Genomic DNA, 46,197 nt, shown 5'->3' with positions numbered 1-46,197 from the left:
ACGGTCGGGTGGCTGTTTCCCGCTCCGCTGGCGCTCCGCGCGAAACAGCCTCCCGACCGTCGGGCGTGCCCGTGGGGCTTTTACCTCACGCCGTAGAGGTGTTCCAGGGCCAGCTGGTCGAGGCGTTCGAAGGCGGCGCCGCGGGTGGCGAGGGCCTCGATGTCGGGGGACGCGTCGCGGACGGAGCGCCAGTCCTCGCCGTCGGCGAGGGTCGGGACCGCCAGCTCGTCGAGCTTCGCGTCGCGCAGGGCGTCCTGGACCTCGGGGTCGGCGCGGAAGGCGCGGGCCTTCTCGCGCAGGATCAGCCAGTTGCGCATGCAGGCCCGCGCCGACTCCCAGACGCCCTCGTCGTCCTCGGTGCGCGGCGGCTTGAAGTCGAAGTGGACCGGGCCGCTGTAGTCGCTGTTCTCGATGAGGTCGACGACCCAGAACGCGCCGCGCGCGTTGCCCGCGCCGAAGCGCAGGTCCTGGTCGTAGCGGGGGCCGTGCTGGCCGTTCAGGTCGATGTGGAACAGCTTGCCCTGCCACAACGCCTGCGCGAGGCCGTGCGCGTAGTTGAGGCCGGCCATCTCCTCGTGCCCGACCTCGGGGTTGAGGCCGACGTTCTCGGACCGCTCGAGGGTCTGGATGAAGGCGAGGGCGTGGCCGATGGTGGGGAGCAGGATGTCGCCGCGCGGCTCGTTCGGCTTCGGCTCGATGGCGAAGCGCAGGTCGTAGCCCTGGTCGGCGACGTAGTCGCCGAGGACGTCGAACGCCTCCTTGTAACGGTCCAGGGCGGCGCGGACGTCCTTCGCGGCGCCCGACTCGGCGCCCTCGCGGCCGCCCCAGCACACGTAGGTCTTCGCGCCCAGCTCGGCGGCGAGGTCGAGGTTGTCCATGACCTTGCGCAGCGCGAACCGGCGGACGTCGCGGTCGTTGGCGGTGAACGCGCCGTCCTTGAAGACCGGGTGGGAGAACAGGTTGGTCGTCGCGGTGGTGACGACCAGGCCCGTCTCGTCCAGGGCCTTCTTGAACGCGTCGATCCTCTCCTGGCGCTCGGCGGGCGAGGCGTCGAAGTCGAACACGTCGTTGTCGTGGAAGTTGACGCCGTAGGCGCCGATCTCCGCGAGCTTCCGGACGGCGCGGTCGGCGGGCATCGGCGGCCGGGTGCCGGGGCCGAACACGTCGACGCCCTGCCAGCCGACCGTCCAGATGCCGAACGAGAACCGGTCTTCCGGGACGGGCGTGTAGTCGCTCATGGGTCTCCTTGTCAGATCTGCGGGGCGGAGTCGCGCAGCGCGGCGTAGCGCGCGCGGACCGGCTCCGCGTCCGCCGCGCGGTCGGTGGTGTGCTCGGTGGCGGGCGGCGCGGGCCAGCGCGGCGGCTCCGGCGTGCCCGCGAGCGCCCAGGCCGCCTGGCGGGCGGCGCCGAGCGCGACGTATTCGGCGGGCTCCGGGACGGTGACCGGCGTACCCAGGATCGCGGGGGCCAGTGCCCGGACGGCCTCCGAGCGCGCGCCGCCGCCGATGAGCAGGGTGCGGCGGGGCGCCACGCCCTGGGCCGCGAGATGGCCGACGGCGTCGGCGAGGGAGCACAGCAGCGCCTCGACCGCGGCCCGCGCGACGTTCTCGCGGGTGGCGTTGGACGTGGTGAGGCCGGCGAGCACCCCGGTGGCGTCGGGACGGTCGGGGGTGCGCTCGCCGTCGAGGTAGGGCAGCAGCGTCAGGCCGCCCGCGCCCGGCTCGGCGGCGAGCGCGAGCGCCGACAGCTCCGCCAGGCTCGCGCCGGTCATGGACGCGGCGGCCGACAGGATCCGGGCGGCGTTCAGCGTGCAGACGAGGGGCAGGAACCGGCCGGTCGCGTCGGCGAACCCGGCGACCAGGCCGGACGGGTCGGCGGCGGGGGCGCCGGCGACCGCGAACGCCGTCCCGGACGTGCCGATCGACACCACGACGTCGCCGGGCTCCAGCCCGAGGCCGAGCGCGGCGCCCATGTTGTCGCCGGTGCCGGGGCCGAGCGCCGCGCCCCAGGAGGTCTCGCCGACCGCCTCGCCGGGGGCGGCGACGCGCGGCGGCTCGGCGTCGCGGCCGAGCGCGGCGCGCAGCAGGTCGGGCAGGTAGGCGCCGGCGGCGGGGGACCAGTAGCCGGTGCCGGACGCGTCGCCCCGGTCGGTGACCGGTTCGCTCGTGCCGAGCCGCCAGGTCAGCCAGTCGTGCGGGAGCATCACCCGCTCGGTGCGGCGCGCGTTCTCGGGCTCGTGCTCGGCCATCCAGCGCAGCTTGCCGACGGTGAACGAGGCGAGCGGCACGCTGCCGGTCCGCTCCGCCCACGCCTTCGGCCCGCCGTGCTCGGCGACCAGCGCGCGCGCCTGCGGCGCGGAGCGGGTGTCGTTCCACAGCAGCGCGGGCCGCACGACCTCGCCGGCGCCGTCGACCGCGACCATGCCGTGCTGCTGCGCGGCGACGGCGACCGCGTCGGCCCGCTCCAGCAGCTCGCGGACCCGCGCCAGCGCGTCCCACCAGTGCCGGGGATGGCATTCGGTGCCGTCCGGGTGGGGCGCCGACGCCTGCGCGACGACGGTGCCGTCCCCGGCGCGGCAGAGCACGACCTTCGTCGACTGCGTCGACGAATCGACGCCCGCCACCAGGGTCTCGGCCATGCGCCCTCTTTCGTAAAGAGTTTGGACTAATTAACGTAGCAGATGACATCGCCCCTGCCCAGGCACCCGATTGAATTAGGGTTGGTTCATGACGAAGTCCGGGAACGCCCCCGTCCGGCACGCGACGATGCGCGGGCGCAACCTCGCGGTCGTGCTGGAGCACATCGCCCGGCACCAGCCCGTCACCCGGGCCCGGCTCGCCGAGCTGACCGGCTTCACCAAGACCACCGTCTCCAACCTCGTCGGCCTGCTGGAGGGGGCGGGCCTCGTCCGCGACGGCGCGCCCGTGCACGAGGGGGAGCGCGGCCGGCCCGGCGTCGGCGTGTCGATCGCCGGGGACGGCGCCGCCGGGCTCGGCCTGGAGGTGAACGTCGACTACCTCGCCGCCTGCGTCCTCGACCTCGGCAAGCAGGTCCGGTACCGGCACGTGGTCAGCGCCGACAACCGCGGCCGGCCGCCCGCCGACGTCCTCGCCGCGCTGTCGGCGCTCGCCGCGGAGGCCGTCGCCGCCGTCGCGGGCCAGGGCCTCGCGGTCGCCGGCGCCGCCGTCGCGCTGCCCGGCCTGCTCGACCGCGAGCACGGCGTCGTCCGGCACGCCCCGAACCTCGGCTGGGCGGACGTCCCGGTCGCCGTGCCGACCGGGCCGGCGCCGCTGCCCGCCGAGTACGACAACGAGGCGAACCTCGCCGCGCTCGGCGAGCTGTGGTTCGGGGGCGGCGCGCGGCTCGGCGACTTCGTGCACGTCTCCGGCGAGATCGGGATCGGCGCCGGCATCGTCGTCGACGGCCGGGTCTTCCGCGGCGCGCACGGCTTCGCCGGCGAGCTCGGCCACCTGGTCGCCGACCCGTCCGGCCCGCCCTGCTCGTGCGGCGGGCGCGGCTGCCTGGAGCAGATCGCCGGTCAGGAGGCGATGCTGCGCGCCGCCGGGATCCCGCAGGCGAGGACGGTCACCGGCCCGGACGGCTCGGTCAACGCGCTCCTCGACCGGCTGAACGGCGGCGACGCCGCCGCGCTCGCCGCGGTGGACCGCGCGGGCCGCGCGCTCGGCGGCGCGCTCGCCTCCGTCGTCAACCTCGTCGACCCGGACGCGATCGTCCTCGGCGGGGTCTTCTCGCCACTGGCAGCGTGGATCCGGCCGCCGCTCGAAGGGGTCCTCGCCGCCGGGACCGGGTCGCTGCGCCGCGGCGTCCCGCCGGTGGAGGTGTCCGGCCTGGCCGAGGGCGCCGCCGTCCTCGGCGCCGCCGGCCTCGTCATCGAGCGCGTCATCGCCGACCCCGCCCGCCTCCTCTAGAGCGGGACGTACTCGAACCAGTCGAAGTCGGCGTGGTTCCCGCCGGGCCGGCCGTTGGAGGTGGCGTACAGGCCGACGAGGACGCCCGTGAAGCCCCCGGCGACCTGGCTGGTCAGGAAGTCGCCGTCGATCGGGTCGCCCAGCGGCTCCCAATGCCCCGGACGCGGGGAGTAGGACGCCCGGTACCAGCGGCCGTGGGCCTCGAAGCCGAGCCCGACGATCCCCGGCGGGGCCGGCGCCTCGGCCAGGACGGTCGTGACGCCCTGCTCCCGCTTGGCCAGCCGCAGCCCCCGGTCCGTAGCGGCCAGCACCACGTGGAAGTCGTTGTTCTGCATGAGCGCGAGCCCCGCCTCCTCGTCGTCGCCGGGCGCGAAGTCGAGGGCGGTGAACGCGGCGAACTCCGGGTGCTGCTGCCGCCGCCCGACGAAGGACGGGTTGGCGACGTCGGCGAGGCCCTCCGGGCGGAGCCGCAGCCGCAGCCGGCCGGGACGGTCGGTCAGGCTCCACCACCGCTCGCGAGGCGTCCGCAGCATGGTCCAGGACGGGTCGAGCTCCGGCCCGTCGAACTGGTCGCACGCCGGGACGGCGGGCCACGGATGCTCCGGCAGCGACGGCGCGGGGCACTCCGCCTCGACCCGGCCGCCGGCGACCGGCCAGCCGTCCTCCCAGGTGACCGGGGTGAGGAACGTCTCGCGGCCGAGGGCGCACCGGTCGCCGTGGTGCGGGCGCATGGCGAGCAGGACCATCCACCACTCGCCGTCCGGCGTCTCCACGAGATCGGCGTGCCCCGCCCCGACGATCGGGTGGCCGGCGCCGAGGTCGCGGTGGGTGAGGATCGGGTTGCGGGGGTTCCCCTCGTAGGGGCCGGTGACGCGGTCGGCCCGCGCGATCACCACCGCGTGGTCCATCGCGGTGCCGCCCTCGGCCGTCAGCAGGTAGTACTCGCCGCCGATGCGGTAGAGGTGGGAGCCCTCCGACCAGATCGCGCCCTTCAGCGCTCCGTCCCAGATCACATGCTCCTCGCCGACGAGGGCCAGCGACCGCGGGTCGAACTCGCGCAGCCAGATCTCGGTGTGCCCCTCGTACCGCCCGGTCGGCCGGGTCCCGGTGCACCAGGCGCGGCCGTCGTCGTCGAAGAACAGGGACGGGTCGATGCCGTCCCCCTCCAGCCGCACCGGGTCCGACCACGGCCCGGACGGGTCGGCGGCCGTCATCACGAAATGGCCCGACCATTCCGGGCCGTCCACGAGGGTGCAGACGAGGTAGAAGGTGCCGTCGTGGTGCCGCAGCGTGGGCGCGTACAGCCCGCCGGACGCGGGGACGCCGTCCAGCGGGAGCTGCTCCGGACGGTCGAGGGCGTGCCCGACCGGCCGCCAGTGCACCAGGTCGCGGCTGTGGTGCACCGGCAGGCCGGGGAACCACTCGAACGTCGACGTGACGAGGTAGAAGTCGTCGCCCACGCGGCAGACCGACGGGTCCGGGTGGCAGCCCGGCAGCACGGGGTTGCGGAACCGCCTCACAGCCGCGTCACCTTCACCGGGACGGTCAGGACGCGGTCCCGGCCGGGCTCGCGGACCGGGCCGTCCAGCGTGAACGAGCCGCGCAGCGGCAGGTCGGCGCTGGAACCCCCGACCGCCACCTCGATCACTCCCGGTTCGACGATGCGGCGCAGGTCCGCGCCGGTGAAGGAGGTCCGGTCGGCGTGCACCTCGAACGCGACGCGGGCCGCCTCGCCCGGCTCCAGCCGGACCCGGGCGAACCCGGCGAGCCAGCGCGCCGGCCGCACCACCGATGCGACCGGGTCCGACAGGTACAGCTGGACGACCTCGGTGCCCGCGCGGCCCCCGGTGTTGCGGACGACCGCGCTGACCGTGACCGTGCCGTCGGTGGTGGTGCGCTCCTCGGTCCTCAGGTCCTCGTAGCCGAAGGACGTCCAGGTCAGGCCGTAGCCGAACGGATAGAGCGGGACGGGGTCGACCACGCTCCAGTCGTGCCCGCCGTCCATCAGCGACCGCAGGTAGGTGACCGGCGGGCCGGAGGCGCGGCGCGGCACGCTGATCGGCATCCGCCCGGACGGCTCGGCCCGTCCGGCGAGGATCGCCGCCACCGCCCGGCCGCCCTCCTCGCCGGGGAAGAAGGCCTGCACGACGGCGGCGGCCCGGTCGGCGACGGACTCGAGCGCGTAGGGGCGCCCGCTGAGCATGACGATCACGGTGGGCGTGCCGGTGTCCAGGACGGCGGAGGCCAGCTCGGCCTGCCGTCCCGGCAGCGCGAGCGTCTCGGTGTCGCAGCCCTCTCCGGACGTGCCCCGGCCGAAGAGCCCCGCCCGGTCGCCGAGCGCGAGCACGCACACCTCGGCGTCCCGCGCCGCCGCGACGGCCTTCTCGATGTCGGCGTCGTCGGCGACGAACACGTCGTCCGTCGCGGCCACCCGGACTCCGGGCAGCTCGGCGGCCAGCGCGTCCGCCAGCGTCGGGACGTCCACGCCGAGCCGCAGGTCCGGATGCTCGCGGCCGACGTGGCTGGGGAAGGTGTAGCAGCCCAGCATCCCGAAGGGGTCGTCGGCGAGCGGGCCGGTCAGCGCCACGCCGGAGCCGGAGCGCAGCGGCAGGACGCCGTCGTTGGCCAGCAGGACGACCGACTCCTCCGCCAGCCGCCGCGCCAGCGCCCGGTGCTCGGGGGGATCGAGGTCGAGCGTCGCGCGGTCGTCGTCCGCGGGCAGCGGGTCCAGCAGGCCGAGTTCGGCCTTCAGGGCCAGGACGCGGCCGGCGGCGCGGTCGAGCAGTTCCTCGGGCACCTCGCCCTGCCTGACCCGGTCGATCAGCGGCGCGCCGTAGCACCGGACGGTCGGCAGTTCGATGTCGACGCCGGCCTGCAGCGCGAGCACGCCGGCCTCGGCCCGCGACCCGGCCACCCGGTGCCGGCTCTGCAGGAACGAGATGCCGAAGTAGTCGGCGACGACGACGCCCGCGAAGCCCAGCTCCTCGCGCAGCAGCCCCGTCAGCAGGCGCTCGTCGGCGGCGGCGGGCATCCCGTCGACGTCGGTGTAGGAGTGCATGACCGCGCGGGCGCCGCCGTCGCGCAGCGCCATCACGAACGGCTCCAGCACCACGTCGGCGAACTCGCGCGGTCCGATCGGCGTCGGCGCCATGTTCCGCCCGGCGCGGGACGCCGAGTAGCCGGCGAAGTGCTTCAGCGTCGTGACGATGCCCGATCCCTCCAGGGCGCTCACGTAGGCCGTGCCGAGGACCCCGACGAGATACGGGTCCTCGCCGATGCACTCCTCCGTGCGGCCCCAGCGGGCGTCGCGGACGACGTCCAGGACGGGTGCGAGGCCCTGGTGGACGCCGGCCGCCCGCATGCTCGCCCCGATCGCGGACGCCATCTCGGCCACCAGCTCCGGGTCGAAGGTCGCGCCCCAGGCGGGCGGGCTGGGGAACACGGTGGCGCCCCACGTCATGAAGCCGTTGAGGCACTCCTCGTGCGCGATCGCCGCGATGCCGAACCGGTTCCCGGCGGCGACGCGGTCCTGCAGCTCGCGGAGCCGGGCGGCGCCCTCGGCCGCCGGCACCGGCAGGGTGCCGAACACGCGGGTGAGCTGGCCGAGGCCGTAGGGCAGCACCTCGTCCAGGCTGGGGACGTCCTCGTCGAAGTCGTCCTCCATCGGCGCCACCTGCGCGCCCGGCTCGGCGGGCATCACCCAGAAGCCGGCGAGCTGCCCGGCCTTCTCCTCCGGCGTCATCCGGGCCAGCAGGCCGGCGACCCGCTCGTCCGCGGGGGAGAGCGGGGCCGGGGGCTGCGGACGCGGGGGCGGCGGGGCGGTGGACCCGCGGACGCGTAGATCGGTGGCCAGTTCCACGCGCGGCGTCAGCGGCGGGCGGCCGTCCAGCAGCTGGAGGAGGGTGCGGGCGGCGACGCGGCCCATCTCCTCCAGCGGCTGCCGGACGGTGGTCAGCGGCGGCGACAGCCACTCGCAGGTCGGCAGGTCGTCGAAGCCGACGACGCTGAGGTCCTCGGGGATGCGCAGGCCGGCGAGCCGGGCCGCCTGGTAGGCGCCCATGGCCTGCTCGTCGCTGCCGGCGAAGATCGCGGTCGGCGGGTCGGGCAGCTCCAGCAGCTCGCGGGTGTGGGCGAAGCCGCCGCGGTGGTGGAAGTCGCCGTACCGGACGAGATCCCGGTCGACCTCGATCCCGGCGCGCTCCAGGGCCGTCCGGTAGCCGTCCACGCGGGCCTGCGTGCACAGCATGTCGGCGGGCCCGCCGATCATCCCGATGCGGCGGTGGCCGAGGCCGATGAGGTGCTCGGTGGCGGCCAGGCCGCCGGCCCAGTTGGTGGCGCCGACGCTGGCGATGTCGGTGTCCGGCAGGTTCACCGGGTCGACCAGCACCAGCCCGACACCCGCCTTCTCCAGCTGCGCGCGCTGGCGGTGCGTCATCCGGGAGGTCACGAGGATCACGCCGTCGCTGTGGTGCAGCGCGGGCAGGTTCTGCCAGCTCGGCGGGCGCGCGTCGTCCTCGCGGACGAGCGAGACCACGACGCCGGTGCCCTGCTCGGCGCACTCGGCCTCGACGCCGCGCAGGATCTCCACCGCCCACGGGCTGTCCAGCCCGGCGAGCACCAGGTCGATCAGCCCGGACCGGCGGGCGCGCCGGGCGACGCCGCCGGGACCCGGGTAGTTGTGGGTGCGCAGCAGCGCCTCCACCCGCTCGCGGGTCGCGGCGGCCACGTCGGTGCGGCCGTTGAGGACCTTGGACACCGTGGCGGGGGAGACCCCCGCCTCGGCGGCGATGACGGCCAGGGTCGGCCGGGACGGCGGCTCCGGCATTTCGTCGGTGGTGCGCACGGGCACGCTTCTCTCCTCCCCGAGGAAACGATTGCGAACAGTATCGCAATCTTTCGCGCTCTCCTAGTCCCGAGATTCGAGTTCATCCGCCATGCGTGGCGTGGTCAAGTGTGTGCCGGATGCGGCGAAGTGCCCTCAGGGCCTTGACCGAAAGGGAACGCGTTCTTAGAGTTCCACGGCAACGGAGCCTCGAAGAGTTTCGAAATGTTTCGAGCGGATCGCCGTCCGCTCCGGCCGCCGCCCACCCCATCCAGGAGACCACCATGGGCATCCCCCACCTGTCGCGCCGCTCGTTCCTGACCGCAGTCTCCGCAGGGGCGGCCGCGGTCACCGCCGCGCCGCTGCTCGCCGCCTGCGGCGACGGCGGCTCCGGTTCGGACGGCAAGGTCACGATCGAATGGATGGACATCGCCACCACCGAGCCGTCCAAGACGATCTATCCGAAGATCGCCAAGGCGTACGAGGCCGCGCACCCGAACGTCAGGATCAAGCTCACCAACCTGGAGAACGAGGCGTTCAAGTCGAAGATGACGGCGCTCACCGCCTCCGGGAAGGTGCCCGACATCTTCGTGACCTGGGGCGGCGGCGTGCTCAAGCAGCAGATCGACGCCGGCCTCGTCAAGGACCTCACCTCGTCCGCGTCCAGCCTGCTGAACACCGTCACCCCGGTGTCGCTGAAGCCGTACCAGTTCGACGGGAAGACCTACGCCGTCCCGTACGACATGGGCATGGTCGGGTTCTGGTACAACAAGCGGCACTTCGAGAAGGCCGGCATCAAGGCGCCGCCGAAGACCTGGGCGGAGTTCCTCGACGACGTCCGCAAGCTCAAGGGCGCCGGCATAACGCCCATCGCGCTCGGCGGCAAGGACAAGTGGCCCGGCATGTACTACTGGGCCTACCTCGCGATGCGCATCGGCGGCCTGACCGCGATGCAGCAGGCCGCCAAGACCAACGACTTCACCGGGCCCGCGTTCATCGGCGCCGGCCAGCACCTCAAGGAACTCGTCGACCTGCAGCCCTTCCAGCCCGGCTTCCAGAACGCCGGGTTCGACAGCCCCGGCGGCGAGGCCGCCACCGTCGGCGCGGGCAAGGCCTCCATGGAGCTGATGGGGCAGTGGGCCCCGGCGGTGGAGAAGGACGCCTCCGGCAAGGGAATCGCCGACGACGAGGGCTGGTTCCCGTTCCCGGCAGTCGACGGCGGGCAGGGCGCCCTCACCGACGTCTTCGGCGGCGGCAATGGCCACGCCCTCGGCAAGGACGCGCCCAAGGAGGCGATCGACTTCCTCGCCTTCCTCATCAACGCCGAGAACGAGCACGAGCTCGTCTCCTCCGGCGCCTTCATGCCGGTCGTGAAGGGCGCCGAGAGCGCGCTCGCCGACCAAGGCCGCAAGCAGGTCGCCGAGGCGCTCGGCGCTTCCACCGGGTTCCAGCTCTACCTCGACCAGGCTTTCCCTCCCGCCGTCGGGCAGCAGGTCAACGACAGCGTCGCCGCGCTCATCGGCGGCAAGGCGACGCCCGAGCAGGTCGCGCAGCAGGTCACCAAGGCGGCCAAGAGCCAATGACCGAACCGCTGACGCTGCCCGCCGCGGCCGGCGACCGGCGGCGCACCGCCCGGGCCCCGCGCGAGCGGGGCTCCCGGGCGCCGCTCGGCCGGCGGCTGCGCGGCTGGGCGTCCGCCACCTGGTTCCTGGTGCCGGCCCTGCTGCTGTTCTTCCTGTTCGTGCTGATCCCGATCGCCGTCGCCCTCTACACGAGCCTCTTCAAGTGGGGCGGCTTCGGCCGCCCGGAGGACTTCGTCGGCCTGGACAACTACCGCAAGCTGTCCGGCGACCCGGTCTTCCGCGGCGACCTGTGGCGCGGCCTGCTCATCGTCGTGCTGTCGCTGGTCGTCCAGCTGCCGATCGCGCTCGGCACCGCCGTGCTGCTGAACCAGCGGATGCGGGGACGCGCGGTGTACCGGGCGGTCTTCTTCGCGCCCTACATCCTGTCCGAGGTGATCGCCGGCGTGCTGTTCGGCATCATCTTCCTGCCCGGCAGCGGGCTCGCCGACGAGCTGGTCGGCGGCCTTCCGCTGGTCGGCGGCCTCGCCGGAAAGTGGTTCTCCGATCCCGGCACCGCGCTGCCCACCCTGTTCGCCGTCATGACCTGGAAGTACTTCGGCTTCCACATGATGATCTACCTCGCCGGGCTGCAGGGCGTCCCGGCGGAGGTGCTGGAGGCGGCCGCCATCGACGGGGCCGGGCCGTGGCGCCGGTTCCGCTCGGTCACGCTGCCGCTGCTCGCGCCGACCCTGCGGATCAGCGTGTTCCTGTCCGTCATCGGCTCGATCCAGCTGTTCGACCTGGTGTGGGTCACCACGACGGGCGGGCCGACCAATTCCACGGAGACGATGGCCGTCACCATGTTCCAGTTCGGATTCAAGCGCTACCAGATGGGCTACGCGAGCGCGATCAGCGTGGCGATGTTCCTCATCAGCATGGTCTTCTCGCTGCTGTACCAGCGGTACGCGCTGCGCCGCGACCTGCAGGGCGCGGTCACCTCGGCGGGAGGCCGGCGATGAGGGCGGCGGCCGTCCGGGGCGCGTCCCGCCACGTGCTGGTGTGGGTGCTCGGCTCCTTCGTCGTCGTCCCGCTCCTGTACGCCGTCGTGTCCGGGTTCAAGACCACCGGCGACCTCACCACGGACCCCGCCGGGCTCCCGCACCCGTGGAAGGTGTCGAACTACACCGGCATCCTGTCGTCGGACACCTTTTGGCGGCAGATCGGCAACAGCGTGCTGATCGCGGTCGCCACCACGCTGATCACCGTGGCGGCCGCCGCGCTGGCGGCGTTCGCGTTCGCCCGCTACGCCTTCCGCGGCCGCGAGTTCTTCTTCACGCTGTTCGCGGCGGGCCTGATGTTCCCGCCCGCGGTGGCGGTGCTGCCGCTGTTCGTCCTGCTGCGCTCGTTCGGGCTGCTCGACAACCCGCTGGGGGTGATCCTGCCGCAGGCCGCGTTCGCGCTGCCGATGACGCTCATCATCCTGCGGTCCTTCTTCCGGACGATCCCCGCCGAGCTGGAGGAGGCCGCCGTCATGGACGGCTGCGGCCGGTTCGGGTTCTTCTGGCGGATCCTGCTGCCGATGGCGCGGCCCGCGCTCGGCACCGTGTCGGTCCTCGCCATCGTGACGAGCTGGAACAACTTCCTCCTGCCGCTGCTCGTGCTGGGGGGCCAGAAATGGCAGACGATCCCCGTCGGCATCCAGCAGTTCCAGGGGCAGTACGCGACGAACTACGCGCTCGTCATCGCCTACATCGTGCTGGCGATGATCCCCGCGATCGCGTTCTACTCCGTCGCCGAGCGCCAGCTGATCGGCGGCCTGACCGCCGGCGCGACGAAGGGGTGACGGCACGCCCCCGGCGTCGCGGAACGATCGGCCCGCCGTCGCCCGGCTCGCGGACGCCCGGCTCGCGGACGCTCAGTCCGCGAACGCGAACAGCGTCTTGGCGAACAGGTCGGGATCGTCGGCCATCGCCATGTGCCCCTGCCCGGGCAGCTCGACGACCTCGGCGCCGGGGACGATCCGGGCCAGCGCGTCCGCCGTCGGCCGCTGGTACGCCGGGCCGGCCGTCCCGACCAGCAGCTGCACGGGCACGCCTATCCCCGCGAACCGGGCGCAGTCCTCGATCCGCGGCACGCTCTCGCTCTCCCGGGCGAGCGGCGGGGCGTTGTCCAGGCAGGCGGCCCAGAACCGCCGCGCGCCGCGCAGCGCGTCGACCTGCCGCCGCGACAGGCCCATCAGGTCGCGGAAGACCGTCGCGAGGAGCCGGTCGTGGTCGCGCCCGTCCGCGAGCTCGCGGAGCCGCGCCAGCATCGCGGGGGAGGCGACCTCCCGCCAGGGCGTCGTGATCGGCGGCTCGTACAGCACGAGCCGCCCGATCGCGCCGGTCGCCGAGGTCGCGTGCAGGGAGCACAGGGCGCCGTAGGAGTGGCCGACAAGGAACACGTCGCCTCCGGCGGCCTCGGCGACCGCCGCGATGTCCTCGCCCTCGCGCTCGATGGCGTACGGGCCGCCCTCCCGGGCGCTGAGGCCGCGGCCCCGGCGGTCCATCGCGTGGACGGTGAACCGCTCGGCGAGCCTCGGGAGCACCGGCGCCCAGCACCGGCGGTCGACGGCCGCGCCGTGCACGAGGACCAGCGGCGGGCCCGCGCCCCGCGTCTCGTAGCCGACGATCGTCCCGTCGCTGGACTCGGCGAACCCGGTCTCGGTCACGCGGGGAGCGTACCGGCCCAGGTCGGGAACCGGTATGCGAACATATGTTCGTGTCCCGCGCCGCCACGATCCTGCACGCCGACCTCGACGCCTTCTACGCGTCGGTCGAGCAGCGCGACGACCCCGCGCTGCGCGGGCGGCCGGTGATCGTCGGCGGGGGCGTGGTGCTGGCGGCCAGCTACGAGGCCAAGGCGCACGGCGTCCGCACCGCGATGAGCGGCGGGCAGGCGCGCCGGCTGTGCCCGGGCGCCGTGGTCGTCCGGCCCCGGATGGACGCCTACGCCGAGGCCAGCAAGGCCGTGTTCGCGCTGTTCCGCGCGACGACGCCGCTCGTCGAGGGCCTGTCGATCGACGAGGCGTTCCTCGATGTGGACGGCCTGCGGCGGATCTCCGGGTCGCCCGCCGGCATCGCGGCGGGGCTGCGGCGCCGGGTGGCCGAGGAGGTCGGGCTGCCGATCACCGTCGGCGTGGCCCGCACGAAGTTCCTGGCGAAGGTGGCCAGCGGCGTCGCCAAGCCCGACGGGCTGCTCGTCGTCCCGCCGGACGGCGAGCTGGAGTTCCTGCGCCCGCTGCCGGTGCGGCGGCTCTGGGGCGTGGGCCCGGCGACCGCCGCCAAGCTCGCCGCCTACGGCGTCGTCACGGTCGGCGACGTCGCCGACATGCCGGAGGCGACGCTGGTGTCCCTGCTCGGTCCCGGCGCCGGCCGCCACCTGCACGCGCTGGCCCGCAACCGGGACCCGCGGCCCGTCCGCACCGGGGTGCGGCGCCGGTCGATGGGCGCCCAGCGCGCGCTCGGGCGCCGGCGGCGGCCGCCCGAGGAGCTGGACGCCCTCCTCGTCGGCCTCGTCGACCGGCTCGCGGGACGGCTGCGCGGCGCGCACCGGGTCTGCCGGACGGTCACCCTGCGGCTGCGGTTCGGCGACTACGCGCGCGCCTCCCGCTCGCACACGCTGCCGCAGGCCACGGCGGAGACGTCCGTCCTGCTGGACGCGGCGCGCCGGCTGCTCGGCGGCGCCGCCCCGCTCGTCGCCGAGCGCGGGCTGACGCTGATCGGGGTGTCGCTGGGCTCGCTGCACGACGACCGGATCGTGCAGCTCGCGCTGCCGTTCGACGCCGGCGAGGCCGCGGACGCCGCCGTCGACGGCGTCCGCGGCCGGTTCGGCTCGTCCGCGATCACCCGCGCGGTGCTGCTCGGCCGCGACCCGGGCATCGCGGTGCCGACGCTGCCCGACGAGCCGCCGGACTAGCGGAAGTCGGCGGCGTGGTCGCGGGCCCACTCGGCGAACGTGCGCGCCGGGCGCCCGGTGATCCGTTCGACGTCCCGGGTGACGGGCGGCGGCGCGTCGATGGCGGCGACGGAGTGCCGGATCAGCGCCTCGGCGACCTCCGGCGGTCCCCACCGGGCGAGGTCGCGGCGGTGCTCGTCCAGGTCTTGCCGTTCGACGGCGACGGTACGGCCGATCGCCTCGCCGATCCGCTCGGCCTGCCGCCGCCGCGTGAGCCGCTCCGGCCCGGTGAGGACGGGCGCGGTCCCCGCGTGCCCCGGTTCGGTCAGGGCGCGCAGCGCGACCGCGGCGATGTCGGCCTCGTGGATCGGCGCCGTCCACGCGATGCCGGAGCGGGCGACGGCCTCCTCCGCCTCGCCGTGCAGCCGGGCGATCGGGGCCGCCGAGGAGGCGTCGGCGCCCGCCGCCGACACCACCACGACGTGCTCGACGCCGGCCGCGCGGGCCGCGCGGCGAACCCGTCGAGGCCCTGCCGCTCGGCGTACAGGAAGACGCGAGCGGCGCCGTCGAGGGCCGGGCCGAGCGTGCCCGGGTCGGCGAGGTCCGCGCGGACGGCCTCGACACCGCCGGGAAGGCGCGCCGCCGCGGGGTCGCGGCCGGCCGCGCGAACGGGCAGGCCCGCGGCGACGAGCGCCGTCCACCCGGTGGCGGGGGAGCTCGAACTCGACTGCGAGATCCTGCCGGTCCCGGGCGGCGAGCACCGCGTCGTGCTGTACACGGCGGCGCCGGGCAGCGCGTCCGACCGGGGGCTTCAGAGGCTCCGCGGCACCTGAGCCGGGCGCGGCACCTCGATCCGGCGCGCCGCGGCCAGGGCCGCCAGGCGCCCGATCGCCGGGACCTCCAGCGGCAGCAGCGAGGGCCGCGGGTGGACGCGGCGGCGCCGGCCGCGCTCGACGGCCCGCACGACCGCCCGCGCGGCGGACTCGGGGGAGACCGGCGGGAGCGTCCGCACCGGCCGGCCGCGCCAGGGCAGCAGGCCGACGTCGCGGGCGTCGGTGTCGGTGGCGCCTGGCACGTACTCCAGGACGGTGATGCCGGTGCCGCGCAGCTCGTTGCGCAGCGTGCGGGTGGCGTGCGCGAGCGCGGCCTTCGCCGAGCCGTAGTGGCCGAGCATCGGGACCGGCAGCGCCTGCAGCGTGGACGTGACGTTGACGACCGCGCCGCCGCCCCGCATCCCGGGCAGCAGCGCGCGGGCCAGCGCGAGCGGTGACCAGAAGTTCGTCTCGAACAGCGCCCGCGCGGCGTCGCCGTCGCCGAGCTCGCCCTGGGCCGCGACGAGGCCCGCGCCGGCGTTGCTCACCAGGATCCGCACGCCGCCCAGCGCCCGCGCCGCCGCGCCGGCCAGCTCGGCGGCGGCGCCCGGACGCGACAGGTCGGCCTCGATGACGTGCGGGCGCGTCCCGCCGCGGGCCGCGATCAGGTCGGCCGCCTCCTCCAGCGCGTCCCGCCGGCGCGCCGCGATGGCCAGCCGCGCCCCGCGCCCGGCCAGGGCGAACGCCAGGGCGCGGCCGATCCCGCTGGACGCGCCGGTGAGCAGGACCGGCGCGTCCGCCAGCTCGATCCGGGCCATCATCGCCTCCCGATATTGACTGATTATCAATCAGTTTCGGAGGCTAGACTCGTCCGCGACCGCACGTCAATGCGAGGGAGCCGCCGATGGCCCGGCCCGACCGCCGCCAGATGCTGATCGACGCCGCCGCCGAGCTGTTCGCCGGCCGCGCCTACGACGAGGTCACCACGACCGAGATAGCGCGGCGGGCGGGTGTCGCCTACGGGCTGATCGCGCACCACTTCGGCAACAAGCGCGGCCTGTACCTCGCGACGATCCGGGCCGCCGCCGACCGGCTGCGCGTCGTGCACGAGGCGGAGCCCGAGGGCGCGGCGCCGGGGGAGCGGCTGCGCGCCGCCCTCGACCGGCACATCGCCTTCATGGAGGCCAACGCCGCCGGGTTCCTGGCGGTGATGCGCGGCGGCAACGGCTCCGACCCGGAGGTCCGCGCGATCGTGGAGGACCTGCGCTGGCAGGGCGCGCGGCGGCTGCTGGACGCGCTCGGCGCCGCCGGCCCCGCGCGTCCCGTCCTGCGCACCGCGATGCGCGGCTGGGTCGGCTACCTGGACGAGGTCGTCATCGACCACCTGCGGCACCGCGACGTCCCGCGCGACCGGCTGGCGGCCCTCGCGGCGGCGACGCTGGCGGGCGCCCTGCGCGCCGCGCGCGCGGCCGACCCGGACATCGGCCTCGACGCCGGGCTGATCGACCTGCTCGACGCCTGACGCCGGCGGACCGGACGCGGTGCGTCCCGGCGCGAGCACGGCGCGTCCCGTGAGACGATCGTCTTCCCCGGGACGAAGCGGAGAGTGCCATGGCCGAGGAGAGGTGGTCCCCCGCCCACGTCGACCTGACGACGCCCAACACCGCGCGGATCTACGACTACCTGCTCGGCGGCAAGGACAACTACGCCGCCGACCGCGAGGTGGCCGAGCAGCTGATGGCCGTCATCCCCGAGGCCCGGACGGCCGCCAGGGCGAACCACGCCTTCATCGGACGCGCCGTCCGGCACCTCGCGCGGCAGGGCGTGCGGCAGTTCATCGACGTCGGCAGCAAGCTTCCGGCGGACGGCAACGTGCACGAGGTGGCCGCCGCCATCGCCCCGGACGCGACCGTCGTGTTCGCCGACGGCGACCCGGTCGTGCTGGTGCACGCGCGGGCGCTGCTCGCCGGCACCGAGCGGACGGCGGTCGTGCACTGCGACCTCGCGCGTCCCGAGACGCTCCCGGACGACCCCGAGGTCCGCGAGCACATCGACTTCACCGAGCCGGTGGCGATCGTGCTCGACCGCGTCCTGCACTTCATCGGCGACGTCGCCGACGCCCGGCGGTCCGTCCAGCGGCTGCACGACGCCCTCCCGCCCGGCGGCCACCTGGTGTTCACGCACATCACCCAGGACCCGCAGCCGGAGTCCAGCGGCGACGTCGGGCAGGTGTTCAAGCCGACCAGCGGGCACTTCTGGGGCCGCACCCGCGCCGAGATCGAGTCGATCGTCGAGCCGTTCGACCTGCTCGACCCCGGCCTCACCTACACCCCGCTGTGGCGGCCCGATCCCGGCGGCGACGAGGTCCGGCACCCCGAGCGGACGTTCACCCTCGCGGGCGTCGGCCGCCGCGCCTGACCCCGCCGCGCCCGATCCCGCCGCACGCGGCCCTTCCGCCCGGCCGCCGCAGCCGGACGGGTCAGGCGGCGAACGCGGGGGACGGCAGGCCCTGCGCCGCGTCCGGGACGACGAACAGGGATCCGGCGTGGGAGTCGTCCTTCGGGGCGCCCGCGGCCGCCGTCGTGACGTAGAGGTCGCGGAGGTCCGGGCCGCCGAACGCGCAGGCGGTGGTCTGGGTGGCGGGCACCTCGACGGTGCGGTCGAGACCGCCGGCGGGGGTGTAGCAGAGGACGCGGCCGCCGCCCCACAGCGCCACCCAGAGCCGCCCCTCGGCGTCGACGGTCAGCCCGTCCGGCAGCCCCGGGACGGAGACGAACACGCGGCGGCCGGTGGCGCCCTCCTCGGGGCGGAAGTCGAAGACGTCGATGCGGCGCGTGGGCGTGTCCACGTAGTACATCAGGCGCCCGTCAGGGCTCCAGGCGATCCCGTTGCTGACCGTCACATCGTCCAGCACCGTGGTCGTCCCGCCGTCGGGGAGGACGCGGCGCAGCCGGCCGCCTCCCGGCGCCTCGTCGTAGCGCATGGTCCCGGCCCAGAACGCGCCGTCCGGGCCGACGGCGGCGTCGTTGCCGCGGCAGCCCGGGACGGGGTGCTCGGCGAGCCAGCGGAACGAGCCGTCGGGATCGTAGAGCCCGACGCCGTCGCGGAGGTTGACGACCAGCCCGCCGCCCGCCCGGGGCCGGGCCGCGCCCACGTGCTGGGCCGTGTGGCGGACGGTGTCGGCGCCGGTGGCCGGGTCGTAGGCGTGCACCTCGTTGCCGAGGATGTCGACCCAGAGCAGCACGCCGCCGGCGGCGTGCCAGTTGGGTCCCTCGCCGAGCCGCGCGCGGGAGGGCAGGGCGATCTCGATGCGGTGTTCCATGCGGATCCTCGGTCGCTCCGGACGGGCGGGAGCGGGCACCGGGCCGGCGGTGGCCCGGTGCCCGCTCCCGGCCGGGGTCAGGACGTGGAGAAGGAGTAGACGCTGGTGGAGTCGTAAGTCTGGCCGGGCCGCAGCGTGGTGCTCGGGAACTGCGGCTTGTTGGGCGAGTCGGGGAAGTGCTGGGTCTCCATGGCGAACCCGTCGCCCTGCCGGTACATCGTCCCGCCGGTGCCGACCAGCCGGCCGTCGAGGAAGTTGCCGGAGTAGAACTGCAGGCCGGGCTGGTCGGTGCGGATCTCCATCACCCGGCCGGTGGTCGGCTCGGTGACGCGGGCGGCGAGCTTCATGCCGGTGCCGTCGAGCACGAAGTTGTGGTCGTAGCCGCGCCCGTACACCATCTGCTGGTCGCCCTGGCGGATGCGCTCGCCGATGGTGTGCGGCCGGGTGAAGTCCAGCGGCGTGCCGTGCACCGTGGCCAGCTGCCCGGTCGGGATGAGGGTGGAGTCGACCGGCGTGAAGCGGGACGCGTTGATCTGCACCTTGTGGTCGTAGACCTCGCCGGACCCCTCGCCGGCCAGGTTGAAGTAGGTGTGGTTGGTGAGGTTGACGACGGTGGGCTTGTCGGTGGTGGCCTGGTAGCGGATGCGCAGGTCGTTCCCGCGGGTGACGGTGTAGGTGACGGTGGTGCGGAGCGTGCCGGGGTAGCCCTCCTCGCCGTCGGGGCTGACGTACGACAGCCGGAGCGACACCGCGTCGCCGCCCGTGACCGGCTGCGCCGTCCACACCCGCTTGTCGAAGCCGGTCGTGCCGCCGTGCAGGCTGTTCTGCCCGTCGTTGGCGGGGACCTTGTAGGTCGTGCCGTCCAGGGTGAACCGAGCGCCGCCGATCCGGTTGCCGTAGCGCCCGATCAGCGCCCCGAAGTACGGGTTCTCGTCCTTGTAGGTGTCGCTGAGGTAGCCGTCCAGGGTGCGGAACCCGAGCGCCACGTCGGCGGAGCGGCCGTGCCGGTCGGGGACGTCGAGGGACTGGACGATGCCACCGTAGGTGAGGATGCGGACCTTCATCCCGTGGCCGCTGCCGAGCGTGTACCGGTCGATCTTCGTGCCGTCCGGCAGCGCGCCGAACGGCTCCTTGGCGATGGTCGGCCCGGAGGACGCGGCCGTGGCCGGGACGGTCATCAGGCCGCCGGCGAGCAGACCGCCGGCGAGCAGGGCGGCGGAGGCCAGCGGGACGGTGAGGGGTGGGACGCGCTTCATCGGTGTTCCTCTCGCTTGGGGGGAGGGAGGAGACGGACTGGCGTGTTCTGGTAGGGGACGGGGACCTTTCCGGTGGAAGAGGGAGACCACGGGGTCGTCCGGACGGATCGGTGGCGGGGCGGGCGCCCGCCCGGTTCAGCGCAGCAGCGGGGAGCCGGACCGCCGCTTGGTCCACACGTCGAACGCGACGGCCGCCAGCAGGACCAGGCCCTTGACCAGCATCACCCGCTCGCTCGGCGCGCCCATCAGCGACATCCCGTTGTTGATCACGCCCATGATCAGGCCGCCGGTGATCGCGCCGACCACCTTGCCGACGCCGCCCTGCACCGCCGCGCCGCCGATGAACGCGGCGGCGATCGCGTCGAGCTCGAAGGTGTTGCCCGCGGTGGGGCCCGCCTGGTTGAGCCGCCCGGCGAAGATGACCCCGGCCAGCGCCGACAGCACGCCCATGTTGACGAACAGCCAGAACACCACCGACTTGGCCCGCACGCCGGACAGCACGGCCGCCTGCAGGTTGCCGCCGACGGCGTACACGTGCCGGCCGAACACCGACCGGCTCGTCAGCAGCGAGTACGCCAGCACCAGCACGGCCAGCAGCACCAGCACCCACGGCAGGTTGTGGAACCGGGCCAGCTGCACGGTCACCGCCATGATCAGCGCGCCCGCCGCGACGATCTTCAGCAGGAACACCGGCACCGGGTCGACGGTCTGCCCGTAGCCGAGCCGCGTCGCGCGGGTGCGCCACCGGGAGACCGCCAGGCCCGCCACGACCACGATCCCGACCAGCAGGCTGAACAGGTCCGCGCCGCCCAGCGGCCCGAGCCCGACGTTGCCGAAGTAGCCGGAGGTGAACCCGTTCGACAGCGTGCGAACCTGGTCGGGGAACGGGCCGAGGCCCTGGTTGCCGAGCACCGTCATGGTCAGCGCCCGGAACAGCAGCATCCCGGCGAGCGTGACGATGAACGACGGGATGCCGAAGAAGGCCGTCCAGTACCCCTGCCACGCGCCGATCGCGGCGCCCGCCACGAGTGTCAGCAGCAGCGCGACCGGCCACGCGACATGGTGGCTGACCATCAGCCAGGCCGCGATCGCGCCGGTGACGCCGACCAGCGAGCCCACCGACAGGTCGATGTGCCCGGAGATGATGATGAGGATCATCCCGATCGCCAGGATCAGGATGTAGGAGTTCTGCACGATGATGTTGGAGATGTTCTGCGGCTGCAGCAGATCGCCTCCGGTCAGCACCGCGAACAGCACGACGATCAGCGCGAACGCGATGTAGATGCCGCTCTGCCGCACGTTCACGGTCAGCCGCGGCCGGCCGGCGGCGGGCGCCGCCGCGCCGCCGCGCGGCGCGGTCGCGGCCTGCGCGGCGTCGGTCTTCGCGGGCGCGGTACGGCTCATCCGGCCTGCTCCCTTCCCATGGTCATGTAGGACATGAGGCGCTCCTGCGTGGCCTCCGCCCGCGGCACCTCGCCGGTGATCCGGCCGGCCGCCATCGTGTAGATCCGGTCGCACATGCCGAGCAGCTCCGGCAGCTCGGAGGAGATCAGCAGGATCGCCCGGCCCTCGGCGGCGAGCCGGTTGATGATCGTGTAGATCTCGTACTTCGCGCCGACGTCGATGCCGCGGGTCGGCTCGTCCAGGATCAGCACGTCCGGATCCGTGAAGATCCACTTGGACAGCACGACCTTCTGCTGGTTCCCGCCGCTCAGCTGCCCGGTGGTGGCCAGCACGCTCGGCGCCTTGATGTTCATCCCGCCGCGGAACTCCTCGGCGACCCGGTACTCGTGGTACTCGTTCACCCACCCGGCCCGGGACAGCTTCCCGAGCCGCGCGGCCGACACGTTCCGCCTGATGTCCTGGATGAGGTTGAGCCCGTAGCGCTTGCGGTCCTCGGTGGCGTAGGCGATGCCGTGCCGGATCGCGTCCCGCACCGTCCTCAGCCGGACCTGCTCACCGTCCTTGTAGACGCGGCCGGAGATGTCCACCCCGTAGGACCGCCCGAACACGCTCATCGCCAGCTCGGTGCGGCCGGCGCCCATCAGCCCGGCGAGCCCCACGATCTCGCCGCGCCGCAGCGTCAGGGCGGCCCCCGACACCACCGCGCGGTCGCGCTGCGCCGGGCTGTGCACCGTCCAGTCCTCGATCCGCAGCGCCTCCTCGCCGATCTCCGGCTCACGGGGCGGGAAGCGGTGCTCCAGGTCCCGCCCGACCATCCCGGAGATGACGCGGTCCTCGGTGACCCCGCCGCCGGACGGGTCGAGCGTCTCGATCATCCGGCCGTCGCGCAGCACGCTGACGGTGTCGGCGATCGCCAGCACCTCGTTCAGCTTGTGCGAAATGATCACGCAGGTGATGCCGTCGTCGCGGAGCCCGCGCATCAGGTCCAGCAGGTGCGCGGAGTCCGCGTCGTTCAGCGCGGCGGTCGGCTCGTCCAGGATCAGCAGCCGCACCCGCTTGGACAGCGCCTTGGCGATCTCCACCAGCTGCTGCTTGCCGACGCCGAGGTCGGCGATCGGGGTCACCGGGTTCTCCGGCAGCCCGACCCGCTCCAGCAGCAGCCCGGCCTCGTGGTTGGTGCGGTTCCAGTCGACCAGGCCCCGCCCGAGGAACCGGCCCCCCAGGAACCCGCGCGACGCCCGCTCGTTGCCGAGGAAGATGTTCTCGGCGATCGACAGCTGCGGGCACAGCGCCAGCTCCTGGTGGATGATGACGATCCCGCGCTCCTCGCTGTCGCGGATGCCGGAGAACCGGCACGGCTCGCCGTCGAAGAGGATCTCCCCGTCGTACGAGCCGTGCGGGTAGACCCCGGACAGCACCTTCATCAGCGTGGACTTGCCGGCCCCGTTCTCGCCGCAGATCGCGTGGATCTCGCCGCGGCGCACGGTCAGGTCGACGTCCGCCAGCGCGTTCACCCCGGGGAACGTCTTGGTGATGCCGCGCATCCGCAGGATCTCGTCGGCCCCCGCGGCGCCGGCCGCGCCGGCGCCCTCCGCGAGGGCGCCCGACGCGTCCGTGCCCGTCGTGTCGGTGGTGTCGTCGGTGGTCACGGCGTCATCCCAGCTGCGCCTGCGTGTAGTAGCCGGACTGCACGAGCTCGGTCTGCACGTTGGACTTGTTGACGATCACCGGCTGCAGCATCTGCGTCGGGACGACCTTCTTCTGGTTGTTGTAGTCGGTGGTGTTGTTGACCTGCGGCTTCGCGCCCTTGAGGATCGCGTCGGACATCTTCGCCGCCTCGTCGGCGAGCTTGCGGACGTCCTTGAAGATGGTGGAGTACTGCTCGCCCGCCAGGATCGACTTCACCGACGCCCGCTCGGCGTCCTGCCCGGTCACCACCGGGTACGGCTGGCTCGGGGTGCCGTAGCCGTTGCTCTTGAGCGCCGACAGGATGCCGATCGACAGGCCGTCGTACGGCGAGAGCACGCCGTCGACCTTGGCGCCGCCCCGGTAGGTCTTGGTGAGGATGTCCTCCATCCGCTTCTGCGCCGTGGCCGGGTCCCAGCGCAGGATCGCCATGGTCTTGAAGTCGGTCTGGCCGCTCTTGACGACCAGGGTCCCCTTGTCGATGTACGGCTGGAGCACCGACATCGCGCCCTTGTAGAAGAACGGGGCGTTGTTGTCGTCGGGGGACCCGGCGAACAGCTCGATGTTGAACGGGCCCTTCGCCTTGCCCTCCGACCCGTCCGCGTTCTTGATCTTCAGGCCGGTGAGCAGCGAGGTCGCCTGCTCCACGCCGACCTTGTAGTTGTCGAACGTGACGTAGTAGTCGACGTCCGGGCTGCGCATGATGAGCCGGTCGTAGGAGATCACCGGGATGTGGTTCTGGTGCGCCTCCTGCAGCTGGCTGGTCAGCGCGGTGCCGTCGATGGACGCGACGACCAGCAGCTTGGCGCCCTTGGTGATCTGGTTCTCGATCTGGCTGACCTGCGTCGGGATGTCGTTCTCGGCGTACTGCAGGTCCACCTTGTAGCCGAGCTTCTCCAGGTCGGCCTTCAGCGTGTTGCCGTCGCGGATCCAGCGCTCGGACGACTTCGTCGGCATGGTCACGCCGATCAGCGCGCCCTTGGTGTCGCCGGACTTCCCCTTCTTGTCGATGCTCTTCTCGCTGGAGCCGCACGCCGTCATGGCGGTCGCCAGGACCAGCGCGGACAGGACCGTGGTGATGCGCCGGAGTCTCATCTCGTTCTCCTTCGGGGTGGGGGAGGGCAGCGGAGCGAATCAGCGTGGGACGGCGGACGTGGGCAGGGCCTCGGGCGTGGGCGGGAACCGCCGCAGCGGCCCCGGGTCCCGGGACCCGATCGGGGACATGCCCTCGCCCGCCCCGAGCCGGGCGAGGGTGTCCAGGACGAGCCGGCCGCGCCGCACCCGCTCCCGCGCGCTCGCCACGGCGGCGGGCAGCAGGTGGAGGCCGACCGGATACAGCGCGGGCGCGTTGCGCAGCCCGAACTTCAGATAGAGCGGCGCGCCGCAGCGGATCAGCTCCGCCGCGTCGTAGAAGCGGACGAACCCGCCGAGGTCGTCGGGCGCCTCGACGTAGAAGTCCATCGGCGCGGCGCTCACCGCGCGGATCTCGGCGAGCTGGGCGACGGTCAGGTCGCTCGGCACGTTGACCGAGTCGGCGCCGAGGCCCTCCCACACCGCGAACGAGGCCGGGTTCACCGGTCCGACCAGCGCGGACACCTTGAACGTGGTGTCGGCGGGCAGCCGGCCGGCCTCGCGCAGCCGGTGCAGCGTCCACAGCACGCCCTCGTCGGCGACCAGCAGCGACCGCACGCCGAGCCCGGTGGCGCGCTCGGCGTCCTCGACGCACTGGGCGAGCTGGTCGCGGCCGCGGGCGCGCGGCCCGGAGGCGTTGTAGGAGCGGCCGCCGGCGCCCGGCTCCCAGGTGCCGCGCGGGCCGAGGAACAGGCACAGCTCGATGCCGCGCGCGTCGCAGGCGTCCACCATCTCGCCGATCTCGGCGTCGGTGAGCATCCACACGCCGCTGCCCTGGCTGATGCGGTGCAGCGGCACCTCCAGGCGCTCGCTCTCCTCCAGCACCGCCGCCAGCACGGCGGGCCCCTCGCAGGACGGCAGTTCGGTGCGCCACGTGCCGCCGTCCGGGAACCGCAGGCCGGACGCGGGCGGCGGCGCGGCGCGGCCGGGCAGGCCGAGGGAGCGCAGCGCGTCCTCGCCGGGCGCGCGGCCGGTCTCGGCCGGGTCGTCAGAGAAGGGGTCCATCGGTCCTCCCGCCGGTCGGGGGCGTGTCGAGGTCGGGGCGCAGCAGCACCTTCCCGGCGTCGGGGGAGCCGCTGAGCCCGAGCGCCGCCGCGAACGCGGTCAGCGGCAGCTCGTGGGTGATCAGGGACGCCGGCCGCAGCACCCCGCTGGCGAACGCGCGCACCGCGTACGTCCAGTCGGCGGGGCCGGAGCCGAACACGGTGTGCATCGACAGGGCCCGGGTGACCAGCAGCGACGTCGGGACGGCGTCGGCCGGGTCGGCGGGGATGCCGGTGAGCACGACGCGCCCGCCGCGGCGCGCCAGCCGCACCGCCGAGCCGGCCGTGCCGGACGCGCCGGCGGTCTCCACGACCACGTCGAACGCCCCCTCGGGGGCCTCGCCCGGGCGGCTGAACGCGGTCGCCCCCGCGTCCAGCGCCGGCTCGCCGCGCTCCACCCGCGGGTCGATCGCGACGAGGCGGGCCGGCGACGACGCGGCGAGGAACTGCAGCGCGAGCATCCCGAGCGTGCCGGCGCCCACCACCGCGACCGTCTCGCCGGGACGCGGCGCCGCGTGCCGGACGGCCCCGGCGATGACCGCGGCCGGCTCCAGCAGCGCCGCCGCGCGCAGGTCCGCGCCGGGCGGCAGCACGTGCAGCAGCCGGGCCGGGACCAGCAGGTGGTCGGCGAACGCGCCGGGCCGGGTGAAGCCCGTCTCGTCGTAGCGGGCGGCGCACAGGTTCGGCGCGCCCTCGCGGCAGCGCCCGCACGCCATGCAGCCGCGGAACCCCTCGCCGACGACGGGCGCGCCGACCAGCGACGGGTCGGTGTCGGGGCCGACCGCCTCGACCGTGCCGGACCACTCGTGCCCGGGGACGACGGGGTAGCGGGAGAAGCCCTCGGGGCGCGCGCCGTCGAACAGCTCGCGGTCGCTGCCGCACAGCCCGGCCGCGGCGATCCGGACCCGGGCCTCGCCGCGGCCCGGCTCCGGCGGGTCGCCGGCGTCGATCCGCCAGCGGCCCGGCGCCTCCACGAGCACCGCGCGGCTCAACGGCGCGTCCCGCGGAAGTGCCAGCCTTCGGCGTACAGGTCGAAGTCGGCGTGCTGCTGGGGGAAGGCGGCGACCGCGTCGAGGTCCAGCTCGACGCCGAGCCCGGGCGCCTCCGGCAGGGCGAAGTGGCCGTCGACGACCTGCGGGGCGCCCTTCGCGACGTCCTTGACGGCGGCGTCGGCGAAGTCGTTGAAGTGCTCCAGGATCTTGAAGTTGGGGGTGCAGACGCCGAGCTGGAGGCTCGCGGCGGTCAGCACCGGCCCGCCGACGTTGTGCGGCGCGACCTGCACGTAGTAGGTCTCGGCGGTCGCGGCGAGCTTGCGGACCTCGGCGATGCCGCCGCTGTGCCCGACGTCGGGCTGCAGGACGTCGGCGGCCTGCAGCTCCAGCAGCTCGCGGAACTCGATGCGGTCGTGGACGCGCTCGCCGGTCGCGATCGGCAGCCCGGTGTGCGCCGACACCTTGGCGAGCGCCTTGAGGTTCTCCGGCGGGACGGGCTCCTCCAGCCACGCCGGGTCGAACCGGGCGAGCAGGCCGGCGAGCCGGATCGCGGTGGCGGGGGAGAACCGGCCGTGCATCTCGATGAGCAGCTCGACGTCGGGGCCGACCGCGTCCCGCACCGCCTCGACCAGGTCGATGGCCAGCACCGTCCCGGCGTGGTCCAGCTCCATCCGCCCGGCGCCGAACGGGTCGAGCTTCAGCGCAGTGTACCCGCGCTCCACGACGCGCTTGGCCGCCGCATGGAAGTCCTCGGGGGTCCGGTCGACGGTGTACCAGCCGTTCGCGTAGGCCTTGACGCGGTCGCGCACCTTGCCGCCGAGCAGCCGCCACACCGGCTGGCCGAGGGCCTTGCCGATGATGTCCCAGCACGCCATCTCGACGCACGCGATGCCGGACATGACGATCTCGCCCGCGCGGCCGAAGTCGCCGTACTTCATCCGGTGGACGAGGTCCTCGACGTCGAACGGGTCGCTGCCGGCGATGTGCCGGCGCTCCGCCTCGGCGAGGTAGCCGACCAGCGCGTCGGTGTGGCCGAGCATCCGCGCCTCGCCGACGCCGGTGAGGCCCTCGTCGGTGCGGACGGTCACGAACGTGAGATTCCGCCACGGGGTCCCCAGGACATGGGTGCCGATCTCGGTGATGCGCAACGTGCCGCCCCTCTCGAATCAACCTGGCACTAGCTTGTGTTAGCGCTAACATTCGCGCCCTGCGGAACCGGTCCCTCCCTCGCCCGGGGTCAGCGGCCGCCGGGCCGCACGGCGGTGCTCTCCCTCACCACGAGCTCCGGTTCCACGGTGCGGCGCGCCGGCGGGCCGGCGCCCTCGCCCGCGGGGTCGTCGACGCGTTCCAGCAGCAGCTGGAACGCGTGCCGCCCGACCTCGCCGAACGGCTGCCGGACGCTGGTCAGCGGGGGCGCGAAGTAGGGCGCCTCCGGAACGTCGTCGAAGCCCACCACGCTCACCTCCTCCGGGACGCGGCGGCCCGCCTCGCGCAGCGCGCGCAGCAGGCCGAGGGCCATCGGGTCGTTGGCGGCGAACACCGCGGTCACCGCCGGGTCGGCGGCCAGCCGCCGGCCGAGCTCGTACCCCGACCGGGCGCTCCAGTCGCCGGACAGCGGCTCGGGGACCTCGCGGCCCTCGTCCGCGAGCACCGAGCGCCAGCCGTCCACGCGGGCGCTCGCGTCGATCCAGTCCGCGGGCCCGGCCATGTGGAACACGGTTTCGTGCCCGAGGCTCAGCAGGTGCCGGACGGCCCGCACCGCGCCCGCGCGGTGGTCCACCGACGCGACCGGCACCGGCAGGTCGTCGCCCGCGCCGACCGCCACCACCGGCATGTCCGGCGGGAGGCGCCGCAGCCCCTCGGCCGCCGACTGGTGCGGCGCGATGATGACGATCCCGTCCACCGACTGGGCGCGCAGCCGCTGCACGCCGTCCTCGATGGAGCGCTTGGTGAGCGAGCCGAGGCTGGCGATGTTGATCATGTAGTCGGCGCTGCGCGCGGCCCGCTCGATCCCGTACAGGGTCGACGCGGGCCCGTACAGCGTCGTGTCGAAGCTGACCACGCCGAGCACCCCGGACCGGCCGGTCGCGAGCACGCGCGCCGCCGAGTTCGGCCGGTAGTCCAGTTCGCGCATCGCCGCGAGCACCCGCTCGCGGGTCCGCGGCGCGACCTTGCCGGGGTCGTTCAGCACCCGCGACACCGTCATCGCCGAGACGCCCGCGAGCACCGCGACGTCCTCCATGACCGCCGCGCGCGGCCGCGCGCCGCCCGGCCCGGAACCGGACGGGCCGGTGCCGGACGGGGGAGGGGGCGCCGCGGTGGTCACTGTGATCTGCTCCACATCGATCGGGTGCCCTGAATGTTTGCGCTAACGCAAAACGATGTCAATACCCAGGAAACAATCGTGGTAGCGCAAACATCAAGCGCGGAGGAAAGGGGCGGCCGGAAACGCGCGTCGCGATCCGGTAACGGCGCTCTCCCCGGCGGGGCTGAGCGGGGACACTTCCCGTGCGTCCGGGAAAGCACGGTGCCCGCGCCCGTGGGTTCCCGGTACCGGGGGACCGCCCCGGGTCCCAGCATGGAAAGGATGGTCGTGGTGATATCCGCCCCGCGGAGGCGCAGGTCGCCACCGTGGTTCGGTGCGGAGACGAGGCGCGCCCTCGCCGCCGGCCTCGCGGTGGCCGCGCTCGCGCTGGCCGCGGGATGGCCGTACTGGCGCGACCATGCCGCCGCGGCGGCGCTCGGCCTGGTCAGCACCGGCGGGATCGCGGTGGTCGGCGCGCTGCTGGCGACGGGAACCCGCACCCGGCGCACCGGGCTGCTGTTCCTGGCCGCGTCGCTGTTCTGGGCGCTGAACTGGCTGGCGAGCTGGAACACCGGGCCCGGACCGCTGCTGTCGCCGTACGCCCAGGCCGACTTCTACCTCACCCTCGCGGTGGGCGTCCTGCTGTACCCGGCCGGACGGCTGGAGTACCGCGCCGACCGGATCTGGACGGTGTTCGCCTGCGCGGTCCTGTGGGGCTGCCCGACCGCGCTGTGGGTCACCTCGCGCCCCGCGTGGGCGGCGTTCCGCGGGCGGCACGTGTGGTGGCCGGCGCCGTTCCCCGACCACGCGGCGTTCCGCGCCGTCCTGGAGGTCTCCGCCGCGCTGTACCTCGTGCTCGCCGTCTCCTTCGCCGTCGTCCTGCTGCTGCGGCTGCCGAAGATGAGCCGGATGCGGCGGGTGGTGGCGCTGCCGGTCACCCTGGCCCTGGCGTTCGTCGGGCTCTCCGCGGCGCTGACGCAGCGGCCGATCATGGAGGAGTCCATCTCGCTGGACGCGCTGCTGCGGGTGTACGCGATCCAGGGCGCGGTGTCCGCCCTCATCCCGCTCGCGCTGCTGGCGTCCGGGCTGCGCGTCCGGCTCGCGGAACTGGCCGTCGCCGGCCGGATGCTGCGGCTGACCGCCCCGGTGTCGGTGGAGCGGATCCGCGACGCCCTCCGCGACGTCCTGCAGGACCCGTCCTTGGAGCTGTGGTTCTGGGCGCCCGCCGAGCAGGTCTACGTCGACACCGCGGGGCGCCCCGTCGCAGTGGCCGCCGGCGACGCCGGACCGGCGGACGGCGATCCGCCGGCGGGAGACGGGGGGCGGTGGCGCCGCCGCGTCGAGACCGCCGCCGGCGAGCCCCTCGCGATCGTGGAGCTGGGCGCGGCGCTGCGCGACCACGGGTCGCTGGTCGAGGCGGCGCTGGCGGCCGGCGGCCGGGCGCTGGAGACGGCGCGGCTCCAGTCCAACGTCCAGGCCGGCCTGGAGCAGGTGCGGTCGGCGTACGAGCGGCTGCTGCGCGCCGAGACCGTGGAGCGCGAGCGGCTGGCCCGCGACCTGCACGACGGCGCGCAGCAGCGGCTGCTGGCGCTCGGCGCGATGCTCGGCACCCTGGAGGCCCTCGCCGAGGACCCGGCCGTGAAGGAGCACGCGCGCACGTGCCGCGCGGAGCTGATGGCGGCGCTGGCCGAGCTGCGCGCGCTCGCCCGCGAGGTGCAGCCGGCCCTGCTCGTCCAGGACGGCCTCGGCCCGGCGCTGGAGGTCGTCGCCGAGCGGCTCGGCACCCGGGTGCTGCTGGACGTGACCGCCGAGCGCTACTCCCGCGAGATCGAGTCCGCGCTTTACTCGGTGCTCTGCGAGGCTTTGTCGTACGCTGTCGACTGCGCGCGTGCGACCCGCGTGACCGTCCGGGTGCGTCCGGACGGCCGCCGGCTGGTGGCCGAGGTCATCGACGACGGGGAGCGGCCGGGCGAGCCCGGCACGGTGCCGGACGCGCTGGCCGGGCGGATCAGGGCGCTGCGCGGGCATGTGGAAGTCGACGGCGAGCCCGCCCGGGGCACGACGGTGAGGATGGTCCTGCCATGCGAGTAGCCGTGGCGGAGGACAGCGGGATCTTCCGGCAGGCGCTGGTCACCCTGCTCACCACGGTCGGCATCGAGGTGACGGTGTCCGCGGGATCGGGCGAGGAACTGCTCGCCCGCGTCGCCGAGGACCCGCCGGACGTCGCGATCCTCGACCTGCACATGCCGCCGACGCACACCAACGAGGGCGTGGTCGCGGCGCGCGAGCTGATGCGGCGCCACGCCGGGATCGGCGTGCTGGTGCTGTCCGCCTTCAACGAGACGCCGCAGGCCATGGAGCTGTTCCGGGACCAGCCGCGCCGCGTCGGCTACCTGCTGAAGGACCACGTCACCGACGTCGACAACCTGCGCGGCGCGCTGGAGCGGGTGATGCGCGGCGAGGTCGTCATCGACCCGGACGTGGTGAGCCGGCTGGTCGAGGCCCGGCACCGGGAGCGGGAGCTCTCCCGGCTGTCCGGCCGCGAGCGGGAGGTCCTGGGCCTGATGGCGGAGGGGCACTCCAACGCGGGGATCGGCAAGCGGCTGCACCTGTCCGCCCGCACCGTGGAGGACCACGTCCGGGCCATCTTCACCAAGCTCAAGATCACCTCGTCGGGCGGGCCGCCCGGCCCGCAGGACAGCAACAAGCGGGTTCTGGCGGTGCTCACCTGGCTGCGCGCCGCCGAGACGCAGTGACACGGGCGCGCTGACACGGGCGCGCTGACACGGGCGCGCTGACACGGACGCGCTGACACGGACGCGCTGACACGGGCGCGCTGACACGGACGAGATGAGACGGACGCGCTGAGAGGGCCCGCGCGCGGCCCGGAGAACGCGTGAGGGCGCGCCCGCACCGCCCGTTCCGCGCATCGATCGGGTAACGGGCTTCCGCGCACGGCGGTGCTGTGGGGAGAATCCTCCGTACGAGTCCGGTCGCGGTACGTGACGCCGGTGGTGGCCCCCGCACGCCACCGGGGCGCGCCTCGGGCCGTGCCCGTGGCCGTCCGGTGCCCCCATCGTCCCGCCGGCGCGCCCCGGGCGCATCCGGGGAAACCCGAGGCCCGCCCGGTGGTTCCCCGGGGCCGCGTCCGCCGGCTCGCCGTGTGCGCGGTCTCCGGCGCGGGCCCCCGGGCCCTCGACAGGAAAGGGACGGCTGGCTGTGAGGACGGTGCGCCTGCGGGCGCCGTCGTGGTTCGGTGCTCCGCTGCGCCGCGCCGCCGCGGGGGGCGCGGCGGTGGCGGCGGGGGCGCTCGCCGCGGGCTGGCCGTACTGGCGCGACCACCCGGCCGCCGCCGCGGTCACGCTGGCGTGCTGCGGCGGGTTCGCCGTCGCGGGCGGGCTGCTGGCCGCCGGGAGGCTCGGCCGGCGGACCGGCGCCGCGTTCACCGCCGGCGCGGCGGCGTGGGCGGTGACCTGGACGGCGAGCTGGAACGCGGGCGCCGGCCCGGTGGTGTCGGTGTTCGCGCAGTCGGTCTTCTTCGTCGCGATCGGGGTGGGCGTGCTGCTGTACCCCGACGGCCGGCTCGACGGCGCCGTCGCCCGGGCGTGGACCGGCGTCACGGCGGCCGTCATGCTCGGCGGGCAGGCGCTGCTGTGCGCGCTGTCGCGGCCCGCGTGGAACGGGTTCGACGCGGCGGTGGCCTGGCCGTCGGTCGCCCCCGACCGGGAGGCGTTCGGCTCCGCCTACCGCGGCGTCACGACCGTGGAGGCGGTGCTGGCCGGCGTGCTCGTGGTCATCCTGCTGCTGCGGCTGCCGGGCACCGGCCGGCTCGACCGCCGGTACACCGTCCCGGTCGCCGTCGCCGTCACGGTCGGCGTCGCCGGGGCGCTCGCCGTGCAGGGCTCGCTGATCGGCCGCGACGTGACCCTGGACGACGTGATGGAGGTCTACCTCGTCCAGGGCGTGTTCGCGACGGTGCTGCCGCTGGCGTTCCTCGCCGCGGCGCTGCGCGCCCGGCTGGCCGAGCTGTCCGCCGCCGAGCGGATGCAGCGCCTCACCGACCCGGTGTCGGTGGAGAAGGTGCGGGACGCGCTGCGCCGCGTCCTGCGCGACGCCACCCTGGAGCTGTGGCTGTGGGCGGAGGGCGGCTACGTCGACGTCACCCGGCGCGGCGCCGCGGTCGGCGACGGGCCGGCGCCGGGCCGCTGGCGGCACGAGGTCCGCACGTCCGCCGGGGAACCGCTCGCCGCCGTCGACACCGACGACCGGCTGCGCGGGCACGAGCCGCTCGTCGAGGCGGCGCTCGTCGCGGGCGGCCGCGCGCTGGAGACCGTCCGGCTGCAGGCCGCGGCGCGGACGCACCTCGAACGGGCGCGCGACGCGCGGGAACGGCTCGTCCGCGTCCAGGCGGCCGAGCGCGAACGGCTCGCGGCCGAGCTGCAGCGCAGCGCCCAGCAGCGGCTGCGCGCGCTGGAGGAACTGCTGGCGGAGCTGGAGCGGGCGGTCGGCCCGCGGGCCCGCGAGCATGCGCGCGCCTGCCGCCGGGAACTGGCGGAGGCGGCCGCGGAGCTGGACGGCCTGGCCCGCGGCGTGCACCCGGCGATCCTCACCGACGCGGGGCTGGACGCCGCGATGCGGCTCGTCGCCGGCCGGGCGCCGGTGCCCGTCCGGCTCGACCTGCCCGGCCGCCGGTACCCGCCGGAGATCGAGTCGACGCTGTACTTCGCCCTCTGCGAGGCGCTGGCGAACGCGGCCAAGCACGCGGGCGCCGACGAGATCCGGCTGAGCGTGCGCGACGAGGCGGGCCGCGTCGTCGCCGAGGTCCGCGACGACGGGGCGGGCGGCGCGGGCGCCGTCCCCGGCGGCGGGCTCGCGGGCCTCACCGACCGGGTCCGCGCGCTGCGCGGGCACGTCGACGTCGAGAGTCCCCCCGGCCGGGGCACCACCGTCCGGATCACCCTGCCGACGCCCCGATGACCGGCCGGTCGGCACCGGCGGGTCCGGCTGCTCCGACCTCGCCGCGGACCTGACGTGGGAGGCCGTGCTTCTGGAACACTGGAACGCGCCGCCGCGCCACCCGGATCGCCGGGCGGCGGCGGGCGAGGACGGCGCGGACAGGGAGACATGGGCGAGCGGGTACGGGTGCGCAAGGACCGTGACGAGCGGCGCGAGCAGATCCTGGTGTGCGCGCGGGAGCTGTTCAGCGAACGGCCGTACGAGGAGGTCTCGAACACCGAGATCGCGGCGGTGGCGGGCGTCAGCCGGGGCCTCCTGAACCACTACTTCGGCACCAAGCGGGAGCTGTACCTGGCGGTCGTGGAGCGGATGCTGCACATCCCGCCGGTCCCGGTGCCCGCCTACGAGCCGGGGGCGAGCGTCCGCGAGCGGGTCACCGAGAGCATCACCGGCTGGCTGGAGCTGCTGGAGCGCAACGCCGGGACCTGGCTCGTCGCGCTGGACATGGCGGCGGGGACCGCGGGCGACGACGACCTCGCCCGGCTGGTGGACGCGGCGCGGGAGGGCGCGGTCGACCACATCACCGAGGTGGTCGGCCTGTCCCGGCTCGCCGCCGAGCATCCGGAGGTGCGCTCGGCGCTGCGCGGTTTCAGCGGGATGGCGGAGGCCGCGACCCGCGAGTGGCTGCGGCACGGCCGGCTCACCCGGGCGCAGGTGCACCTGCTGCTGGAGGAGACGATCATGCATCTGATCGAGGAGACCGTGCCGAGGATGACGGCCCGGGGCTGAGCGGCGCAGGACTGAGCGGCCCAGGGGTGAGCGGCGCAGGGGCGCGGCGGCGGTCAGACCTCGATGCACTCCATCGACGCGTCGGCGATGCGGCGGGCCGGCTCCTCCCAGCGGCGGCGCAGCTCCCACAGCACGCACTGGCCGCGGACGGCGGGCCAGCCGTCCGGCAGGTGCTCCACCGGCAGCCGCGGGTCGGCGCGGACGAGCTCCAGCCACTCGGTCGACATCCACAGGTAGCGGGCCAGGTCGTCGGGCGCGCCGGGCAGCGGCTCGGTGCGGTCCCAGCGGCGGAGGAAGGCGCGGTGGCCGGCGGCCAGGGGACCGAGGTCGAACGCCTCGCGGAGCATCGCCGGGACGTCGGTCGGCGCCTGCGCGGGGCCGGCGAACACCTTGAGGCGCCCGTCCAGGCCGAGCCCGGCGACGAGCGCGGGGACGTCGACCGCCGACGGCGCGATCCACGTGCCGTTGCCGAGCGACCCGAACCCCGCCCAGGCCAGCCGGGCGCGCAGGTCGTGCCGGACGCGCCGCCAGGACTCCGGCAGCGAGAACGCCAGCACGGTCCAGGTCCCGTCCCAGTCGGTGTTCAGCACGCCGCGCCGCCACACCCGGTCCTCGCCGTCGAGCAGGATCGCCTCGGAGCGCGGGGTGAGGCCGAAGTGCATCCGGCGGCCCGCCCGGTGCCGCGCCAGCAGCCCGCGGTCGACCATGCGGGCCAGCGTCGAGCGGACCGCGTGCTCGCCGACGCCGAGCCGGCCGAACGCGTCGATGAAGCTGCCGGAGAACACCGCGACGCGGCGGCCGAGCACGTAGTTCCCGAGGTAGGTCAGCATCAGCGACCGGGGCCGGAGCCGCGGCGGCGCGTCGGCGGCGTCCAGGGCCTCGGCGGCGTCCAGGGCCTCGCCGCCGCCCGGCGCGTCCGCCGCCGGGCGGCCTTCTCGTCCCATCCGCTCGGCTCCCGTCGTCCCGCCGCGCAGCGCGGCCCGGAAGGCGCCCGGGACCTCGTTGTTCGGCACATGCTTGACCGCTGTGAAGCATACGCCTAACTTCGGACGCGACGCCCTGAGAGGACCGCCGCATGCTCGACGAAGGACCCGGCACCCCGCCGGCCGCGCGCGGAGCCGCGCCGTCCCGGCCCGCCGCGCCCGGGCGGCGCCCCACCGTGACCAGCCGGGTCCTCGGCATCCTCGAGGCGTTCACGCCGGAGCGCCCGGCCCTGACCATCACCCAGATCGCGCGCCGCGCCGGGCTGCCGCTGTCCACCGCGCACCGGCTCGTCGGCGAGCTGACGTGCTGGGGCGCGCTCGAACGCGACGACGCGGGCCTCTACCGCGTCGGGCTGCGGCTGTGGGAGGTCGGCGCCCTCGGGCGGGGCCCGGCCCTCCGCGAGGCCGCGATGCCGTTCCTGGAGGACCTGTACGAGGCCACCCACGAGAACGTCCACCTCGCCGTCCTGGACGGCCTGGACGTCGTGTACATCGAGCGGATCTCCGCCCGCGACGCCGTGCACGTGTTCTCCCGCGTCGGCGGCCGCTGGCCGGCGCACGCGACCGGCGTCGGCCTGGCCATGCTCGCGTACTCCGGCCGGGACCTGCAGGAGCGCGCGATCGCCGGGCCGCTGCGCCGCTTCACCCCGAGGACCATCGCCACCGGTCCCGAGCTGCGCCGCGTCCTGGCGGAGGTCCGGCGTACGGGGGCCGCGGTCAGCGACGGGCAGGTGGAGACGTTCGCGATGTCCGTCGGCGCGCCGGTGTTCGGTCCGGACGACCGGGTGGTGGCGGCCGTCGCGGTCGTCGTCCCGGCGTCCGGCTGGGAGGCGCGCTCGCTCGTCCCCGTCGTGCGGGCCGGCGCCCGCGGCATCTCCCGCGCCCTCGGCGCGCCGCGCGCCCTGCGCCCGCCGGAGTCGGCGATGCGCGAGACCTGACCGGGGTCCCTTCCCGGAAGGGCGGATTCTTCCGCTGGACGGAATCGGTGTGGCCCGGCCTCGCGGGCGGCGGCGAGGGTCGTCTCCACGGTCCTTCGTCCCACCCCGAGGAGCAGCCCATGGCCGTCGCACGCAACCAGTGGTACGTCGCCGCCTACAGCGAGGAGGTCGGCGACGGCCTGCTCGCCCGGACGATCTGCGGCGAGCCGCTCGTCATGTACCGCACGGGGGCGGGGCAGGCCGTCGCGCTCGCCGACCGCTGCGTGCACCGGCGCTTCCCGCTGTCGGCGAGCAACCGCGACGGCGACCGGATCGTCTGCGGCTACCACGGCTTCACCTACGCCCCCGACGGGGCGTGCGTCGCCGTGCCCGGGCAGACCCGGATCCCGCGCACCGCCCGCGTCCCCGCCTACCAGGTCGTCGAGCAGGACTCGCTGGTCTGGGTGTGGATCGGCGACGGGACGGGCGACGCCGCCTCCATCCCGCGCGCCCCCTGGCTGAGCTCGCCGGACTACGTGACCGTCCGGGGCATGGAGCCGCTCGCCGCCCGGTACGAGCTGCTCGTCGACAACCTCCTCGACCTGTCCCACGAGACCTACCTGCACGCCGGGTACATCGGCACGCCCGAAGTCGCGCAGACCCCGATCACCACGGAGGTCGACGACGAGGCCGGGATCGTCTACGTGAGCCGCCGCATGAAGGACGTCGAGTGCCCGCCGTTCTACTCCGAGTCGACCGGCGTCGAGGGCCGGATCGACCGGTGGCAGGACATCGAGTACCACCCGCCGTGCTTCTACCTGCTGCACAGCCGGATCGCGCCGACCGGCGTGGAGCCCGGCCCGGACGGCGACGACCCGCACGCGTTCCACGTGGAGGTCGGCTACGCGATCGTCCCGGAGACCGACACGACCACCCACGACTTCTGGTGGGTCGCCCGCGACTTCGCGCTGGACGACGAGGGCGTCTCGCGGTTCCTGCACGACAGCAACCGCACCGTCGTCCTGCAGGACGTCGCGGCGCTGAACCTGCTGGAGACGGTGATCGCCGCCGAGCCCGAGGGCTACCAGGAGCTGTCCATCAACATCGACACCGGCGGGCTGGCCGCCCGGCGCGTCCTCCAGCGGCTCACGGCGGCGCGATGAGCGCCGGCCGCCTGCGGGTGGAGTGGTCCCCGGGGTCGGACCGGCTCACCGGCATCTGCCACTGCGGCGCCCGGCGCACCGCCGATGACCCGGCCGACATCTGGGCGTGGCTGCTCTCCCACCCCGACCACGACGCCTCCTGAAGCACCGGGGGCACCGGGACGTCCCGGTGCCCCCGGCGCTTCAGCCGATGTCGCGGCGCCGGAAGCCGAGCAGCGCGACCGCGGTGACGGCGACCGCCACGGCGGTCAGGACGGCGACCGGCAGGACGTCGAAGCCCCCGCCGGGCAGCTTCGGCGTGTGCGTGAACGGCGAGACGTCCATCACCGCCTGCGGCAGCTTCAGCAGCGGACCGACCTGCCCGAGCAGCAGGCACGCCGCCAGCACGCCCCACCCGGCGGACGTCGCGCGGGGGAGGAGGCCGAAGATCAGCGCGGCCACGGCGGCGACGACCCACACCGCCGGCAGCTGCACGAGCGCGGCGCCGAGCTCCCGGGGAAGCCGGCCGCCCAGGTCGTGGGAGCGGGCTCCGTGCACCAGCCCGACGGCGAGCCCGCTGAGGCCGAGGAGGACCACCGTCCCCGCGACGGTGACGGCGAGGCTCGCGACGGCCCAGCGGGTCCGGCCGACGGCGGTCGCGAGCACCGGCTCGAGGCGCCCGCCGCTCTCCTCCGCCCGCATCCGGAGCACGCTCTGCACCGCGTAGGCCGACGTGAACAGGGCCATGAGGCCCATGGCGGTGGCGAGGAACGCGTCCGCGACGTCCTCCTGCCCGCCCATCCTGCGGATCTCGTCGAGGACGGAGTCGCTGCCGTTGACCAGGTCGCCGACGCCGTCGGCGACGCCCCCGATGGCGAGCCCGTACACCAGGAACGCGACGGACCAGCCGAGCAGCGAGCCGCGCTGCAGCCGCCACGACAGGCCGAGCGGGCCGCGCAGCGACGCCGCGGCCCGGGCCGGGCCCGGCGAGGGGGCGAGGATCCCGGCGCCGAGGTCGCGGCGCCCGGCCAGCGCGTACGCGGCCGCGACCAGGAGCGCGGACGCGAGCAGGGGGAGCAGCAGCACGGCCCACTGCTCGCCGGCGTGCGGGCGCACCCGCTGCGCCCAGCCGATCGGGGACAGCCAGGACGCCCAGTGCGCGGAACCGGCGTCGGCCACGCTCCGGACCAGGTACGCGGCGGCGAGCACGGCGAACGCCAGCCCGTTGGCCAGCCGGGACGTCTCGGCGAGCTGGGCGGTGACGGCGGCGACCCCGGCGAACACCAGGCCCGCCCCGAACCAGGACAGCCCGAACGCGACCGAGCCCGCGACCGGCAGCCCGAAGAGGACCATGACGAGGGCGGCCAGGGACGCCGCGGCCGCGGCGGCCGTCACGGCGGTGGCGAGCGCGGCGGTCAGCGGGGCGCGGCGCCCGACGGCGGCGGCGCCGACCAGTTCCAGCCGGCCGGTCTCCTCCTCGGCGCGGGTGTGCCGGACGACGAGCAGCACGCACATGACGGCGGTGAGCGCGGCGCCGGTCGTGCCGACGCGCCACGCGCTGACGCCCGCGGCCGTGTGGTCGTTCAGCACCGGCCCGTACAGCGCCCGCATGGACGGGTTGCCGTCGATGCCGCGCGCGAAGCCCTCCAGCGCCGCGGGCGTGTCGTACCCGTTCTTGAAGCTGTACACGGTGCTGGCGACCAGCGCGGTGAGCACGTAGATCCAGGACGGCATCATGACGCGGTCGCGGCGCAGCCACATCTTCAGCAGCGTGCCCGCGCCCGCGAGGCCGCCCTCGGCGCGGGCGGCCCGCGCCGTCGGCCGCAGGGTGGTGGTGGTCATGACACGCCGCCTTCCTGCAGGGTCCGTCCGGCGTGGTCGTTCTCGTAGTGCCGCAGGAACAGCTCCTCGAGCGTGGGCGGCCGGCTGGTGAGGGAGCGGACGCCGATCTCGGTGAGCTGCCGGAGCGCGGCGTCCAGCTCGGCCGTCTCGACCTCGAAGGAGATGGTGTTGCCGTCGATGCGCACGTCGTGCGCGCCGGGCAGCGGAACGCCGCCGGGCGGCGCGGCGAGCTCCGCGTGGATCGACGTGCGGGTCAGGTGGCGCAGCTCGGCGAGCGTGCCGGTCTCCACGGTGCGGCCCTTGCGGATGATGGTGACGCGGTCGCAGAGCGCCTCCACCTCGCTGAGGATGTGGCTCGACAGCAGGACCGTCCGGCCGGCGCGCCGCTCCTCCCGCACGCACTCCTGGAACGCCTCCTCCATGAGCGGGTCGAGGCCGGAGGTGGGCTCGTCCAGGATGAGCAGCTCCGCGTCGGACGCGAACGCGGCGACGAGGGCGACCTTCTGCCGGTTGCCCTTGGAGTAGGCGCGCCCCCGCTTCTTCGGGTCCAGTTCGAAGCGGTCGAGGAGCTCGTCGCGGCGGCGGTCGTCGAGCCCGCCGCGCAGCCGCCCGAGCAGGTCGATGACCTCGCCGCCGGACAGGTTGGGCCACAGCGTGACGTCGCCGGGGACGTAGGCGAGGCGCCGGTGCAGGGCGGTCGCGTCGTGCCACGGGTCGCCGCCGAGCAGCCGCGCGGTGCCGGCGTCGGCGCGCATCAGCCCGAGCAGGACGCGGACGGTGGTGGACTTCCCGGCGCCGTTCGGGCCGAGGAAGCCGTGCACCTCGCCGGACGCCACGTCCAGGTCGAGCCCGTCGAGCGCGCGCGTCCGTCCGAACGTCTTGACCAGGCCCTCGGCCCGTACTGCCTCAGTCATCCTGCCTTCTCTCCCGGGTCTTCCTCGATGGGGGCGGTGCGCCCGAAGTTCCCGCTCTCGTACTCCCGCATCGCGGCGCGGGCGCGCGCCGCGAGCTCCCGGCTCAGCAGGCGGTCGTCGAAGATGTCGAAGAAGGCGCGGCGCAGCCGCAGCGAGCCTTCCGGGGTGAAGGTGTCGACGCCCAGCGCCCGTGACAGGTGCTCGTGCAGGACCTCCATCCCGATCGTCATCGCGACGAGCGCGGCGGAGTAGGCGTGCATGTCGGAGGTGGTGGGCATGATGACCCCGGGCGGCAGCGGCCCGGCGAAGTAGCGCTCGGTGGTGTCGACCAGGTCGTCGAACACCCGCGCCGCGGCCGGGGAGCCGTCGACGAGCGCGCGGGCGAGGTAGCGCCGCACCGGCAGGTCGATCCGCATCGCCTTCGCCAGGAACCCCGGGTCGCCGATGCCGTCGATCTTCTCGGCGCTGAGCCGGTGGATGGTGTCCAGCGCGTAGGCGTCGCACGCCTCCCGCAGCTCCTGCTTGGACCCGAAGTGGTGCTGGACGAGCCCGACCGACACTCCGGCCGCCTCGGCGATGCCCCGGAACGTGGCCCCCTTGATCCCGTGCTCGGCGAACATCTCCAGCGCGGCGTCCCTGATCCGCGCGCGCGCCGTCAGGTCCTCCGGTGCCGCGCCCGTCTCCGTCATGCTTCCGACCCCCCTCCAATACAAGCGTTCAGTTCCCAATACCGATGTATACCATACGCATGTATTGGCCGGAGGGTGCGGCGCTCCGGAGACGGGAGGCGACGGGGGCTGGAAGCGGCAAGTTAGCTTAGGCTAGCCTTATTTATCGTGCTGTCCCTCGCGCGGAGAACCCCCCGCACACCCCCGGCGAAGGAGGCCGCCGCGCCCCCCGCCCGGCATCCGGCGGGACGCTGGGCCGGGCTCGGCGTCCTCGCCGCCCTCCTGCTGCTGGCGGCCGCCGCGAGCCTGGCCGTCGGCGCCGAGCACGTCCCGCTCGGCCGGGTCTGGCCGGCCGTGCTCTCGCCGGACGGGTCGCGGGACGCGCTGATCGTGCACGGCCTGCGGCTCCCGCGCACCCTGCTCGGGATCGGCGTCGGCGCCGCGCTCGGCCTCGCCGGCGCGGTGATGCAGGCCCTCACCCGCAACCCGCTGGCGGAACCCGGCCTGCTCGGCGTGAACGGCGGCGCCGCCCTCGCGGTCGTCGTCGTCATCGGGGCGTTCCGCGCCGACGACGTCCTGGTCTACGTGTGGGCGGCGTTCGCCGGAGCCGCCGGGGCCGCGGTGCTCGTCCACGCGATCGGCGCGCGGGGGCGCGGCGGCACCTCGCCCGCGCGGCTGGTGCTCGCGGGAGCCGCCGTCAACGCCGTGTCCAGCGCGCTGACCGCCGGCCTGATGCTGCTCAGCCCGCGCGCCTTCAACGGCTTCCGGTTCTGGCAGGTCGGCACCCTCGCCGGGCGGGACGCCGCGGTGCTCGCCAGGGTCCTGCCGTTCATCGCCGCCGGGACGGCGCTGGCGCTGCTGCTCGCCCGCCCGCTGAACGCCCTCGGCCTCGGCGACGAGGCGGGCCGGGCGCTCGGCGCGTATCCGGGGCGGACGCGGGCGCTCGGCGCGCTGGCGGTCGTGCTGCTGTGCGGGTCGGCGACCGCGGCCGTCGGGCCGATCACGTTCCTCGGCCTCGCCGTCCCGTACGCGGTCCGCGCGCTCGTCGGGCCCGACCAGCGCTGGGTGCTGCCGTACTCGCTGCTGCTCGCGCCCGTCGTGCTGCTCGCCGCCGACATCGCCGGACGCGTCGCCGCGCCGGGCGAAATGCAGACCGGGATCGTCACCGCGTTCCTGGGCGCGCCGCTGTTCATGGTCATCGTCCGCCGCGGAAGGACGCGCGAGCTGTGAGCCGGGTGATGCGGGCGGGAGGGGCCTCGGTCCGGTGGGAGCCGCGGGCGGCGCTGGTGTGCGGGCTGGTGGCGCTTGTCGCGGCGGGCGCCGCGGTGCTCGTCGTCGGTTCCGGCGAGTTCCCCGTCTCGCCCGGGGAGGTGGTGCGCTCGCTCGCCGGGCAGGGCGACCAGGCGACCGGCTTCATCGTCCGCAGCCTGCGGCTGCCGCGCGCCGTGACCGGGCTGCTCGCCGGGCTGGCGCTCGGCACGAGCGGGGCGATCTTCCAGAGCATGTCCCGCAACCCGCTCGGCAGCCCCGACCTCATCGGCTTCACCACCGGGTCCGCGACCGGCGCGCTGCTCCAGATCCTGGTGTTCGGCGGCGGCGCGGTCGCGATCACGGTCAGCTCGGTCGCGGGCGCCTTCCTGACGGCGGCGGGCGTGTACGCCGTCGCGTACCGCCGGGGAGGCGGCGTGCACGGCGCCCGGCTGGTGCTGATCGGTGTGGCCGCCGCCGCGATGCTGGAGGCGGCGAACTCCTACCTCATCACCCGCGCCGAACTGCGCGAGGCGTACGAGGCCGCGTTCTGGCTGACCGGGAGCCTGAACGGGCGCGGCTGGGCGCAGGCCGTGCCGCTCGCCGCCGCGCTCGCGGTGCTCGTCCCGATGGCGCTGCTGCTCGCCCGCCCGCTCGGGATGGGGGAGATGGGGGACGACGCGGCGCGCGCGCTCGGCGTGCCCGTCCAGCGGACACGCGCGCTGCTCATGGTCGCGGGCGTCGGCCTCGTCGCGGCGGCGACCGCGGCGGCCGGCCCGGTGCCGTTCGTCGCGCTCGCGGCCCCGCAGCTCGCCCGCCGGCTGACCCGCCGCCCCGGCGCGCAACTGCTGCCCGCCGGGCTGACCGGCGCCGCGCTGCTCGCCTGCGGTGACCTCATCTCGCTGCACCTGCCGGTGGCGATGCCGGTCGGGGTGGTGACCGGCGTGCTCGGCGGCGCCTACCTGGCCTGGCTGCTGCTCACGGCGGGCCGCCGCGCCGCCGCCTGACGGCCTCCGGCCGGTCCCGCGCCGACGTCGGCGGACCCCGCGTTGACGCCGGACTGGCGATCAATTTAGGTTAGCCTTACCTAAGTTGAGGGGAGTTCCGTGCTGACCCGAGAAGAGCTGCACGCCGCGTTGACCGACGTGCTGGGCGAGGACGCAGGGCCCGGCGACAATCTCATCGAGCTCGGGATGGACTCGATCCGCCTCATGCAGCTGACCGGCCGGCTCCGCCGCCGCGGCGTCGAGGTCCGGTTCGCCGAGCTGGCCGAGCGGCCCACCCTCGCCGGCTGGTGGGACCTGCTCGCCGAGCGCGGCCAGATGGAGGCCCGTGCGCCGGAACCGGGACCCGAGGCGGGCGGCGAGCCGGTCGACGGCGGGGAGCCGGACGGCCCGTTCCCGCTGGCCCTCATGCAGCACGCCTACTGGATCGGCCGCGACTCCGGCCAGTCCCTCGGCTCGGTCGCCGCGCACCTGTACGTCGAGCTGGACGGCCGCGCCATCGACCCGTCCCGGTTCGAGGCCGCCGTGCGCGCGCTCGCCGACCGGCACCCGATGCTGCGCGTCGCGGTCGGCGACGACGGGACGCAGCGGATCCTGCCCGAGCGCCCCGGGCCCGCCGTGACCGTCCACGACCTGCGCCGCGCCGCCGACCCCGGCCCCGAGCTGGACCGGATCCGCGCCGAGATGTCGCGGCAGCGGCTCCCGATCGAGGACGGCCGCGTCTTCGACGCCCGCCTGAGCCTGCTCCCCGGAGGGACCGCGCGGCTGCACCTCGACGTCGACATGGTCGCCGCCGACGCGATGAGCTACCGCGTCATGCTGGCCGACCTCGCGGCGCTCTACGAGGGCGAGGCCCTCGCCCCGATCCGCTACGGCTACGCCCGCTACCTCGCCGACGACCCGCGCGCCGGCGCCCGCGAGCGGGACCGCCGGTGGTGGGCCGACCGGCTCGCCGACCTGCCGGGCCCGCCCGAGCTGCCGGTCGTCCCGGACCCGGGCGACGAGGTGGAGCGGCTGCACCACTGGCTGCCGCCGGAGGACAAGGCCCGCCTCATCGCCCGCGCCCACGCGGCGGCCGTGACCCCCGCGATGGCGCTCGCCGCCGTGTTCGCCGAGGTCGTCGGCGCCTGGTCGGCGACCCCGCGGTTCCTGCTGAACCTGCCGCTGTTCCACCGCGAGCCCGTCCACCCGGACGTGGACTCCGTCGTCGGCGACTTCACCGGCTCGATCATGCTGGAGGCCGACCTCTCCGAGGACCTGCCGTTCGTCGAGCGCGCCCGCGCCCTCCAGGCGAACCTGCACACCGCCGGCGCGCACGGCGACTACTCCGGCCTGGAGGTGCTGCGCGACCTGTCGCGGCTGCGCGGCGAGCAGGTCCTCGCGCCGATCGTCTACACCAGCGCGCTCAACCTGGGCGAGCTGTTCGGCGACGCGGTCCGCGAGCGGTTCGGCGAGCCCGCCTGGATCATCTCGCAGGGCCCGCAGGTGCTGCTGGACGCGCAGGTCACCGAGCTGGCCGACGGGCTGCTCCTGAACTGGGACGTGCGCCGCCCCGCGTTCCCCGACGGCGTCGCCGAGGCGATGTTCGCCGCCTACACCGGCGCGATCGCCCGGCTCGGCGCGGACGGTGCCGACTGGGACGCGCCGCTCGGCATCGGCGCGCCGCCGGAGCAGCTCCGCGTCCGGCACCGCCTCAACGCCACCGGGGCTCCGCCACCCTCGACCCTGCCCAAGGGGTTCTTCGAGCACGCCCGCCGCACCCCGGACGCCCCGGCCCTGCACTGGGGCGACGACGGCACCCTCACCTACGCCGAACTCGCCGACCGGGCGCTGCGCGTCGCCGCCGCCCTGGTCGCCCAGGGCGTCCGGCCCGGCGACCGGGTCTCGATCGAGCTTCCCAAGGGGCCCGGCCAGGCCGCCGCCGCCCTCGGCGTGCTCGCCGCGGGCGCCGCCTACGTGCCGATCGGCCCCGAGCAGCCGGCCGCGCGCCGCGAGCGGATCCGCGCGGGCGCCGCCGTCGCCGCGTCCGTCGCCCCCGGCTTCGAGCCCGCCGCCGAGCCGCTGGCCGAGCCCGTCGCCGTCCGTCCCGACCAGGTCGCGTACGTGCTGTTCACGTCCGGGTCCACGGGCGAGCCGAAGGGCGTCGAGGTCTCGCACGGCGCCGCGATGAACACCATCGGCGACCTCGTCGAGCGCTTCGCCCTCGGCCGGGGCGACGTCACCCTCGGCGTCTCCGCCCTCGACTTCGACCTGTCGGTGTTCGACCTGTTCGCCCCCTGGACGGCGGGCGGCGCCGTGGTGATCCCCGGCGAGGACGAGCGGCGCGACGCCGCCCGCTGGAACGCGCTCGCCGCCCGGTGGTCGGTGACCGTGCTGAACAGCGTCCCGTCCGTGCTGGAGATGCTGCTGCGGTCGGGGCCCGTCCCGTCCCTGCGGCTGGTGCTGCTCGGCGGCGACTGGGTCGGCACCCACCTGCCCGGGCTGCTCGCCGAGCGCGCGCCGGGCGCCCGGTTCGTCGCGCTCGGCGGCACCACCGAGACCGCGATCCACTCCACGGTGCAGGAGGTCGCGGGAGAGGTCCCGGCCGACTGGCGCGCCGTCCCGTACGGGGTGCCGCTCGGCGGCGTCGCCTGCCGGGTCGTCGACGACCTGGGCCGCGACCGCCCCGACTGGGTCGCGGGCGAGCTGTGGATCGGCGGCGCGGGCGTCGCCGACGGCTACACCGGCGACCCCGAGCGCACCGCGGACCGGTTCGTCGTCCGCGACGGCGTCCGCTGGTACCGGACCGGCGACCTCGCCCGCTACCGCCCGGACGGCACGCTGGAGTTCCTCGGCCGGCGCGACCACCAGGTGAAGGTCCGCGGGTTCCGGATCGAGCTCGGCGAGGTCGAGGCCGCGCTGCGCGACCACCCGGCCGTGGAGCGCGCCGTCGCCCTGCTCGCCGGGAACCGGCTGTGCGCCGCCGTCACCCCCGGCGGCGTCCCCGCCGACGCGGTGCTGGCGCGCGCCCGCGACCTCGTGCCGCCGCACATGGTGCCGGAGGTGCTCGTCCCGGTCGCCGAGCTGCCGCTCACCGCGAACGGCAAGGTCGACCGGAAGGCGCTCGCCGCGCTCGCCGCCGCCGAGGCGGGGGAGGACGCCGCCCCCTACGCCGAGCCCGCGACGTCCCTGGAAAGGGTGCTGGCCCGGATCGCCGCCGAGGTGCTGGGGAGGGAGCGCGTCGGCGCGGACGCCGACTTCTTCGCCCTCGGCGGCGACTCCGTCCTCGCGACGACCGTCGTCGCGCGGCTGCGCGAGGCGCTGGACACCTCCGCCCTGCCCGTCCGCGTCCTGTTCGCCGAGCGGACGATCGCCCGCATCGCCCGCCGCTTCACCGAGCTGGAGGACGCCCCCGGCCGCCTGGAGGCCGTCGCCGCCATCCGGCTGGAGGTCGACGCGATGTCCGACGACGAGGTCGAAGCCCACCTCGCCCGCTGACCCGGCTCCTGTCCAGTCGCGGCGAGCCGCCGTCATGGGCCGCTCCATGACGGCGGC

Annotated in this window: 37 protein-coding genes and 1 pseudogene; 18 read left to right on the top strand and 20 right to left on the bottom strand. The window is 75.0% G+C overall.

Translation table 11 applies throughout. The annotated features are described in order from the left end of the window. Positions 1 to 80: 80 nt before the first annotated feature. Positions 81 to 1,238: a xylose isomerase gene (gene xylA, locus ABT299_RS41645; protein ID WP_387030446.1), complete on the bottom strand. Its 1,158-nt coding sequence runs from the start codon at positions 1,236 to 1,238 to the stop codon at positions 81 to 83. Positions 1,239 to 1,249: 11 nt separating this feature from the next. Then, positions 1,250 to 2,638: a xylulokinase gene (gene xylB / locus ABT299_RS41640; protein ID WP_500254121.1), complete on the bottom strand. Its 1,389-nt coding sequence runs from the start codon at positions 2,636 to 2,638 to the stop codon at positions 1,250 to 1,252. Between the two features lie 88 nt (positions 2,639 to 2,726). Between xylB and ABT299_RS41635 the strand changes: the two genes are divergently transcribed. Continuing rightward, positions 2,727 to 3,929: an ROK family transcriptional regulator gene (locus ABT299_RS41635; RefSeq protein ID WP_190854317.1), complete on the top strand. Its 1,203-nt coding sequence runs from the start codon at positions 2,727 to 2,729 to the stop codon at positions 3,927 to 3,929. Here the strand turns inward: ABT299_RS41635 and ABT299_RS41630 are convergent. Together ABT299_RS41630 and ABT299_RS41625 are read right to left on the bottom strand one after the other, a co-directional pair. Further along, positions 3,926 to 5,449: a glycoside hydrolase family 43 protein gene (locus tag ABT299_RS41630; protein WP_500254120.1), complete on the bottom strand. Its 1,524-nt coding sequence runs from the start codon at positions 5,447 to 5,449 to the stop codon at positions 3,926 to 3,928. The two genes, ABT299_RS41635 and ABT299_RS41630, sit on opposite strands and share 4 nt — an antisense overlap. Further along, entirely contained in the window at positions 5,446 to 8,778 is a 3,333-nt protein-coding gene (locus tag ABT299_RS41625) for a glycoside hydrolase family 3 N-terminal domain-containing protein (RefSeq protein ID WP_500254119.1), read from the bottom strand. Before ABT299_RS41625 ends, ABT299_RS41630 begins: the two co-directional genes overlap by 4 nt. A gap of 257 nt (positions 8,779 to 9,035) precedes the next feature. Here ABT299_RS41625 and ABT299_RS41620 point away from each other — a divergent pair, with 257 nt between their 5' ends. Genes ABT299_RS41620 through ABT299_RS41610 form a run of 3 tightly spaced genes read left to right on the top strand, consistent with a single transcriptional unit; the run spans position 9,036 to position 12,156 of the window. Continuing rightward, the gene (locus ABT299_RS41620) at positions 9,036 to 10,334 is read left to right on the top strand and encodes an extracellular solute-binding protein (protein WP_500254118.1); all 1,299 of its coding nucleotides are present in this window, start codon (positions 9,036 to 9,038) and stop codon (positions 10,332 to 10,334) included. Then, complete coding sequence (locus ABT299_RS41615; protein WP_387030436.1) at positions 10,331 to 11,332, top strand: carbohydrate ABC transporter permease; 1,002 nt, start codon at positions 10,331 to 10,333, stop codon at positions 11,330 to 11,332. Before ABT299_RS41620 ends, ABT299_RS41615 begins: the two co-directional genes overlap by 4 nt. After that, on the top strand, positions 11,329 to 12,156 hold the full coding sequence (locus tag ABT299_RS41610; RefSeq protein WP_387030433.1) for a carbohydrate ABC transporter permease: 828 nt from the start codon (positions 11,329 to 11,331) through the stop codon (positions 12,154 to 12,156). Before ABT299_RS41615 ends, ABT299_RS41610 begins: the two co-directional genes overlap by 4 nt. Positions 12,157 to 12,228: 72 nt before the next feature. On the opposite strand, the gene ABT299_RS41605 is transcribed toward ABT299_RS41610, so the two are convergent. Next, positions 12,229 to 13,023, bottom strand: a complete 795-nt coding sequence (locus ABT299_RS41605) for an alpha/beta fold hydrolase (protein ID WP_190854286.1) — start codon at positions 13,021 to 13,023, stop codon at positions 12,229 to 12,231. Between the two features lie 50 nt (positions 13,024 to 13,073). Between ABT299_RS41605 and dinB the strand changes: the two genes are divergently transcribed. Then, complete coding sequence (gene dinB, locus ABT299_RS41600; protein WP_500254117.1) at positions 13,074 to 14,270, top strand: DNA polymerase IV; 1,197 nt, start codon at positions 13,074 to 13,076, stop codon at positions 14,268 to 14,270. Here the strand turns inward: dinB and ABT299_RS41595 are convergent. Next, positions 14,267 to 14,728: a Rossmann-fold NAD(P)-binding domain-containing protein gene (locus ABT299_RS41595; RefSeq protein ID WP_500254116.1), complete on the bottom strand. Its 462-nt coding sequence runs from the start codon at positions 14,726 to 14,728 to the stop codon at positions 14,267 to 14,269. The genes dinB and ABT299_RS41595 overlap by 4 nt on opposite strands. 225 nt (positions 14,729 to 14,953) lie before the next feature. Here ABT299_RS41595 and ABT299_RS41590 point away from each other — a divergent pair, with 225 nt between their 5' ends. Next, the gene (locus ABT299_RS41590) at positions 14,954 to 15,082 is read left to right on the top strand and encodes an MmyB family transcriptional regulator (protein WP_500254115.1); all 129 of its coding nucleotides are present in this window, start codon (positions 14,954 to 14,956) and stop codon (positions 15,080 to 15,082) included. Here the strand turns inward: ABT299_RS41590 and ABT299_RS41585 are convergent. Continuing rightward, positions 15,061 to 15,882 carry an SDR family NAD(P)-dependent oxidoreductase gene (locus tag ABT299_RS41585; RefSeq protein ID WP_387030425.1) on the bottom strand — a complete coding sequence of 274 codons (822 nt, stop codon included), beginning with the start codon at positions 15,880 to 15,882 and terminating at the stop codon, positions 15,061 to 15,063. The two genes, ABT299_RS41590 and ABT299_RS41585, sit on opposite strands and share 22 nt — an antisense overlap. Before the next feature lie 83 nt (positions 15,883 to 15,965). Here ABT299_RS41585 and ABT299_RS41580 point away from each other — a divergent pair, with 83 nt between their 5' ends. Next, complete coding sequence (locus ABT299_RS41580; protein WP_190854271.1) at positions 15,966 to 16,583, top strand: TetR/AcrR family transcriptional regulator; 618 nt, start codon at positions 15,966 to 15,968, stop codon at positions 16,581 to 16,583. Between the two features lie 89 nt (positions 16,584 to 16,672). Then, positions 16,673 to 17,479 (top strand): SAM-dependent methyltransferase, encoded by an 807-nt coding sequence (locus ABT299_RS41575; protein ID WP_500254114.1) that lies wholly within the window; start codon positions 16,673 to 16,675, stop codon positions 17,477 to 17,479. 61 nt (positions 17,480 to 17,540) lie between these two features. On the opposite strand, the gene ABT299_RS41570 is transcribed toward ABT299_RS41575, so the two are convergent. From ABT299_RS41570 to ABT299_RS41530, 9 genes and pseudogenes are all read right to left on the bottom strand, one after another. After that, positions 17,541 to 18,383 (bottom strand): SMP-30/gluconolactonase/LRE family protein, encoded by an 843-nt coding sequence (locus tag ABT299_RS41570; RefSeq protein WP_500254113.1) that lies wholly within the window; start codon positions 18,381 to 18,383, stop codon positions 17,541 to 17,543. Positions 18,384 to 18,460: 77 nt separating this feature from the next. Then, positions 18,461 to 19,639, bottom strand: coding sequence for an aldose epimerase family protein (locus tag ABT299_RS41565; protein WP_500254112.1), 1,179 nt, complete (start codon positions 19,637 to 19,639; stop codon positions 18,461 to 18,463). A gap of 135 nt (positions 19,640 to 19,774) precedes the next feature. Further along, positions 19,775 to 21,043, bottom strand: coding sequence for a multiple monosaccharide ABC transporter permease (mmsB, locus tag ABT299_RS41560; RefSeq protein WP_190854261.1), 1,269 nt, complete (start codon positions 21,041 to 21,043; stop codon positions 19,775 to 19,777). Continuing rightward, positions 21,040 to 22,548, bottom strand: a pseudogene (gene mmsA, locus ABT299_RS41555) (multiple monosaccharide ABC transporter ATP-binding protein); the annotation flags it as partial. The gene mmsB and the pseudogene mmsA, both read right to left, overlap by 4 nt. A 148-nt stretch (positions 22,549 to 22,696) precedes the next feature. Further along, the gene (gene chvE / locus ABT299_RS41550; RefSeq protein WP_190854259.1) at positions 22,697 to 23,824 is read right to left on the bottom strand and encodes a multiple monosaccharide ABC transporter substrate-binding protein; all 1,128 of its coding nucleotides are present in this window, start codon (positions 23,822 to 23,824) and stop codon (positions 22,697 to 22,699) included. 39 nt (positions 23,825 to 23,863) lie between these two features. Then, positions 23,864 to 24,865 carry a hypothetical protein gene (locus ABT299_RS41545; RefSeq protein WP_500254111.1) on the bottom strand — a complete coding sequence of 334 codons (1,002 nt, stop codon included), beginning with the start codon at positions 24,863 to 24,865 and terminating at the stop codon, positions 23,864 to 23,866. Next, positions 24,849 to 25,895: a zinc-dependent alcohol dehydrogenase gene (locus tag ABT299_RS41540; RefSeq protein WP_190854255.1), complete on the bottom strand. Its 1,047-nt coding sequence runs from the start codon at positions 25,893 to 25,895 to the stop codon at positions 24,849 to 24,851. Before ABT299_RS41540 ends, ABT299_RS41545 begins: the two co-directional genes overlap by 17 nt. Next, positions 25,892 to 27,043 (bottom strand): mandelate racemase/muconate lactonizing enzyme family protein, encoded by a 1,152-nt coding sequence (locus tag ABT299_RS41535; RefSeq protein WP_190854253.1) that lies wholly within the window; start codon positions 27,041 to 27,043, stop codon positions 25,892 to 25,894. The genes ABT299_RS41540 and ABT299_RS41535 overlap by 4 nt, the downstream gene beginning before the upstream one ends. A gap of 89 nt (positions 27,044 to 27,132) precedes the next feature. Beyond that, positions 27,133 to 28,236 carry a LacI family DNA-binding transcriptional regulator gene (locus ABT299_RS41530; RefSeq protein WP_433235299.1) on the bottom strand — a complete coding sequence of 368 codons (1,104 nt, stop codon included), beginning with the start codon at positions 28,234 to 28,236 and terminating at the stop codon, positions 27,133 to 27,135. 246 nt (positions 28,237 to 28,482) lie between these two features. On the opposite strand from ABT299_RS41530, the gene ABT299_RS41525 reads away from it, so the two are divergent. From ABT299_RS41525 to ABT299_RS41510, 4 genes are all read left to right on the top strand, one after another. Beyond that, positions 28,483 to 30,291 carry a sensor histidine kinase gene (locus ABT299_RS41525; RefSeq protein ID WP_500254110.1) on the top strand — a complete coding sequence of 603 codons (1,809 nt, stop codon included), beginning with the start codon at positions 28,483 to 28,485 and terminating at the stop codon, positions 30,289 to 30,291. Next, a complete protein-coding gene (locus tag ABT299_RS41520; protein WP_190854247.1) occupies positions 30,282 to 30,956 on the top strand; it encodes a response regulator transcription factor in 675 nt (224 codons plus the stop codon). The genes ABT299_RS41525 and ABT299_RS41520 overlap by 10 nt, the downstream gene beginning before the upstream one ends. 463 nt (positions 30,957 to 31,419) lie before the next feature. Next, the gene (locus ABT299_RS41515; RefSeq protein WP_387030408.1) at positions 31,420 to 33,177 is read left to right on the top strand and encodes a sensor histidine kinase; all 1,758 of its coding nucleotides are present in this window, start codon (positions 31,420 to 31,422) and stop codon (positions 33,175 to 33,177) included. A gap of 147 nt (positions 33,178 to 33,324) precedes the next feature. Beyond that, positions 33,325 to 33,945, top strand: a complete 621-nt coding sequence (locus ABT299_RS41510; RefSeq protein ID WP_190854241.1) for a TetR/AcrR family transcriptional regulator — start codon at positions 33,325 to 33,327, stop codon at positions 33,943 to 33,945. A gap of 53 nt (positions 33,946 to 33,998) precedes the next feature. Here the strand turns inward: ABT299_RS41510 and ABT299_RS41505 are convergent, their stop codons facing one another. Continuing rightward, positions 33,999 to 34,958, bottom strand: a complete 960-nt coding sequence (locus ABT299_RS41505) for a PaaX family transcriptional regulator (protein WP_500254109.1) — start codon at positions 34,956 to 34,958, stop codon at positions 33,999 to 34,001. Positions 34,959 to 35,020: 62 nt separating this feature from the next. Here ABT299_RS41505 and ABT299_RS41500 point away from each other — a divergent pair, with 62 nt between their 5' ends. The 3 genes from ABT299_RS41500 to ABT299_RS41490 all read left to right on the top strand — a co-directional run bounded on the left by ABT299_RS41500 (position 35,021) and on the right by ABT299_RS41490 (position 37,151). After that, positions 35,021 to 35,866 carry an IclR family transcriptional regulator gene (locus ABT299_RS41500; protein ID WP_500254108.1) on the top strand — a complete coding sequence of 282 codons (846 nt, stop codon included), beginning with the start codon at positions 35,021 to 35,023 and terminating at the stop codon, positions 35,864 to 35,866. A gap of 119 nt (positions 35,867 to 35,985) precedes the next feature. After that, on the top strand, positions 35,986 to 37,008 hold the full coding sequence (locus ABT299_RS41495; protein ID WP_190854235.1) for an aromatic ring-hydroxylating oxygenase subunit alpha: 1,023 nt from the start codon (positions 35,986 to 35,988) through the stop codon (positions 37,006 to 37,008). Continuing rightward, entirely contained in the window at positions 37,005 to 37,151 is a 147-nt protein-coding gene (locus ABT299_RS41490; protein ID WP_190854231.1) for a hypothetical protein, read from the top strand. The genes ABT299_RS41495 and ABT299_RS41490 overlap by 4 nt, the downstream gene beginning before the upstream one ends. 40 nt (positions 37,152 to 37,191) lie before the next feature. On the opposite strand, the gene ABT299_RS41485 is transcribed toward ABT299_RS41490, so the two are convergent. From ABT299_RS41485 to ABT299_RS41475, 3 genes are read right to left on the bottom strand one after another with little or no spacing between them, the layout of a single operon-like run. Next, positions 37,192 to 38,829 (bottom strand): ABC transporter permease, encoded by a 1,638-nt coding sequence (locus ABT299_RS41485; RefSeq protein WP_500254107.1) that lies wholly within the window; start codon positions 38,827 to 38,829, stop codon positions 37,192 to 37,194. Next, on the bottom strand, positions 38,826 to 39,743 hold the full coding sequence (locus ABT299_RS41480) for an ABC transporter ATP-binding protein (protein ID WP_190854224.1): 918 nt from the start codon (positions 39,741 to 39,743) through the stop codon (positions 38,826 to 38,828). Before ABT299_RS41480 ends, ABT299_RS41485 begins: the two co-directional genes overlap by 4 nt. After that, positions 39,740 to 40,432, bottom strand: coding sequence for a TetR/AcrR family transcriptional regulator (locus tag ABT299_RS41475; protein ID WP_387030403.1), 693 nt, complete (start codon positions 40,430 to 40,432; stop codon positions 39,740 to 39,742). Before ABT299_RS41475 ends, ABT299_RS41480 begins: the two co-directional genes overlap by 4 nt. Before the next feature lie 147 nt (positions 40,433 to 40,579). On the opposite strand from ABT299_RS41475, the gene ABT299_RS41470 reads away from it, so the two are divergent. The 3 genes from ABT299_RS41470 to ABT299_RS41460 all read left to right on the top strand — a co-directional run bounded on the left by ABT299_RS41470 (position 40,580) and on the right by ABT299_RS41460 (position 46,140). Then, on the top strand, positions 40,580 to 41,641 hold the full coding sequence (locus ABT299_RS41470) for a FecCD family ABC transporter permease (RefSeq protein ID WP_500254106.1): 1,062 nt from the start codon (positions 40,580 to 40,582) through the stop codon (positions 41,639 to 41,641). Beyond that, complete coding sequence (locus ABT299_RS41465; protein WP_500254105.1) at positions 41,638 to 42,666, top strand: FecCD family ABC transporter permease; 1,029 nt, start codon at positions 41,638 to 41,640, stop codon at positions 42,664 to 42,666. The genes ABT299_RS41470 and ABT299_RS41465 overlap by 4 nt, the downstream gene beginning before the upstream one ends. 99 nt (positions 42,667 to 42,765) lie before the next feature. Further along, positions 42,766 to 46,140: a non-ribosomal peptide synthetase gene (locus tag ABT299_RS41460; protein ID WP_500254104.1), complete on the top strand. Its 3,375-nt coding sequence runs from the start codon at positions 42,766 to 42,768 to the stop codon at positions 46,138 to 46,140. Positions 46,141 to 46,197: the final 57 nt, after the last annotated feature.

It is taken from the genome of Spirillospora sp. NPDC000708 (assembly GCF_040299565.1).
Taxonomy (GTDB): domain Bacteria; phylum Actinomycetota; class Actinomycetes; order Streptosporangiales; family Streptosporangiaceae; genus Spirillospora.
Note: the sequence above shows the minus strand (reverse complement) of the source record. Positions and strands in the feature narration are given on the sequence as shown.

Bases quoted from the DNA above. Each gene is read 5' to 3' on its own strand.
- ABT299_RS41485 (WP_500254107.1), bottom strand. From the start codon at position 38,829: ATGACCACCACCACCCTGCGGCCGACGGCGCGGGCCGCCCGCGCCGAG.
- ABT299_RS41500 (WP_500254108.1), top strand. From the start codon at position 35,021: ATGCTCGACGAAGGACCCGGCACCCCGCCGGCCGCGCGCGGAGCCGCG.
- ABT299_RS41475 (WP_387030403.1), bottom strand. From the start codon at position 40,432: ATGACGGAGACGGGCGCGGCACCGGAGGACCTGACGGCGCGCGCGCGG.
- ABT299_RS41490 (WP_190854231.1), top strand. From the start codon at position 37,005: ATGAGCGCCGGCCGCCTGCGGGTGGAGTGGTCCCCGGGGTCGGACCGG.
- ABT299_RS41615 (WP_387030436.1), top strand. From the start codon at position 10,331: ATGACCGAACCGCTGACGCTGCCCGCCGCGGCCGGCGACCGGCGGCGC.
- mmsB (WP_190854261.1), bottom strand. From the start codon at position 21,043: ATGAGCCGTACCGCGCCCGCGAAGACCGACGCCGCGCAGGCCGCGACC.
- ABT299_RS41585 (WP_387030425.1), bottom strand. From the start codon at position 15,882: ATGATGGCCCGGATCGAGCTGGCGGACGCGCCGGTCCTGCTCACCGGC.
- ABT299_RS41520 (WP_190854247.1), top strand. From the start codon at position 30,282: ATGCGAGTAGCCGTGGCGGAGGACAGCGGGATCTTCCGGCAGGCGCTG.
- ABT299_RS41575 (WP_500254114.1), top strand. From the start codon at position 16,673: ATGGCCGAGGAGAGGTGGTCCCCCGCCCACGTCGACCTGACGACGCCC.
- ABT299_RS41580 (WP_190854271.1), top strand. From the start codon at position 15,966: ATGGCCCGGCCCGACCGCCGCCAGATGCTGATCGACGCCGCCGCCGAG.
- ABT299_RS41525 (WP_500254110.1), top strand. From the start codon at position 28,483: ATGGTCGTGGTGATATCCGCCCCGCGGAGGCGCAGGTCGCCACCGTGG.
- chvE (WP_190854259.1), bottom strand. From the start codon at position 23,824: ATGAGACTCCGGCGCATCACCACGGTCCTGTCCGCGCTGGTCCTGGCG.
- ABT299_RS41635 (WP_190854317.1), top strand. From the start codon at position 2,727: ATGACGAAGTCCGGGAACGCCCCCGTCCGGCACGCGACGATGCGCGGG.
- ABT299_RS41510 (WP_190854241.1), top strand. From the start codon at position 33,325: ATGGGCGAGCGGGTACGGGTGCGCAAGGACCGTGACGAGCGGCGCGAG.
- ABT299_RS41610 (WP_387030433.1), top strand. From the start codon at position 11,329: ATGAGGGCGGCGGCCGTCCGGGGCGCGTCCCGCCACGTGCTGGTGTGG.
- ABT299_RS41495 (WP_190854235.1), top strand. From the start codon at position 35,986: ATGGCCGTCGCACGCAACCAGTGGTACGTCGCCGCCTACAGCGAGGAG.
- xylA (WP_387030446.1), bottom strand. From the start codon at position 1,238: ATGAGCGACTACACGCCCGTCCCGGAAGACCGGTTCTCGTTCGGCATC.
- ABT299_RS41570 (WP_500254113.1), bottom strand. From the start codon at position 18,383: ATGGAACACCGCATCGAGATCGCCCTGCCCTCCCGCGCGCGGCTCGGC.
- ABT299_RS41620 (WP_500254118.1), top strand. From the start codon at position 9,036: ATGGGCATCCCCCACCTGTCGCGCCGCTCGTTCCTGACCGCAGTCTCC.
- ABT299_RS41480 (WP_190854224.1), bottom strand. From the start codon at position 39,743: ATGACTGAGGCAGTACGGGCCGAGGGCCTGGTCAAGACGTTCGGACGG.
- ABT299_RS41545 (WP_500254111.1), bottom strand. From the start codon at position 24,865: ATGGACCCCTTCTCTGACGACCCGGCCGAGACCGGCCGCGCGCCCGGC.
- xylB (WP_500254121.1), bottom strand. From the start codon at position 2,638: ATGGCCGAGACCCTGGTGGCGGGCGTCGATTCGTCGACGCAGTCGACG.
- ABT299_RS41565 (WP_500254112.1), bottom strand. From the start codon at position 19,639: ATGAAGCGCGTCCCACCCCTCACCGTCCCGCTGGCCTCCGCCGCCCTG.